The sequence below is a fragment of the Amycolatopsis sp. NPDC051371 genome, assembly GCF_040682155.1.
Classification (GTDB): Bacteria; Actinomycetota; Actinomycetes; order Mycobacteriales; family Pseudonocardiaceae; genus Amycolatopsis.
On the sequence record NZ_JBFBAG010000025.1, the window covers coordinates 1 to 57055 of the forward strand.

Genomic DNA, 57055 nt, shown 5'->3' on the forward strand with positions numbered 1-57055 from the left:
TTTTTTTTTTTTTTTTTCTTTAAATACTTAAAGGATTTTTAGAAGCCCACTCACGACCGCCTCAGCCGGGGTGGTAGGAGCAGCGGGTGCCGGTGCGGACGCCGTCGCGCAGGACGTCGCCGATCACCGCGTCCGCCGCCGCGATCCGGGTCAGCGCGCGGCGGATCGCCTTGCCCACCGCGATCCGGGCCTTCTCCTCGGCGCCCGCGAACTCGCGGACCCGGCCGGCGAGGCCCGCGGCGGCCGACAGCTCGCCCAGCAGCCAGTCGCGCTCGGTGCGCACCTTCTCCGCCCGGCCCGCGTCGTGGTTGGCCTCGTGCTCGTCGAGCTCGGCCTCGAGGTTCGCGAGCCAGCGCCGGTAGTGCCCGGTCGCCGTCCGGTCGAGCACCGGTTGCGCCGACGTCACCTCGGCGACCACGCCGTGCGCCAGCTCGACGGCGGTCAGCTCGTGGCCGGGGTTGTCCAGCAGTGTCGCCAGGTAGCCCATGCCGACGCTGTGCTCGACCAGGGCGGACCGCCCGTCCAGGGCGAAGACCCAGTGGCTGCCCTCGCGACGGCACGTGACCCGCCGGTCCGTGACGCCGGCGGCGAAGACGGGCAGCACCATCCCGAGCTGCTCGGCTTCGCGCGTCGCCGCGGCCAGCTCCCGCCCGGCTTCGGTCGAGGCGGGTCCCAGCGCCTGCGCGAGCCGGGCGCGCGACAGGGCCGCGGCCGGCCAGTGGGCCAGCGCGAGGTTGTCGCGCACCGCCGCCCGGAAGTGCTCGCGAGCGCGCTCGGTCTCGCCCGCGGTCAGCATCGCCACGCCCAGCGCGTGCTGCGCCGAGCCGAAGCAGGCGACGGCGAGGCTGCCCATCATCGGCAGCCGCGCGAAGGGCGTGAGCAGCGCGTACGCGGCGAGGGCCGACTCGACGTCCGAGAGCAGGTACGCCGACTCGACGATCCCGTACATCGACACGAGCCAGCTGCTCGACCGCGGCAGCAGGGCCAGGTCCTGTCCGCGCAGCCGGGCCAGCGCACCGGCCGCCTCGCGCTCGTCCCCGGCCGAAGCGGCGGCGACGGCCAGCCCGGCGACGAACGCGTTGTCCACCACGCTGAGCGTCGGCGAGTGCACCGTCTCCCGCAGCACCGGCAGCAGCTCCGCGACGCGGCCCTGGTACCACCGGATGGCGCCGAGCTGCGCGGTGTACCAGCCGATCGCGTCGGCGTCCCCGGCCTGCTCGCCACGCAGCGCGCAGGCCGCCGCGCGCGCTTCGGCTTCGTCGAACCGGCCGGCGCGGATGCTGAGCATGACGTCGATCGCGTCGAGCACGAACCCGACCGCGAGGTGGTCGCGTTCGGCCAGCAGGCCGCGCAGGTCCGCGAGCCCGCGCTGGGCGTGCGGGTCGCCGTCGAGGAAGAGGTCGACCGTGCGCCAGAGCATGCCCATCAGCAGGTCGCTGCGGCGGCCGGTGCGGAAGCCTTCGGTGATCAGCTCCTGCGCCAGCGCGCGGCGCTGGCCGCCGTGGTCGGGCCCGAGCAGGCAGTGGTGGGCCAGGCTCGCGGCCTCGGCCCAGGCGACCGGGTCGCCCGCGCGCTTGGCCTCTTCGAGCACGGCGAGGATCTTGTTGCTCTCCCCCGCCCCGTAGTCGGCCTCGCCCGCGAGCCGGGCCTTGAGCCGCAGGGCCAGCGACGACCCCGGGTCGACGGCGGTCCGCGCACTGCGCAGCCGCGCCTGCAGCAACGCCGCAGCCGGCGCGCTCCGGTGTTCGTGCACCCACAGCCCGCCCAGGCCCAGCGCGGCGCGCGCCATCCCCGCCCCGTCACACTCGGCCTCCGCGGCCCGGTACGCCCGGTCGAACCACTCCCGGCCGGCGCGCAGGTCGCCGTCGGCCTCGAGTGCGCACTCCCCGTTGCGCAGCAGCTCGCCGAGTGCGGTGGCCGCCGGTCGCGTTTCGCTGTCCAGCATCGCCGCCCCCTCTCCCCCGGCAAATGGTGCCCGCGCGACCGGCCGGGGTCAACGTGCGAAAACCGGCGGGAAAGCCCTCGTCACGGCCGGGAATTTTCCGCCGTCACGGTCCGCGTGCGGTCCATTCGCGACCGTCGCTGACGGCCGCCGTCAGCGGTTCGCCAGGGACCGGTCAGCCGGCCCGGCGAAGCTCTGCGACATGAGAAACCTCAAGGTCCTGATCTCCGGCGCCAGCATCGCCGGCCCCGCCCTCGCCCTCTGGCTGGCCCGCTACGGCTGCACCGTCACCGTCGTCGAACGCGCCCCGTCGGTGCGCCCGGGCGGCCAGGCCGTCGACTTCAAGGGCGCCACCCACCGGACCGTGCTGGAGCGCATGGGCATCCTCGACGACGTTCTGGCCCGCCAGACCGGCGGCACCGACCAGACGATCATCGACGCCGACGGCCGGCCCCAGGCGGTGATTCCCGGCAAGTTCACCGGCGGCGAGATCGAGATCCGCCGCGGCGACCTGGCCGACATCCTCTACGAGCGCAGCGCCCCGGACTGCGAGTACCTCTTCGGCGACACCATCACTTCGCTGACCGAGACGGCCGACGGCGTCGACGTCACCTTCGCCCACGCCGCCCCGCGCCGGTTCGACCTGGTCGTCGGCGCCGACGGCATCCACTCGAACGTCCGGCGGCTGGCCTTCGGCCCGGAAGGCGACTACGTCAACTTCCTCGGCCACTACTACGCCCTGGCCGAGCTGGGCCAGCAGGTCGAAGACGGCGAGGCCGTGATGTACAACGAGCCGGGCCGGATGGCCGCGGTCGGCGGGCCGAAGGCGTCGGCGTTCTTCGTCTTCGCCTCACCCGAGCTGGACTACGACCGCACCGACACCGATACCCAGCGGAAGCTGGTGGCCGCGGCCTACCGCGACGCCGGCTGGCGGGTGCCCGAGCTGATCGAGAAGCTCCCGCAGGCCCGCGAGTTCTACCTCGACTCGCTCGCTCGCGTCACCATCGACCACTACTCGCGCGGCCGCGTCGTCCTGCTCGGCGACGCCGCCTACGGCAACACCCTCGGCGGCTTCGGTACCGGCCTGGCGGTCGTCGGCGCGTACGTGCTCGCCGGCGAACTCCTCGAAGCGAACGGCGACCACCGCGCCGCCTTCGCCCGCTACGAAGAGCAGTTCCGCGGCTACGCCAAGATCTCGCAGCGCGGCACCGCGGGCCCGTTCCTCGCGCCGCCGTCCCGGCTGCGGATCAAGCTGCGGGACTGGACGTTCAAGTCCCGCTTCCTCCTCCGCATGATGCTCAAGATGACCGACAACTTCGCCACCGACATCGAACTGAAGGACTACGCCTCGGGCTCGTAGGCCAGGTTCGGCCGCAGCCACTGTTCGACCTCGGCCCGCTCGACGCCCTTGCGCCGCGCGTAGTCCTCGATCTGGTCGCGGCCGAGCCTGCCGACGGTGAAGTACTTCGAGTCCGGGTGGGCGAAGATCAGCCCGGACACGCTCGCCGCCGGCGTCATCGCGTACGACTCGGTCAGCGCCATGCCCAGGTCGCCGGACCCGAGCAGCTCGAACAGCTCCCGCTTCTGGCTGTGGTCCGGGCTGGCCGGGTAGCCGAGCGCCGGGCGGATGCCGCGGAACCGCTCCGCGTGCAGGTCCTCCAGCTTCGGCTCGGCGTCGGGCTCGAACCAGTCACGGCGCGCCTTCAGGTGGATGTACTCGGCGAACGCCTCGGCGAGCCGGTCCGCCAGCGCCTTGACCATGATCGCGCGGTAGTCGTCCTGCTCGGCCTCGTACTTCGCGGCGAGCTCGCCCGCGCCGTGGATGGCGACCGCGAAGCCGCCGAGGTGGTCGCCCACCGGCGCGATGTAGTCGGCCAGGCAGCGGTTCGCGCGGTCCAGCGGCTTCGACGTCTGCTGCCGCAGCATCGGGAACCCGACGTGCGCGTAGTCGCCTTCGAGCAGGATGTCGTCACCCTCGCTGTGCGCCGGCCAGAACGCGTACGCGCCCTTCGCCTGGAAGCTGCCGTTCGCGATGATCTCGTCGAGCAGCGTGTTCGCGTCGTCGAACAGCTCGCGGGCGACCGGCTGCTCCAGGATGGCCGGGTACTTGCCCTTGAGCTCCCAGGCGAGGAACAGGAACTGCCAGTCCACCATCTCGCGCAGCTCGGTGATGCTCGGCTCGACGACGCGGCGGCCGGTGAACGCCGGGGTCGGCAGGCCGTCGAACGACACCTTCTCCGGGTTCGCCCTGGCCTGGTCGAGCGTCAGCATCGGGCGGCGCTGCTTGCTCGCGTGCTGCTCGCGCAGCACCTCCTGGTCGGCGCGGTTCTTCTCGGCGAGCGCGATCGACCGGTCCGGGTCCAGCAGGTCGGACACCACGCCGACCACCCGTGACGCGTCGAGGACGTGCACCGTCGCGTTGTCGTAGGCGGGCGCGATCTTGACCGCGGTGTGCTGGCGGGACGTCGTGGCGCCGCCGATCAGCAGCGGCAGCTTCAGCCCGCGCCGCTGCATCTCGGCCGCGACCGCGACCATCTCGTCCAGTGACGGCGTGATCAGCCCGGACAGCCCGACCGCGTCGGCGCCCTCGGTGACCGCGGTGTCGAGGATCTTCGCGGCCGGCACCATCACGCCGAGGTCGATCACCTCGTAGTTGTTGCAGCCGAGCACGACGCCGACGATGTTCTTGCCGATGTCGTGGACGTCGCCCTTCACCGTGGCGAGCACGATCTTGCCCTGGCCGCCCGACGACTCCAGCCGGCCCTCCAGGCGCGCCTTCTCCTTCTCCGCCTCCATGTACGGCTCGAGGTAGGCGACGGACCGCTTCATCACGCGCGCGCTCTTGACCACCTGCGGCAGGAACATCTTGCCGGAGCCGAACAGGTCGCCGACGATCTTCATGCCGTCCATCAGCGGGCCCTCGATCACGTCGAGGGGCCGGGCCAGCTGCTGCCGCGCCTCTTCGGTGTCCTCGACGATGTAGTCGACGATGCCGTGCACCAGCGCGTGGGACAGCCGCTCGCCGACCGTGCCTTCGCGCCACGAGAGGTCCACGACGCGCTTGGTGCCGCTGCCCTTGACGTTCTCCGCGAAGCTCACCAGCCGGTCGGTGGCGTCTTCGCGACGGTCGAACAGCACGTCCTCCACCAGCTCGAGGAGGTCGGCCGGGATGTCCTGGTAGACCGCGAGCTGGCCGGCGTTGACGATGCCCATGTCGAGGCCGACCTGCACGGCGTGGAAGAGGAACGCCGAGTGCATGGCCTCGCGCACGACGTCGTTGCCGCGGAAGGAGAACGAGAGGTTCGAGATGCCGCCGCTGGTCCGGGCGCCGGGACAGCGCTCCTTGATCCGCGGCAGCGCCTCGAGGAACGCCTTCGCGTAGCCGTTGTGCTCGGCGATGCCGGTGGCGACGGCGAGGACGTTCGGGTCGAAGATGATGTCCTCGCCCGCGAAGCCGGCCTGCTGCGTCAGCAGGTCGTACGCGCGGCCGCAGATCTCGACCTTGCGGTCGGCCGTGTCGGCCTGGCCCTGCTCGTCGAACGCCATCACGACGACGCCGGCGCCGTAGTTGCGGATGATGCGCGCCTGGGCGAGGAACGGCTCCTCACCCTCCTTGAGGCTGATCGAGTTGACGACGCCCTTGCCCTGCAGGCAGCGCAGGCCGGCTTCGAGCACGCTCCACTTGGAGCTGTCGACCATCACCGGAATCCGGGCCACCTCGGGCTCGGTGGCGATGAGGTTGAGGAACGTCGTCATCGCCTGCTCGGACTCGAGCAGGTCGGCGTCCATGTTGACGTCGAGCAGGTTGGCCCCGCCGCGGACCTGCTCCAGCGCGACGTCGACGGCGCCCTGGTGGTCGTCGGACTCGATGAGCCGCCGGAACCGCTTGGAGCCGGTGACGTTGGTGCGCTCGCCGATCATCACGAACCCGGTGTCGGCGCCGATGCCGAACGGCTCCAGCCCGCTGAAGCGCGTGTGCGTGCGCGGCGCGGGCACCTCGCGGGGCGTGACGCCCTTCGCCGCTTCGGCGATCTTCGCGATGTGCGCCGGGCTCGTGCCGCAGCAGCCGCCGACCAGGTTGACCAGGCCTTCGCGGGCGAACCCGCCGATCAGCCCGGCGGTCTCGTCGGGAGTCTGGTCGTAGCCGCCGAAGGCGTTGGGCAGCCCGGCGTTCGGGTGGCAGGCGACGTAGGTGCCGGCGATCCGCGACAGCTCTTCGACGTGCGGGCGCATTTCTTCGGCGCCCAGCGAGCAGTTGACCCCGACGACCAGCGGCTTCGCGTGCTCGATCGAGCTCCAGAACGCCTCGACGGTCTGGCCCGAGAGCGTCCGGCCGCTCAGGTCGACGATGGTGACCGAGATCCACAGCGGCAGGTGCGGCGCGACGTCGCGGGCGGCGGCGATGGCCGCCTTGCAGTTGAGCGTGTCGAAGATCGTCTCGATCATCAGCAGGTCGACGCCACCTTCGGCGAGCGCGGCGATCTGCTCCGCGTACGCGGCCTTGACCTGCTCGAACGTCACCGCGCGGTACGCCGGGTCGTCGACCTTGGGCGACAGGCTGAGCGTGACGTTCAGCGGGCCGATCGACCCGGCGACGAACTTCCCGCCCAGCTCGTCGGCCGCCTGACGGGCCAGCTGCGCGCCGCGGACGTTCATCTCGTGGACGTGGTCCTGCAGCCCGTAGTCGGCCTGGCCGATGCTGGTGGCGGTGAAGGTGTTCGTCGTGGTGATGTCCGCGCCGGCCGCGAGGTACTGGCGGTGCACGTCGAGGATGACGTCCGGGCGGGTGAGGTTCAGCAGGTCGGGGTCGCCGGTGACGTCGTGGGTGTGCTCGCCGAAGCGGTCGCCGCGGTAGTCGGCCGGGGTGAGCCCGGCGCCCTGCAGCATGGTGCCCCACGCGCCGTCGAGCACCGCCACCCGCTGCCCGAGCAGCTCGCGCAGGCGCGCGGTGGCTTCGGGCTCGCTGGGGGTTTCTCGCGGGGTGATCGGGTTCACCGGCAGCCTCCCTCATCCGGGAGGCGCCCTTGATCGGTGGATCCCGGTCGAGCGTGGCGGACCCGGCGGTCCGTTGCAGCGCCTCTCGACCTGTGGTCCACGGTACTGGAAACGGGCATACGCACGCCAACCCGCCCCGTCGGTGCGTCCACTGACTGGGACACCGTGAGTCCACAATGGATTTCCGGTTCCACCCTGCCTCCGCCTCGTGTCGTCCTCGGGCCCACCCTGACGCGTCCCGCGCCGGCGCTCTGCTCCCCGCCTGCGCACCTGGGTCGTCTCGATCGTCGTCCGAGCGGCCCACGATGTTACTCTCCGCGTCCACGTTGCCACTTTTCGCACTTGCGGCCGACCTTGAAAACTGAAACACGTTCTAATACGCTCCTCGCGTGGACTACGGAATAGTGCTGTTCACCAGCGACCGAGGCATCACTCCGGCTTCCGCGGCACGCGCCGCCGAAGCCGCGGGGTTCGCCACCTTCTACGTGCCCGAGCACACCCACATCCCGGTGAAGCGCGAGTCGCCGCACCCGCGCACGGGCGATGCGTCCCTGCCCGACGACCGCTACAGCCGCACCCTCGACCCGTGGGTGGCGCTGGCGACGGCGGCCGCGGTGACGTCGCGGATCCGGCTGTCCACGGCCGTGGCCCTGCCGGTCGAGAGCGACCCGATCACGCTCGCCAAGACGATCGCGAGCCTGGACCACCTCTCCGGCGGCCGCGTGACGCTCGGTACGGGCTTCGGCTGGAACGTCGACGAGCTGACCGACCACGGCATCCCGGGCAACCGCCGCCGCACGGCGCTGCGCGAGTACCTCGAAGCGATGAATGCACTGTGGACTTCCGAAGAAGCCTCCTACGACGGGGAGTTCGTCTCGTTCGGCCCGAGCTGGGCGTGGCCGAAGCCGGTCCAGGCGCACATCCCGGTGCTGCTCGGCGCGGGCCCGACGGAGAAGACGTTCCGCTGGATCGCCCGCCACGCGGACGGCTGGATCACGACCCCCGCGGACTCCGACCTGGACGGACACGTGGCTCTGCTGAAGGAGATCTGGCTCGCCGAGGGACGCCCGGGGTCACCGCGGATCTGCGCGCTCGGCGAGCGGCCCGACCCGGACCGGTTGGCGCACCTGGATTCCCTCGGCGTGACCGAGACGATCTTCGGGTTGCCCGACCGGGCGCCGGCCGAGGTCGAGGCTTGGATCGGCCGGCTGGCCGGCAAGCTCGGGCTCGTGGTGACGCCCGTGTGAATATCGCTTGCGGCGCGTCCCGCGGTGCCCCACGATGGGCGGCCGATGCCAGGACCTGCGGAAATCCGGAAACGGGGCCGCACGGCGCCTGGGTGGGAGAGCTGCGCGAATGGGTGGTTCATGTTCGATGTGATCATTGCCGGGTGCGGGCCGACCGGTGCGATGCTGGCCGCCGAACTGCGGTTGCACGAGGTGCGGGTACTGGTTCTGGAAAAGGAGCCCGAGCCCGTTTCATCGCTCATCCGCGTGGTGAGCCTGCACATTCGCAGTCTCGAGCTGATGGCGATGCGCGGGCTGCTGGATCGTTTGCTCGAACGCGGAAGACAGCGTCCGGTCGGCGGTATCTTCGCCGCCATTCCCACCCCCGCGCCCGAGGGTCTGGATTCCCCGTACTCCTATTTGCTGGGGATCCCGCAGCCGGTCGTCGACCGGGTGCTCGAAGACCACGCGACCGCGTTGGGCGCGCAGGTCCGGCGCGGTTGTGCGGTGGCCGGGTTCGAGCAGGACGACGAGGGGGTGACCGTCGAACTGGCCGACGGCGAGCGGCTGCGGTCGCGGTACCTCGTCGGCTGTGACGGCGGCCGCAGCACGGTGCGCAAACTGCTCGGCGTCGGCTTTCCCGGCGAGCCCTCGCGGAACGACACGCTGATGGGCGAAATGGCCGTGAGTGCGCCGCCGGCGGAAATCGCCGCCAAAGTGGCCGAAATCCACGAGACGAACAAAGTGTTCAGCCTCCGGCCCTTCGGGGAAGGGATCTACCGCGTCGTGGTCCCCGCCGCGGGAGTCAGCGAGGACCGCGCGGAACCACCCACCCTCGAGGATTTCCGGCAGGAGCTGCGCGCCATCGCCGGCACCGATTTCGGCGTGCACTCCCCGCGCTGGCTGTCCCGTTTCGGCGACGCCACCCGGCTGGCCGAACGGTACCGGGTCGGGCGGGTGCTGCTGGCCGGCGACGCGGCACACATCCACCCGCCCGCCGGCGGCCAGGGCCTGAACCTGGGTGTCCAGGACGCCGTCAACCTCGGCTGGAAGCTGGCCGCGCAGGTCCGCGGCTGGGCGCCGGAGACGTTGCTCGACACCTACCAGGCCGAACGTCAGCCGGTCGCCGGGGACGTGCTGGAGAGCACCCGCGCCCAGGGGGAACTGCACGCCGCCGGACCCGGCCCGCGGGCCGTGCGGAGGCTGCTCACCGAACTGATGGGCATCGACGCGGTGAACCGGTACCTGATCGAGAAGATCACCGCGATCGGCATCCGTTACGACTTCGGCGCGGGCTCCGATCTGCTCGGCCGCCGCCTGCCGGACCTCGACCTGAAGCAGGGCCGCCTTTACGACCGGCTGCGCCGCGGCCGCGGCCTGGTGCTCGACCGCACCGAACGCCTGACCGTCGAGGGCCGGCAGGACCGGGTCGACCTCATCGCGGATCCCACCGCGGCACTGGACGTCCCGGCCGCCCTGATCCGCCCCGACGGGTACATCGCCTGGATCGGCGAGGACCAGCAGGACCTGGACGACCACCTTGCCCGCTGGTTCGGCGAGCCTGCCGGCTGACCGGGACGCCCAGGGCTTCGGCGAAGTCGCGGCGGCTCCGCCCCGGTCAGAACCAGTGCAGGCAGTGCGGCGGCCGCTCGGCGCGGAAGAGCGCGTCGGCGAGTGCCGCCGCCTCCGGGTGATGGGCCCGGACGTGCCCGGCGCGCACCAGCGTGCTGGGCGCGGTGCCGCCGAGGTAGACCGAACCCAGGTCGCTCACGTCCAGCGAAAGATCGGGTTCCGGTCCGTCGCTATGCACTCTGCCTTGCGGTCCCGGACTGTCAGCAGGTAACTGCCTCGCTCGTCGAGAAACGGGTCTTCGACGTCGAGGACCAGTTCGCCGTCGGCCTCCCAGCCGCGTGCGGTCAGTGCGCGCGGGATGTCCAGCAACCGCACCCACAGCCAGTCGGTCTCGTCCTCGGCCTGGCCGGCGCGGAAGTCCGCGAACTGCCAGCGCAGCGGGTGCCCGGGCGGGCAGTGCTTGAACACCACCCGGGTGACCAGGTCGTGGTCGAGCGCGAACCGGGCCAGGGCCGTCGCGACGGCGTCGTCGGCCGTGATCGTCTCGTCGACCGTCAACGTGCCGGCATCCACCGCGTAGCTCGCGTAGCCGTCCGCGACGCCGTCGTCGTCCCGGTGGACGGCGACGTACCGCGGCGCCACGGAGACCGGCGGCTGCCCCGCGCCCCCGGCCCACCAGCGGTGCGGCCGGGACAACGCCCCGGGCCGGGCGCGGCGATACCGGTCGTAGACGTCTTCCAGGACGTCGCCGCAGTCGGCGCGTCGCAGCACCTCGATCGAGCCGGACGCGGCCGCTCCACCCGCGCGCGGGGGCGCGAAGGCGGCCTGGTGGCGCGACACCGTCAGCCGCTCCGTGTAGGTCGCCGGGCCGTAGCCGAACCGGCGGTAGATCCCGGCTTCCGAAGCCAGCAACACGGACAGGACCTCGCCGCGGGCCCGGACGTCGGCGAGCTGGTGCCGCATCATCGCGTTCAGGACACCCCGGCGCCGGTGCGAAGGCAGGACGCCGACCGCGGTCACCCCGGCCACCGGGACGAGGATCTCCCCGGGCAGGGTCAGCTCGAAGGAGTACGCGGCGGCGGTGCCGACGGGCCGCCCGTCCGGCGCCACGGCGAGCACGCCGCGCTCCATCTCCAGCGCCGAGAACAGCGCGTCCGGGGATTCCGGGAAGCGTGCGAACGCGGCGTACACGGTGTCGGCGAACGCGTCGCGGTCCTGCTCGGTCGTGGAACGGATCTCCATCGGGGCACAGTGCAGCCCCGGCCGCGGCCGGGGCAACCGAATTACGGCGGGGCACCGACGTCACCGTCGTGCCCCGCCGCCGAGACCCCCCGGGGTCAGCTCTTGGCCGCGACCCCCTGCCGCGCCCGGAGGTCGAGCTCGATCTGCTCCAGCGAGCGGCCCTTGGTCTCCGGCACGAGCCACTTCGTGAGCACGAACAGCACCACGTTGATCCCGGCGAACAGGAACATCGAACCGCCGATGCCGAGCGAACCCACCGCGGAGATGAGCGGGAACACCGCGCTCACGATGCCCGTCGCCGCCCAGAGGATGACGCTGCTGACGCCCATGCCCGTCGCGCGGTACTTCAGCGGGAACACCTCGGCCATCATCACCCAGACGACCGCGCCCCAGCCGAGTTCGTAGCCGACCAGGTACAGCACCATCATCACCAGCATCAGGATGCCGCGCAGCCCGGTGTCGTGGACGTTCAGCACCACGAGCCCGGCCGCCACCAGCGTGATCACCATGATCACGTTGCCGATCAGCAGCAGCGGCTTGCGGCCCCAGCGGTCGACGACGAACACGACCCATGCGGTGAACAGGAACTTCGTGACACCCAGCAGCACGCCGGACAGCAGCGCGGCCTGCGTGGCGAAGCCGAGGCCGATCAGCATCGTCGGGAAGTAGGCGTTGATCGCGTTGACCCCGCTGAACTGCTGGCCGACCGCGAGCAGGATGGCGACGATCATCATCGGCCGCACGAAGCCGGAGAACAGGTCGCGGAAGCGCGGCTTGCCCTCGGTGTCCATCTGGATGACCTCGCGGATGGTCGCGATCTCCTCATCCAGGTTCACGGTGTTGCCGTGCGCGCTCTCCAGGACCCGCCGGGCTTCCGCTTCCTGGCCGTTCTTGAGCAGCCAGCGCGGCGTCTCCGGCAGGAACGCGAGCCCGACGAGCAGGATCGCGGCGGGCACGATCGCGCCGGCGAACATCCAGCGCCACGCGGAGATCGGGCCGAGCCAGTAGCTGACCAGGAACGCGATCAGGATGCCGAGCACGATGAAGATCTGGTTCAGCGCGCCCATCGCGCCGCGCAACCGCGCGGGCGCCAGTTCGGACAAGTACGTCGGCACGGTCGACGACGAAAGGCCGATGCCGAGGCCGATGATCAGCCGCGAAATCACGAGCAGCGCGAACGTCGGCGAGAAGCTCGCCGCCAGCGTGCCCACGATGACGATCACCGCGGCGACCATGATGGTGCGCCGCCTGCCGAGTGCTTCGTTGATGCGGCTGGAGAACAGCGCGCCCACGATGGCACCGACCGACAGGCTGGCCGTGATCACGCCCTTGTCCCAGGCGGTCAGCGACCAGGCTTTCCCGATGAACGGGAGCACCCCGGAGATCACCCCGAGGTCGTAACCGAAGAGGATGCCGCCGAGCGCGCCGAAGAAGTACAGGGTGGTTCGGCTGATATGCCGCGCCGGGGCTGTCTGCGTCATTGCCGGGTCGCCTCTTTCGTAGGTCCAGTCCAGCCAGCGGCACCACACTCACACGCCGGAAAAAACCGGGCAAGACAGTCGTTGATAACGATTCAGAAACGTGATCGCCATTCACATACGTGATACCGGTTGGCGCACAACATTGCTCCGTCCGCCGCATCCTCCTTTCCGGTCGCGAATCGGTACACAATGGACACGCCTCGCCGCCGTACGAGGTTCACCAAATCCATTGTGGACACTGCCTCGCGAGCGAAATCGTCGAAGCGTTTGACCTGGTCCGAGCCTTGGTTTAACTTTCCTGGAAGCGCTCCCAGCCTCCTGTCGGCAGACCTGTGGAGGCAAACGTGCGAAGCACACGTTCCCGATCACCGAGACAACTGCTCGCGACCTTGCTGGCCGTCCTGACGCCGGCCGCCATCGCGGTCACCGTCGCCGCCGCGCCGGCGTCCCCCGCCGCCGTCGCGACCACCACGTGGCGCAACGCCGAGATCGGCGGCGGCGGGTTCGTCCCCGGCATCGTCTTCAACCAGGCCGAACCCGGCCTCGCCTACGCCCGCACCGACATCGGCGGCGCGTACCGCTGGAACGCCGCCACCGGCCGCTGGCTCCCGCTGCTCGACTCGGTCGGCTGGGCCGACTGGGGCCACAACGGCGTGGTCAGCCTGGCCACCGACCCCGTCGACCCGAACCGGGTCTACGCCGCGGCGGGCATGTACACCAACAGCTGGGACCCGAACACCGGCGCCGTCCTGCGCTCGGCCGACCGCGGCGCCACCTGGCAGGCCGCGGCGCTGCCGTTCAAGCTCGGCGGCAACATGCCCGGCCGCGGCATGGGCGAGCGGCTCGCGATCGACCCGAACCGCGACAGCGTCCTCTACCTGGGTGCCCCGAGCGGCAACGGACTCTGGCGCAGCACGGACTCCGGCGTCACCTGGGCGAAGGTGACCGCCTTCCCCAACCCGGGCAACTACACACCGGACCCGAGCGACCCGTCGGGCTACTCCAGCGACAACGAAGGCGTCACCTGGGTGACGTTCGACCCGTCGACCGGCACCCGCGGCAGCACCACGCAGACGATCTACGTCGGCGTCGCGGACAAGGCGAACACCGTCTACCGCAGCACCGACGGCGGCACGACGTGGGCGCGCCTGGCCGGCCAGCCCACCGGGTTCCTGGCGCACAAGGGTGTCCTCGACCCGGTCGGCGGCTACCTCTACCTCGCGACCAGCGACACCGGAGGCCCCTACGACGGCGCGAAGGGCGACGTCTGGAAGTACGCCACGAAGACCGGCGTGTGGACGCGGATCAGCCCCATCGCCTCCGACAGCGCCGACGACTACTTCGGCTACAGCGGCCTGACGATCGACCGGCAGCACCCGGGCACGCTGATGGTCGCGACGCAGGTGTCGTGGTGGCCGGACGTCATCTTCTTCCGCAGCACCGACGGCGGCGCCACCTGGACCCGGATCTGGGACTTCACGAGCTACCCCGACCGGTCGCTGCGCTACAGCCAGGACATCTCCGCGGTGCCGTGGCTGACCTTCGGCGTCCAGGCCGCTCCCCCGGTGCCCTCGCCCAAGCTGGGCTGGATGACCGAGTCGGTCGAGATCGACCCGTTCGACTCGAACCACCTGCTCTACGGCACCGGCGCGACCATCTACGGCACCTCCGACCTGACAAAGTGGGACAGCGGCGGCAAGATCACGATCAAGCCGGTCGTCGGCGGCCTCGAAGAGACCGCCGTGCTGGACCTGATCAGCCCGCCGTCGGGGGCGCCGCTGCTCTCCGGCCTCGGCGACATCGGCGGGTTCCGGCACGACAGCCTCGACGCCGTCCCGTCGGCGATGTTCACGTCCCCGGTGTTCACGACGACGACCAGCCTCGACTACGCCGAGCTGAACCCGGCGACGATCGTCCGCACCGGCACGCTCGACCGGACCGCCCGGCCGAACGACAACCGGATCGCCTTCTCCACCGACGGCGGCAAGAACTGGTTCCAGGGGGCCGAACCGGGCGGCGGCGCGAGCGGCGGGACGGTGGCCGCGGCCGCCGACGGCAGCCGGTTCGTGTGGAGCCCGGACGGCACCCCGGTCAGCTACTCCGTGGGCTTCGGCTCATCGTGGACGGCGTCGGCCGGCATCCCGGCGGGCGCGGTGGTCGAGGCCGACCGCGTGGACCCGAAGCGGTTCTACGGGTTCGCGGCGGGCCGGTTCTACGTCAGCACCGACGGCGGCGCGACGTTCACCGCGACCGCGGCCACCGGGCTGCCCAGCGCGTCGGTGCACTTCAAGGCGATGACGGGCGTGACCGGCGACGTCTGGCTGGCCGGCGGCTCCGGCACGACGTACGGTCTCTGGCACTCGACCGACTCCGGAGCGTCCTTCACGAAACTGAGCGGAGTCACCGAAGCCGACAACATCGGATTCGGCAAGGCCGCTTCCGGCCGCACGTATTCGGCGTTATACACCATTGCGAAGATCGGCGGGGTGCGCGGGATCTTCCGGTCGGACGACGCGGGTGTGTCGTGGACGCGGATCAACGACGACCGGCACCAGTACGGCAACATCGGGGCGGCGCTGAGCGGCGATCCGCGGGTGTACGGCCGGGTGTACGTGGGCACGAACGGGCGGGGTGTGATCGTCGGCGAGTCCGGCGGTGACCAGCCGCCGCCCACGACGACGACGACCACTCCCCCGCCGACCACCACCACGACCACGCCGGTGCCGTCTTCGTCGTGCACCGCGGCCTACACGGTCACGAACCAGTGGCAGGGCGGCTTCCAGGCGGGGGTGAAGGTCGGGAATACGGGGACCGCGCCGGTGGACGGCTGGACGGTCACCTGGTCGTTCGCCGATGGCCAGCGCGTGACGCAGGCCTGGAACGCGCAGGTGACGCAGTCCGGCGCGGCGGTGTCGGCGGTCGACGCGGGGTGGAACAAGACGATCCCGGCGGGCGGCAGCGCCGAGTTCGGCTTCACCGGCACCTCCGGCGCCACCAACACAAAGCCCGCCATGATCAGCCTCAACGGCAAGGCCTGCACCACCACCTGAAAGCCGCTGAAGGCCGCTTTCAGGGCATCCAGTGCCCTGAAAGTGGCCTTCAGCGGGATCGGGGTCAGCCGGCGGCGAGGAAGTGGGCGCGGATGCCCGCGCCGAACGCCGTCGGCGTGCCGTCGTACGCCGAGATCAGCGCCGGGCCGGTGCTGCAGTTCCAGGTGTTCCACGTCCAGCCGAGGTAGGACGCCTGGTGCCGGTCGAACCAGTCCATCACGCCGCTGACGTACCCGCTCGCGCAGTCGTTCTCACCGATCTCCCCGGCCACCAACGGCACCGCCGCGGCGACCGGCGCGAGCTGGCTGTCCCAGCACGACGAGGAGCTGCACGTGTTGAAGTTGTACGAGTGCCAGGACGCGGCCAGGTTGCCGGCCGGGTCGCTGGGCTTGTACTGCAGCCAGCCGGTGAGGTCGTTGGAGTAGGCGAGGCCGCCCAGCATGATGACGTTGGTGGCGCCGGTCGCGCGCACCGCGTTCACCAGCGTCTGCATGCCCGCCACCGGGTAGCCGATGCCGGAACACGCGGAGCCGCCGTCACGCCAGCACGTCCACGCCTGGGCCGAGCCGGAGACCGCGCGGTCGAGGTAGGGCTCGTTGAACAGGTCGAGGATCGTGGCGTCGTCGCCCTTGAACGTGTTCGCGACCGAGGTCCACACGTCGACCGAGTGCTCGCTGTCGGTCATCGGCTTCTGGCAGGTGGCGTTGACGTCGCTGCACGCGGAGGAGTTTCCCGTGTAGACGCCGTGCGTCCAGTGCAGGTCGAGGATCGCGACCAGGCCGTTCTCGTGCAGCAGGTCCACATAGGACTTGAGCGCCGCGCGGTAGGTGGCGCCGGCGTACCTCGGGTCCACGTTGGACAGACCGAGCCAGCAGTCCTCGTTGAAGGGCACGCGCACGACGTTCGCGTGCCAGCTCTTGATGGCGGCCACCGAGGCCGCGTCCATCGGGCCGTCGAAGAGGCCGTTGCCCTGCACGCACGCGAACTCGCCGCCGGAGCGGTTCACCCCGCGCAGCGTCACCGGCGTGCCCGCGGCGTCGGCCAGCCGGTTGCCCGAGACGTGCAGCTCGGGCGCCCCACCGGGCGGCTGCGTGGGCGTCGTGGTGGTGGTCGGGGTCGTCGGCGTGGTCGTCGGCGGCTGGGTGCCCCCGCACGGTTCGCCGTTCACGCTGAACGACACCGGCGCCGCGTTGGCCCCGCTGTAGGCGAAGTTGGCGCCGGCGGTGACCGACGCGTTCGGGGCGATCGTGCCGTTCCAGGTCGCCGGGGTGAGCGTGACGGTCTTGCCGGACTGCGCCCACGTGCCGTTCCAGCCCTGCTGGAGCTGCTGGTTCCCGGTGTAGGCGTAGCTGATCCGCCAGCCGGACAGCGGCGCCGTCCCGAGGTTCTTCAGGCTGAGGTTGGCGGTGAAACCGCTTCCCCAGTCGTTCACCGAGTAGCCGACCTCGCAGGCCGTCGCCGCCGAAGCGGGCGATGGTGTGCCGAGCGTGAACGCCGTCGTCGCGCCGACGACGGCGAGCGCGCTGACGGCGCCGAGCAGTGCTGGTCCGGAACGCATCGATCACTCCCTTGAGACAGGACAGAAATCATGAGAGCGCTCCCAGCAGCGGTGGACAGTACCCGCCGCCGCCAGTCGCTGTAAACCCCGCCGTGATCTTCGGCAGGAATTCCCGGAATCCACTCCAACGGCCGCATCCGGCGCCACCGGCCGGTGGCGCAGCGCGACCACGAGATGCTTTGCCTCCCAACGGCTTCGGCCGTTCAGGAGCGTTCAGTCGATGAAGGTCCTCGCCGACGCACCCGAAAACGGACCACGGGGTCGGCTCGCGTCCGGGTCGCGCTTTACAACGACGACACACCGGGGTTACCTTTCCGGCGGCTGGAAGCGCTCCCATGCCAGGTCGCCTCGTCAGAACGCGGCCACCACCCAGGGGCGCCGTGGCGCGAGCCGCGGCGCCCCTGTCCGCGTCCCGGGAGGCCCCCGATGCACAGGTTCGCCGCCGCCCTCGCCGGATTCTGCCTCGCCGCCGGCACCGCCGTGGTCGTCGCGGCCGGACCGGCCACGGCCGCGCCGGCCTGCGCGGTCGGCTACCGCGTCAACCAGTGGCAGACCGGGTTCACCGCCGAGATCACCGTGACGAACGGCGCCACCGCGCTCGCTTCCTGGGCGCTCACCTGGCACTACGCCGGGAACCAGTCCGTGACGTCGGCCTGGAACGCCACCGTCCGCCAGTCCGGCACCGCCGTGACCGCGGAGAGCCTGCCCTACAACGCCGCGCTGCCCGCCGGCGGCACCGTTTCGTTCGGCCTGCAGGGCACCTACAGCGGAACCAACACCGAGCCCGCGGACTTCGCGCTCAACGGCGTCGCGTGCGGGGACACCGCTCCCCCGTCCACCACCCCGACGACACCGACCACCACGACGACCGCGCCGCCACCCGCCGGGTGCACGGACGCGACGTTCTGCGACGACTTCGAGCAGCAGACCGGCAGCGCACCGGGCGGCCGGTGGAGCGTCGGCGCGGCGAACTGCCAGGGCACCGGCACGGTCACCGTCGACACCGCGGTCGCGCACTCGGGCACCCGCTCGGTGAAGGTGGCCGGCGGAGGCGGCTACTGCAACCACGCCTTCTTCGGCACCAGCGTGCCCGGCTCCGGCGTGCTGTACGGCCGGTTCTGGGTCCGCCACACGACCGCGCTACCGGCCGGGCACGTCACGTTCATGGCCTTGCGCGACACCGCCGACGGCGGCCGCGACCTGCGCGCCGGCGGGCAGAACCGGGCCCTGCAGTGGAACCGCGAGTCCGACGACGCGACGCTGCCCGCGCAGAGCCCGGCCGGCGTCGCCCAGAGCGTCCCGCTGCCGACCGGCGCGTGGTCGTGCTTCGAGTTCGCGATCGACGGCGCGGCCGGGCAGTTGCGGACGTGGCTGGGCTCGGCCGAGGTGCCCGGGCTGGTCGTCGACGGCGTGCCCACTCCCGACGTCGACCAGCAGTGGCTCGGCCGGGCCTGGCACCCGGCCGTGACCGACCTGCGGCTCGGCTGGGAGAGCTACGGCACCGACGCCGACACGCTCTGGTTCGACGACGTGGCCCTGGGCAGCGCCAGGATCGGCTGCTAGGCCGCGACGATCCGGTCGATCTCGGCCAGCTCGTCGTCGGTGAAATCGAGGTTCGCCGTCGCCGCGACGGTGTTCTCGAGCTGGGCGACGCTGCTGGCCCCGATCAGCGCGGACGTGACGCGGCCGCGCCGCAGCACCCAGGCGATGGCCAGCTGCGCCAGCGTCTGCTCGCGCCGCTTCGCGACGTCATTGAGCGCGCGGATCGTCGCCAGGGTTTCCTCGGTGAGCCGGTCCTTCGTGAGGAACGGGCTCGCGCCGGCCGCCCGCGAATCGGCCGGGACGCCGTCGAGGTAGCGGTCGGTCAGCAGGCCCTGGCTCAGCGGCGAGTACGCGATCGAGCCGACGCCGTGCGCCTCGAGCGTGTCCTGGAGGCCGTCCTCGACCCAGCGGTTGAGGATCGAGTAGGACGGCTGGTGGATCAGCAGCGGTGTGCCCAGCTCGTCGAGCGCGGCGATCGCGGCTTCCGTCTGCTCCGGCGAGTAGTTGGAGATGCCCGCGTACAGCGCCTTCCCGGACCGGACGGCGGTGTCGAGGGCTCCCATGGTCTCCTCGATCGGCGTCTCCGGGTCCGGGCGGTGGGAGTAGAAGACGTCGAAGTGGTCCAGGCCGGTGCGCGCGAGGCTCTGGTCCAGGCTGGCCAGGAGGTTCTTGCGCGAGCCCCACTCGCCGTACGGGCCGTCCCACATCAGGTAGCCGGCCTTCGACGACACCAGGATCTCGTCGCGGTACGGGCGGAAGTCGGCGGCGTAGTGCCGGCCGAAGTTCGCCTCCGCCGCGCCGGGCGGCGGGCCGTAGTTGTTGGCCAGGTCGAAGTGCGTCACGCCGAGGTCGAACGCCCGGCGCAGCACCGCGCGCTGGACGTCGAGGGGCTTGTCGTCCCCGAAGTTGTGCCACAGGCCGAGCGACACGGCGGGCAGCTTCAGCCCGCTGCGCCCGGCCCGCCGGTACGGCATGCCCGCGTAGCGGTCTTCGGCGGCGGCGTAAGGCGACATGGTTCTCCTCGTCGGCATGGGGGTCTGACGCAGTCTAGCCGCGCGTGATCAGCGCGCCGGCGAACGACGCGGCGGGCGGCAACGCGGGCAGGAGCGTCGCCTGGTAGGCGTGGTAGATGTCCGGTTTACCCGCCCAGACCGCCGCCGCGGGGCGGTTCTCCGGGTCCAGTTCGTGGTGCCACGAGCCGAGTTCACGGTCGGCGAAGCACGCGTCGGCGTGCTCGCACCACTCCCGGAACCGGTCGAGGTAGGCCGCCTCGCCGGTCTCCTGGTGCAGCGTCCACGCGGCGGCGATCGCCTCCGCCACGACCCAGTGCAGGCGGGTGCGCACGACCGGCGTCCCGGCGAAGTCGGTGGTGTAGACGAACCCCGGGCGGCCGTCGACGGACCAGCCGTGGCGCACCGCGGTCGCGAACAGCGCCGCCGCGTCCGGCACCAGCCAGTCCGGCGCCTCGGCCCCGAGCGCCCGCTTGAGGTGCACGGCCAGCCGGGCCCACTCGAAGAGGTGGCCGATGGTCGCGCCGAACGGCCGGAACGGGTGGGCGGGCTCGTCCCGGTTGTGCTCGAGCTGCACGTGCCAGCCCGCGTCGTAGTGCTCCGGCAGCAACCAGCCGTGGGCGCGGGCCTCGCCGTGCACCAGGTGGTCCACAATGGACAGCGCGCGAGCCGCCCAGACGCGGTCGCCCGTGACGTCGGCGGCGGCCAGGAACGCCTCGACGGTGTGCATGTTGGCGTTGGCGCCGCGGTAGGCCTCCAGCTCCGTCCAGCCGCGGTCCCAGACGTCGGCGACGCGGCCCGGGCCCGGTTCCCAGAACCGGCGTTCGACGACGTCGAGGGCCTCGGCCAGCAGCGGTTCCGCACCTTCGGCACCGGCGGCGACCGCGCTCGACGCCGCCAGGACGACGAAGGCGTGTTCGTAGGCGCGCTTCTCTGACAACGTTGTCGTCGCGTACCACCCGCCGTGGTCCGGGTCGTGCAGGACGCCGGTCAGCGCTTCGACACCGTGCGCGACCTGGCCTCCGGTCGCCACACCTTGGAGCTGCGCCAGCGCGAAGACGTGCGTCATCCGGCAGGTGATCCAGGTTTCGACGGGCCGGTCGAGGACCGGGTGCCCGGCGTCGTCGAGCCAGGCGAAGCCGCCGGCGGGGTGGGCCGCATGCGCGGCGAAGCCGAGGAGCCGGGCGGGTTCGGCGCGCACCCAGGCGGGAACCGATGACGGACTGTCCACTCTCTGCCCTTCTCCACGGCCGGCCCGGTGATCGGCGCCTCCGCCAAGGTAGGCCACGGCGCCGCCGGCGGTCACCGCGGGATTCCGGAAGTGACCACCACCGCGTATCCTGATCGTGAGAGCGCTCCCAGTCTTCGACGCACGCTACCCGACGAAGGGACAGACGTGACCAGGAGACGAAGTACGATCCTCGCCGCCGTCACCGTGCTGCTGGCGAGCCTGACGGCGATCCTGCTGAACACCGGCACGGCCGAAGCGCACGGCGCCATGATGAAACCGGGCAGCCGGACGTTCTTGTGCTGGCAGGACGGGCTCAGTTCGACCGGCCAGATCATCCCGCAGAACCCGGCCTGCGCGGCCGCGGTGACCACCAGCGGCGCCAACTCGCTGTACAACTGGTTCGCCGTGCTGCGTTCCGACGGCGCCGGGCGCACGCGCGGCTTCATCCCGGACGGGAAGCTGTGTTCCGGCGGGAACCCGGGCTACGCCGGCTTCGACCAGGTCGGCGACTGGCCGCTGACCCACCTCAGCGCCGGGGCATCGTTCGACTTCTCGTACAACGCGTGGGCCGCGCACCCGGGCTGGTTCTACACGTACGTGACGAAGGACGGCTGGGACCCGTCGAAGCCGCTGACCTGGGACTCGCTGGAGGACCAGCCGTTCCTGACGGTCGACCACCCGGCGGTGACCGGCCAGGTCGGCACGGTGGACGGGCAGTACAAGTGGACCGGCGCGCTGCCGAACAACAAGTCCGGGCGGCACATCATCTATTCGGTGTGGAAGCGCTCCGACAGCGCCGAGACGTTCTACGGCTGTTCGGACGTCATGTTCGACGGCGGGCACGGCGAGGTGACCGGCGTGCACGACCCGGGCACCCCGCCGACCACGCCGACGACGCCCACGAGTCCCCCGCCGACGGGCGGCTCGTGCATGGCGATGTACGAGGTGACGAACTCCTGGAGCGGCGGCTACCAGGCCACGGTGACGGTGATGAACCACGGCACCACGGCGTTCGGCGGGTGGCAAGTGGGCTGGACGCTGCCGTCGGGCCAGACGATCGGCAGCGTCTGGAACGGCACGCTGAGCCAGTCCGGCTCCACGGTGACGGTCCGCAACGCGAACTGGAACGGCGCCGTCGCACCCGACGGCACGACGACGTTCGGCCTGGTGGTGAACGCGTCGGGGACGAACCCGGCCCAGCCGTCGCCGACCTGCCAGGGCACCTGAGGTCTCAGCGCCGGTCCCGTCAGCGGGCGGGACCGGTGCTGCCGCGGGTGATCAGCCGCGGCCGGGAGGCCCAGACGTCGCCGACCTCCTCGCCGGCGATGAGGTCCCGCAGCATCGACACGGCGAGCCCGCCGAGCTCCGGCAGCGGGCGCCGGACCGCGGACAGCGCCGGCCGCACGAGGCGGCAGAGTTCGGAGTCGTCCCAGGAGACGACGGAGAGATCCCCGGGCACGGCCAGCCCGAGCTCCCGCGCGGCGACGAGCGCGGCGACGGCGAGGGAATCGGTGTCGCAGAGCAGGGCGGTGGGCCGGGGGTGGGCGGTCAGGATGTGCCGGACCGCATCGGCCGAGGGTTCGATGTGGACGGCGGATTGGGGGGTGAGCCGGGCCCGGTTTCCTGGGCTGGTGACGGGATAGGCGCCCAGAAGTTCCCCGCGGTCCTCGGATCCGGTGGACCGGACTCCGAAACCGGCAGCCGGATGGGGACCGGAGAAATTTCGGCGGTCGGCGAAGCCGGGAGCCCGCACCTCGGCCGGTCCCGCACCCTCGCGATCCCCGGAGCGGATTCCTGAACCGGCGGCCGGATCCGCGCCGAAAAGCCCGCCGATCACCGGACCGCGGCGATCATCGGCGCCCGCAGTCGGGAACGAGGGAGGTCCGGCGCCCTCACCCCAGCTGCCGCGACCGCCGGTGCCCGCAGCCGGCATTCCGAGCGATCTGGCACTCTCACGCCGGCCATCGCGGCGATCCGCGGCACCCGCGGCAGGAACCCCCGCCCCAGCGCTGCGACCCCCCACACCCCCGGCCCGCAAACCCGCCAACCCCAGCCGCCGCATCTCGGTCGCGAAGGCTTCCTCCCGCTCCGCCGCCTCCGCGAACGCCGCCGCTCCCGGGATCCGGACCACGTGCCGGTGGCCCAGCGCGGCCAGGTACTCCAGGGCCTCCGCCGCGCCCGCCGTGTCGTCCACCCGGACCGAGGGCACGCCCGGCAAGCCGCCCGGGCCGCCGAGCACCACCGCCGGCAGGCCGATCCGGACCAGCTCCGCCGCGTGGTCCGGGCCCGTCAGCAGCGCGCCGTCCACCTTTCGCTCCGCGCGCCAGCGGCGGTAGACCTCCAACGCCGCGCCGCGGCCCGTCGCGACCTGGACCAGGAGCTCCTGCGAGAACCCGTCGAGCAGAGCCGGGACGACCAGCTCCGACGGCCCGTCCAGCACCAGCCCGATCGCCCCGGCCCGGCCGCCGGACAGGGCGCGCGCCGTGCTGCTCGGCGACCACCCGAGCTCGCGGGCGATCCGCGTGATCCGGTGCCGGGTCGCCTCCGAGACGCCCGGGCGGCCGTTGAGCGCGTAGGACACCGCGCCCTTGGACACGCCGGCCTCCCGCGCGATGTCGGTGATCGTCGGACGCTTCATCGCACTCCTTCCCAGCACGAAAGTTCCGAACGCGAAAGCGTGTCCGCCCGGACACCCGCCGTCGCGCACCTTGACACCTGGCGGTCCCGGAAACAACACTCCGTCCGGGAGCGCTCCCAATCACGAGGGAGTGAGTCGCGAACGGGGAGCGCATGAGGCTGATTCGAAGACGGCTGGCCTTCGCCGTCGCCGTCGTCCTGCTCGTCCTGACCGGTGGTTGCGGCCCCGCCACGCCCGAGCGCATCACGCTCACCCTCGCGACGTTCGGCGAGTTCGGCTACGACGACCTGATCCCCGGGTACAAGTTCACCCACCCCGGGATCGACGTCCGCCAGGTGAAGACCGACCAGGGCGGCCCCTACCACCAGGACCTGCTGGGCAAGCTGCAGAGCGGCCAGGGCCTCGCGGACGTCCAGGCCGTCGAGGAGGGTCACCTCTCCGACATCCTCGCGCAGTCCTCGAAGTTCGCCGACCTGGCCGAGATCGGGCCGCCCGACGTGAAACCCGGCCGGTGGCTGGAGTGGAAGTACGAGGCGGGCCGCAGCAAGGACGGCAAGCTCCTCGGCTACGGCACGGACATCGGCCCGCTCGCGATGTGCTACCGCAAGGACCTCCTCGAGGCGGCCGGGCTGCCGACCGACCCCGGTTCGGTCAAGACGATGTTCGCGACCTGGGACAGCTACTTCAAGGCCGGCGAAAAGTACGTCAAGCGCTCGAAGGGCAAGGCCTGGTTCGACTCCGCCGCGCAGAACTTCAACGCGATGGTCAACCAGCTGCCGGTCGGCTACCTCGACCGCGACGACCACTCGACACTCGAGACGAACACCGCGCTCCGGGGTGCCTGGGACCAGGTCACCACCGCGGTGAAGCAGGGGCAGTCGGCCGGCCTCACCGCCTTCGCCGAAGACGGCAACAACGGCCTGCGCCTCGGCGCCTTCGCGACGAAGGTCTGTCCTTCGTGGATGCTCGGCGTCATCGAGCAGCAGGCCGGGCTCGGCAACGCGGGCAAGTGGGCGATCACCGACGCGTTCCCCGACGGTGGCGGCAACTGGGGCGGCTCCTACCTCACCGTGCCCGCGGCGAGCGAGCACCCGAAGGAGGCCGCCGCGCTCGCCGCCTGGCTGACCGCGCCGGAGCAGCAGCTGCACGCGTTCCGGGTGAGCGGCAACTTCCCCAGCCAGGTCGACGCCTTCACCTCGCCCGACCTGCTCAGCGAGATGAACGGCTACTTCGGCGGCACGCTCAGCGGGCAGGTCTTCGTCGCGCAGGCCCAGAAGGTCGGGAAGCCGCAGTACAAGGGCCCGGGCGACGGCAAGATCCAGGAGACGGTGGTCGCGCCCGCGCTCAAGTCCGTCGAACGCGGCGCCGACCCGGCCGCCGTCTGGCAGCAGGTGCTCATCGGGGTGCACCAGGTGGTGCCCTGACATCTTCTCGGGGGAGGACACCCGGCGTCTCCTGTCTGTGGTCCGGACACAGCGGACCGGCCGAAACCCGGTCGCGCGCCGCTCCCCCGTGCGGCACCCTGGCCCGGGTGACGACTCCCGACCTCACCCCGCTCGCCGGCCACCCCGTCCGCCACCCCGGCCCGGACGACCACCTGCCCGTCCTCGCGGTCCTCGACTCCTGGTGGGGCGGGCTCGGCGGCGACGAAGGCTCCCGCCAGCGGGCCCTGCTCCTGCCGAAGCTGATGTTCCAGCACTTCACCGGCAGCAGCTTCCTGGTGACCGGCGACGACGACCGGATCGTCGCGTTCCTGATCGGCTTCCTCTCGCCGTCCCGGCCGGCGGAGAGCTACATCCACTTCGTCGGCGTCGACCCCGCCGCCCGCGGCAAAGGCCTCGGCGCCGCCCTGTACGAGCGCTTCTTCGCCTTCAGCCGCGCCAACGGCCGGACCACGATCCGCGCCATCACGTCGCCGGTCAACAAGGCTTCCCACGCCTTCCACACGCGGATGGGCTTCGTCACCGAAGCGGGGCCGAAGGAGGTCGACGGACTGCCGGTCCAGCCCGACTACGACGGGCCGGGCCTGGACCGGCTGTCCTTCCGGAAGGACCTCTAGCCGGACACGCTGAACGAGCGGACGCCCAGCCCGGTCTGGCCCTGCCACGGCTCGAACCCGAACTGGACGCTCGTCAGGTACCAGGCGTCGTTGATCTTGCCGCGGTTCACGCCGTCCCGGGTGAAGTCGGCCAGGCTGACGTCGAGGCTGTCAGTTCCGGAGTTCCGGACGTAGGAGATCACGTTCCAGCCGATGTTCCCGAACCAGACCGTCCACGTCGCGCCGGCGAGCTGCGCGGTGCCGATCACGCTGCCGACCGGCTGCGGGGCACCCCGGTGGTTGCCCCAGATCATCACCTCGGCGCCGGTGTTCTGCCCGGACGGGTTCGGATTCGGGTCGTACCAGACGTCGTAGGCGGCGTCCCACTGTCCCGCTTGGACGGTCGTGTAGTCCACATGGGACCGCAGCGAGCCGACCGAGCGGGCCTGGCGGGGCAACCCGCTGCCGCTGCTGCAGTTGCCGTAGTGGCAGCCGGCGTAGACGGACGGATAGCTGCCCGGGGCGCCGTTGGTCGGCCGGTTGTGCGACGCCGTCGTGATGGTGAACCCGGTGGAGGACACCGAGAGGCACTGGGTCGTGTCGTCGCCCCAGTTGTTGTTCTGCACGATGTACTTGCCGCTCTGGATGCGCAGTGAGCCGTACTTGTCGCACAGCTGCGTGTCCGCGGCCGCCGGGGGCGCGGTGAGCACGACACCGCCGGAAAGCAGCACGCTCGCGGCCCCGAACGACGCCAGTGTGGCCCGTAGCCGGTTCTTCATGAGAACTCCTCTGCGATGAAGGGACGGGTGGAGACCCGGGCCGGACGGCGGCTGCGCGGCACCGCCCGGCCCGGGAGCCGTTGCCTACTGCACCGGCGGGTAGGCGTTCTGGACCAGCTCTTCGAACTGGGCCTGGAACCACTTGCCGGACAGCGGCGAGTTCGGCAGGGCGCCGGTCAGGTTGCCGCCGTTGGCCTGGTCGCTGCCGTGGTAGGTCGGGTCGCACATCCGGTCGAAGCCCTTGCCTTCGTCGTTCGGGATCTGCGAGCTCGCGCCGTCGGACTCACCCGGCGGCTTGATCCAGACGTAGGCGTCGAAGTGCGCCGCGGGCGACGCCGTCGGGCGCAGGCCCAAGCCGGCTCCGCTCTGGTTGCACCAGTTGCCGCGGTGCAGCCGCCGGTCGATCCGGCCGGAGTTGACGTAGCTGTCCACAGTGGATCCCGACGCGCCGGTGGGCCGGGCCGAGCCGCCCCAGCCGTTGCGGGAGGTGTCGATCAGCATGCCGATGCCGCTCGGCAGGCCCGCGGAGACGAACGCGTTGTACATCGCCGTGGCGAACGGCACCTCGGCGAAGTACGGGTTCCACTGGTAGAACGTCGCCGACTTGAGCTGCTGGCCACCGACGTTCAGGTTCGGGTCCGGCAGGTTCGGCTCGGTCAGCGGGGTGTAGTTCGCCGTGTCGCTGATGAAGCCGTCGATGCTGTTCACCCCGGCCGTCGTGCCCTGCAGCGTCTGCTTGACCAGGTTGACGAACGGGCCGAAGTTGCTGTCCCAGCCCAGCCACGCCGAGTGCGCGATGTCCAGGTAGTTGTAAACGTTGGAGATCGCGTGGAGCTTGTTCAGCGCGTACTGGATGCCCTGGGTGTAGGCCCCGGTGGACTGCGCTTCGGCGCACTTGGCCGTCGCGGTGTTGGTGATCAGGTTGGGCAGCGAGTCGGGTTCGACGACCGCCACGACCCGCAGCGGCGCGTACTTCGCGTCTGACAGGATCGAAGCGATCGGGTCGATGTACTCGCTCTTGTACCGGGCCAGGCCGTTCGAGCCGGCCTGCAGCTCACCGTTGGACGCCAGCGCCGCGCAGTCGCGGTTGGGCAGGTCGTAGACGACGATCTGGATCGTCACCGGCGTGCCGCCGCTCTGCTGGGCCAGCGCCGCGTCGAGGTGCCCGCGCAGGCCGCGGGCGCTCGAGGTGCCCTCGATCGCCGCGATCCGGTCGAGCCACACGGCCGTGGACGTGTTCGCCACCTTGGCCATCTGCGCGCCGAGCGTGCCGCCCTTCGCCGCGGCCGCCGCGCTCACCTCGCCCGACCAGTCCGGGTTCACGTACCCCTTCGAGCCGGAGTACGGGTTGTCCACGTGGGTTCCCGGCTGCGGCGTGGTCGTGGTGGTCGGGGTGGTGGGTGTCGTCGGCGTGGTCGGGGTCGTCGGTGTGGTGGTCGTGGTGGTGCCGCCGTCGCAGGTGACACCGTTGAGCGAGAACGCCGCGGGGATGGCGTTCGTGCCGGAGTACGAGCCGTTGAAGCCGAAGCTCGCCGTCGCGTTCGACGCGAGCGCGCCGCCCCACGACGGGTTCTTCGCGCTCACGTGCTTGGCGCTTTGGCTGAACGTGGCGCTCCAGCCCTGCTGGACCTGCTGGTTGCCGGCGAAGTCCCACTGGACGTCCCAGCTCGAGACGGCGTCTCCGAGGTTGGTCACCGCGACGTTCGCGGTGAACCCGGTGTCCCACTGGTTGACGGTGTAGGTCACCTTGCAGCCGGAGGCGGCGACCGCCGGGCTGCCGCCGGCCACCACCAGGCCGGCCACGACGGCCGCGGCCGTCACCGAGGACGCCACGGCGAGCCGCGACTTCCTCTTCGCGGACCAGAAATCACTCTTCATCGAGTGTGCTCCTTCGTGTTGTCGGGTCAGGCGCTGCAAGGGGTGGAACCGACGGCGAAGCCGCTGGGACTGCCGGCGGACGAGCCGGTCGCCTGGAAGCCGATCGACGTCGAAGCGCCCCCGGCCAGGTCGGGCGCCCAGGTCGGCGCCTTGGCGGTCGCCTGCTGCCCGGACTGGGTGACGGTGGCGCCCCAGCCGCCGGTGATCTGCGTCCCCGAAGGCGCGGTCCAGCCGAGGGCCCAGGTCTTCAGCGGTGAAGAGCCGGTGTTCTTGAGCGTCACGGAGGCGACGAAGCCGCCCTGCCACGCGTTGTCGACGTGGTAGGTGACCGCGCAGCTCACCGCGGGCGGCGGATCGGTCGTCCCGCCACCCCCGCCGACCGGCGGGATCAGGTACGGCTGGAGGATCGCCTGCTTGGCCTGGTTGACCGTGGTCCAGTCGTCGTTGAGGATGCCGCCGGTGTCACCCGAGTTGGGGTTCCACGACCAGTACGTGAAGCTCATCCCGCTCGTGCCGGTGCCCGAGTACTTCATCAGCTCCTGCAGCCAGGTCTTGTCACGCGGGTCGGCGAGGGTGGTGCCGAACTCGCCGAGCAGCACCGGCGCGATGTGCTCCTTGTGCAGGTAGCCGAAGAAGTGGTCCCACAGCGCCGGCAGGTTCGCCGGGAACGACGGGTCGGAGAACCACGGCTGCGCGAACACCGACGTCGCGTACTCGTGCGCCGAGTAGACCAGCTTGTCCGGTTTGGACAGTCGCACCGGGAACTGGCGGGCGCCGGAGAGGTTGCCGCCCCACCAGCCGCACTGCGGGTCGCCGGTGCCGCTGACGCAGTCGACGCCCTCGACGATGACCAGCCAGTCGGGATTCGCCGCGAGCACGGCATTCCCGCCGCGCTCGGCCGCGAGCCGCCAGTCGGTCGCGGTGTCGCCGCAGCCCCAGCACGCGCCGCCGCCACCCTGGATCGAGTGCGGCTCGTTGTGCAGGTCGGCACCGATCACCGTGGTGTTGCCCTTGTAGTGCTGGGCGAGCATCGTCCAGTCGGACAGCCAGCGGCTCTCCGGGTACGCGCTGGTGTACCAAAGCGGGGACTGCGCGCCGGAGTCCGGCCGGTGCTGGTCCAGGATGACCCGCATGCCCTTCGTGCCGGCGTATCCGATGATCTTGTCGAGCACCTGGAGGCCGGAAAGCCCTTGCAGGTCCGGGTTCTGGACGGCGTCGATGCTGGTCGGCTTGACGCCGGAGTCGAAGAGTTGGTTGGAGTAGGGCAGCCGCAGCGTGTTGTAGCCGAGGCCCGCCATCTGGTCGAGCATGTCTTTGTAGTTCCGGCTCCACAGGCCGTGCGGCGAGTAGTTGCCGGTCTCGGCGCCGAACCAGTTGACGCCGGTCATCCGGACCGGCGCGCCGGTGGCGTCGACGAGCTGGGAGCCGGACGCGTGCCAGTAGCCGGTGCCGGTTCCCTGTGCCGCAGAGGCCGCGGTGGCCGGGGACGCCGTGAGTACGGCGCCCCCGACCAGTGCGGCGACCGCGAGGGCGAGCAGTCGCTTCATCGAGTGCCTTTCAGCCGAACAGGGCGACGTGCGCGGCGAACGCCGTGGCGATCTCCGACTGCGCCCAGAACCGGTGGTAGGTGAACGTCGGCGCGGCGCCACCGTCCAGGTAGGACTGGACCTTCGGCCACTGCGGGTCGCTCTTGTAGAAGGAGCGGATCGAGGTGAACGTCGAGCTGGAGTTGATCGCGTCGCCGTTCGGCATCGTGCCCGTCCAGCCCGAGGGCACGTACAGCCCCTGGTCCGTGGTGGCGTTGTAGGCGTCGTCGAACCGGTTGTAGTCCGTCCGGGTCTCCGGCACCGCGATGCCCTGGGTGTCGGTGTTCGCCGAGAGGGCCGTGAGCAGCTGCTCCCCGACCGACTTGGCCTGGGCGTTGCTCGAGCCGGACGCGTAGTAGAGCAGCGTCTTGGCCAGGGACCCGGCGACACCGACGTCGTTGCTGTAGTTCTTCACCGTGACGTGCAGGCTCGTGTTCGAGCCCGGGTTGGTGGCGCTCCAGGTGTCCGGCGCGCCGCTCCAGGTCAGGTCGGCCGGGATCTGGAAGCTCCCGCCGGCGCCGACCGTGGTGTTCGCGATCGCCCACGGGACCCACTTGTCGAGGATCTTCTTCGCCCGGGCGTCGCCGGTCGCCTGGTAGTACTCGGCGATCCGCTCCATGCCCCAGGTCTGGAAGCCGAACCACTGGTTGCTCGGCGGGTCGTGCCAGACCGGCTGCTGGTCGTAGAACATCCCGTAGAACGTCGGCGTGCCGGACGGCGGGGTGCCGTACTGGCCGTCCCAGCTGTTGGTCGCGCCGCCGGCGAGACCGCCTTCGGACGACTGGAGCCACTGCAGGAACTCCAGCTGCCGGCCGAGGCTGGTCGCCCAGTCGCTCGCGCCGGTGGCCGAGGTGACCTTCAGCCCCGGGTCGGCCGACAGCGCGTACGCGGCCAGCGGGTTCTGGTAGCCCTGGTGGGCCGCGCCGTCGCCGATGCGCCACGCCCAGGCGCTGGACGAGTCCATCGAACCGCCCCAGGCGTAGTACCACGAGACCAGGTAGTGTTCGCTGTCCTTCCCGGTGCCGGCCGCGCAGCTCGACGCGCCGACGCAGTTGCCGATCTTCTTGAAGTACTTGTCGAACAGCGAGTACCGCAGGTAGTCGCCCATCTTCGACGCCTTCTTGACCACGGCCGCGACGTCCGCGCTCTTGCCCTGCGTGGCCGCCCACTTCTCGGCCTGGAAGGCCACCTGCACGGCGCGGGCGTCCGCGTCGGGTGCGTCGGTGTACTTCCACTGCTTCGCGTACGACGAGTCGCCGGTGAACAGGTCGAGGTAGCCGTTCTTGCCGCCGAACTTCAGGATGTCGCAGCTGGGCTGGGTGACCGTCTCCCAGACCGACTCCTGCGAACCGCGCTGGAACGTGTTGATGAACGCGGGCGCGGTGTTCGTGCCGTCCTCGCAGTGGCCGAACTTGTAGATGTTGTCCACGTCGAGCAGCCAGTGCATGCCGTAGACGTCCGCCGAGCCGTAGGCCGCCTTCAGCTCCGCCGCGATCGGGTCGGCACCGACGGACACGCCGGTCTGCAGCTGCGACGGGTAGGACTTCGGGCTCGGGTACTCGGCCGCGTAGGTGGCGGGCTTGCTCGCGTTGTAGCCGGAGTTGCCCGGCTGGTCGGCCGCCGACGGGATCGCGTACGTCTCGATCGACGTCCAGGCCTGGTTGAACGGCGCCCAGTCACCGGTGACCCGCCCGTAGGACGCTTCCAGCCACAGGTAGTAGCTGAACGCCTCCGACGTCGTCTCGTGGCCGTGGTCCGGAGCCTCGACGATCAGCGTCTCGATCGAGTGGTAGGGCACCAGGATGTTCCCGAACTTGCGGAAGTAGCCGTTGTTCGGGTCCTTGATCTTGTTGTACTGGGTCAGGAACGCGAGCTGGTAGTCCGATGTGGACGACGAGATCTCGTTGACCGTCACCGTGGCCGCGGTGTAGCCGCTGCCGCTCGCGGTGAAGGTGGCGCTGCCCAGCGCTCCCCCGTTGTCGGCGCTCTTCACGGTGACGTTCTGGGCCACGTTCCAGTTCGCCGTCGTGAAGGTGAGGCTCGTGGGGCTCGCGGTGAGATCAGTGCTTCCCGCCGTGCGGGCGACCGCCACGGTGACCGAGGCGGTGGGCGCGCCGGCGAGGGTGACGGCGAACGTCGTCGTCCCGCCCTGCTTGACCTGCGCCGTCGCCGGGGACGCGACGATCGTGGGCCCGGACAGGACCTTCACGCTGACCGGGCTCGACGTCGTGGCCGCGTTCTTGTTGTCGTAGGCCTTGGCGGTGATCGAATACGTCCCGGCGGGGACGGACGCCCAGTTGCCCTCGAACGGCGCGGCGGTGTCGGTGGCCAGGAGGGTGTCGCCGGCGTAGAACTCGACCTTGCTCACCGTGCCGTCGCTGTCGGCGGCGGTCGCGGCGAGCGGGATGGTGGCGGGGGCGTAGTAGGTGCCGGTCGACGTCGGCGACGTCAGGCTGACGGTCGGGGCCTTGTTGGCGCCGGTGCACGCGGTGCCGTTGACGGAGAAGTCGGTGGGCGGGCGGTTGGCGGAGCCCTTCGAGCCGTTGAAGCCGAAGCTCGTGCTCGCCCCGGTGTCGAGGTGGCCGTTGTAGGAGAGGTTCGTCGCGGTGACCGCGGCGCCGGTCTGGGCGAAGGTGGCGCTCCAGCCCTGCTGGACCTTCTGGCCGTCGAGGAACGTCCAGCCGACCTTCCAGCTGTCGAGGGCCGCGCCGTCGTTGCGCAGCGAGACGTTGGCGGTGAACCCGGAGTCCCAGTCGTTGGTGGTGTAGGTGACGGAGCAGGCGACGTCGGCGGCCAGCGCCGAGGAGGGGACGACCAGCGTGGCGGTGAACGCGACCGCGGCCGAGACCAGGGCCATTGCGCGGCCGCGTAACCAGCGCGTTCGGCGCACGCGGCGCCATCGGGGGGAGGAACGCATGGCTTCGGAACTCCTTTGTCCGTAGGGAGCCAGCGATCTGGGAGCGCTTCCAGGCGCAGACGGTAGCCAGCCGGAAACGTGGATGTAAAGAATCGAGTCAGAAGGACACCGCGGGCGAAGACGTCACATCGACGCTCCGGGGGCGTGCCGGCTCGCTGAACGCTCCTGAACAGCCGCGGCCGTTGGTCGTCACATCACTCGAACGGCCTAGCGGTTCGGTCACCCAGGGTGCCCAAAAACGCCGTTCGGCGCCATCGGCGTACATCTGGGTCAAGAACGCCCGCGGTGAAAAAGTCGGGCACGCGGGCCGGCGTCAGCTCGAGGCGCGGACCGCCAGGGAGACCGGGAGGATCTGCTGCCGCGGCTTGAGGCTCTGGTCGTCGAGCAGCTGCATCAGCGTCTCGACCATCGCGTGCACCTGCTCGCGCGGGTCCTGGTGGACCGACGTCAGGGGCGGGTCCATCGCCGGGGCCAGCGTCGCGTTGTCGTCGAAGCTGACCACCGCGACGTCCTCGGGGATGCGGCGGCCGGCCCCGTCCAGCGTGCGCAGCGCGCCCACCGCCATCATGTCGCTCGCGACGAACACCGCGTCGAGGTCCGGGTGGCGGGTCAGCAGCGCGGACATCGCGTTCGCGCCGCCGGACAGCGTGAAGTCGGCCTCTTCGGCCAGGTCGGCGGGGTCGAGCCCGGCGTCGAGGAGGGTCTTGCGCCAGCCGGCGAGCCGGTCTATCGGGGCGCCTTGGTCCTGCGGCCCGGCGATGGTGCCGATCCGCCGCCGCCCGGCCGCGACCAGGTGCTCGACCGCGAGCCGGGCGCCGCCTTCGTTGTCGAAGTCGACGACGTGCACGCCGCGGCGGATGCCGGCCGCCTGGCCGCCGAACACCACCGGGATGCGCAGCAGCCGCAGCGCCTTGGGCAGCGGGTCGGCCCGGTGCGGCGCGAACACCAGCGCGCCGTCGACGTGCCCGCCTTCGAGGAACCGCACGGTCCGGCTGAGGTCCTCGCGGATGTCGCTGAAGATCAGGACCATCTGCCGGCCGACGTCGGCGAGCTCGCGGTAGCCGGCCCGCATGACGGCGGCGCGGTACGGGTCGTCGAGCAGCCGGGACTCCGGCTCCGACAGCACCACCGCGACCGCTCCGGTGCGGCGGGTGACGAGCGAGCGGGCCGCCTGGTTCGGGGAATAGCCCAGGTCACGGGCCGCGGCGAGGACCTTCTCGCGCGCCGCCGCGCTGACGTACGCGTCGTCGTTCAGCGCGCGCGACGCCGTCGACCGCGACACGCCGGCGAACGCCGCGACGTCCTCCAGCGTCGGCCGCTCTTCATCCCCTGCTCGAGGCCCCACGCCTACCGCCCTCGCTCCCACAACCACCCGGACGTCGACAGCTTAACCGGCACCCGCGCGCGAAGTCCGGGAGCGCTCCTCGCAGGAAACACTCCGGTCACGACCCCTTGACACCGGTGGAGGCCCCCAGCAGACTCTGCGACACCTGGGAGCGCTCCCAGTCGGGCTCCCAGCAGTGAGAGCGCTCATTCCCGTCAACAAGGTGGTTGGACACGTGAGAACGATCCGGAACGGCCTGGTCCTCGCACTGGGCATCACGATGACGGCGCTCGGCGCCACGGCCTGCGGTAGCGGCGGCGGTGAGCAGACGCCGGCCGCGGCGGGCCCGAACGAGCACGTGGACCTGACGCTGGCGACGTTCACCGAATTCGGCTACGAGGCGCTCATCCCGGAGTACGAGCGGCTGCACCCCAACATCAAGATCACCCACCGCAAGACCGGCCAGGGCGGGCCCTACCACCAGGACCTGATCACCAAGCTGGCCGCGGGCTCGGGCCTCGCCGACGTCTCGGCGGTCGAAGAGGGCCACCTGTCCGACGTCCTCGACAAGGGCTCGAAGTTCAACGACCTGACCAAGATCGGCCCCGCCGACGCCTCCCCCGACCGCTGGCTCGGCTGGAAGTACGACGCCGCCAAGACCAAGGACGGCAAGGTCATCGGCTACGGCACCGACATCGGTCCGCTCGCCATGTGCTACCGCAAGGACATGTTCCAGGCGGCCGGGCTGCCGACCGACCCCGAAGCCGTCAAGCCGCTGTTCGCCACCTGGGACAGCTACTTCGCCGCCGGCGCCGACTACGTCGCCAAGACGAAGGGCAAGGCCTGGTTCGACTCGGCCGCGCAGAACTTCAACGCCATGGTCAACCAGCTCCCCCAGGGCTACATCGGCAGCGACGACAAGCTCGCCGTCGAGGGCAACCAGGGCATCAAGGACGCCTGGACCAAGGTCACCGACGCCGTCGCGAAGGGCGAGTCGGCCAAGCTGACCGCGTTCAGCAACGAGTGGAACACCGGCTTCAAGCAGGGCGCGTTCGCCACGAAGGTGTGCCCCGCGTGGATGCTCGGCGTGATCAAGGAGCAGGCCGGCCCGGAGAACGCGAACAAGTGGGCGGTCACCGCGGCCTTCCCCGGCGGCGGCGGCAACTGGGGCGGCTCGTACCTGACCGTGCCGACGCAGTCGAAGCACCCGAAGGAGGCCGCCGAGCTCGCGGCCTGGCTGACCGCGCCGGAGCAGCAGATCAAGGCGTTCCAGGCCAAGGGCACCTTCCCGAGCCAGGTCAAGGCGCTGTCGGACCCGGCGCTGCTGAGCCAGACCGACGCCTACTTCGGCGGCGCGAAGGTCGGCGAGCTGTTCGCCGAGCAGGCCAAGAAGGTGCAGAAGCCGCAGTACAAGGGCCCGGGCGACGGCCAGATCCAGGAGAACGCCTCCAGCCCGGCACTGCAGGCGGTCGAACAGGGCAAGTCGGCGGCGGACGGCTGGCAGCAACTGGTCGACTCGGCGAAGAAGATCACTCGCTGAGCAGATGACCGTCATCGACAAAGTCGCGCCGGAAGGGAGCAAGGCCGGGGAGCGAACGTCTCCCCGGCCCACCTTCCGGCACAAGCTGAGCCGGTGGGACGTCAAGGTATCGCCGTACCTCTACGTCGCACCGTTCTTCATCGTCTTCGGGATCGTCGGGCTGTTCCCGCTGCTCTACACGGCGTACGTCTCGTTGTTCAAGTGGAAGGCCGGGGACGACGACCCCGAGTTCATCGGCATCGACAACTTCAAGGAGCTGTTCGCCGACAGCCAGTTCTGGAACGCGCTGACCAACACGGTCAGCATCTTCCTGCTCTCCAGCATCCCGCAGCTCATCATCGCGGTCCTGCTGGCGGCGTTGCTCGGTGCCCGGCTGCGCGGCGCGACCGGCTGGCGCGTCGGCATCCTGCTGCCGTACGCGGCCAGCCTCGTCGCGATCGGCATCATCTTCGCCAACCTGTTCGGCCCCAAGTACGGGCTGATCAACGGCGTCCTGCAGACCATCGGCCTCGACCCGGTCGACTGGCAGGCCAGCCGCTTCGGCAGCCACGTCGCGATCGCGATCATGGTGAACTGGCGCTGGACCGGTTACAACGCCCTGATCGTGCTGGCGGCGATGCAGGCCATCCCGAAGGAGCTGCACGAGGCGGCGCTGATCGACGGCGCGGGCACGTGGCGCCGGTTCACCGCCGTCACCCTGCCGCTGCTGAAACCGACGCTGATCTTCGTCACCATCACCTCGACGATCGGCGGCCTGCAGATCTTCACCGAGCCGAAGCTGTTCGACGCCCTGCCCGGGTCGAACAACGGCGGCTCCACCAACCAGTTCCAGACCGTGACGCTGTACCTCTACCAGTCGGCGTTCGAGAACTACAACCTCGGCTACGCCTCGGCGATCGCCTGGGTGCTGTTCGTGATCATCGTGCTCATCGCGCTGGTGAACTTCTTCCTCACCGGCCGGCTCGCGCGCACCCCGGGGGTGAAGAGGAAATGACGACCCTCCGCAGTGACATCCGCAGTGACATTCAAAAAAATGGACTGCGCAAGTCCGTCGCCACGCTCGGGAAACCGCGCAAGGCGACGTACTGGGTGCTGGCGATCTTCGTGCTGGGGTCGCTGTTCCCGTTCTACTGGTCGTTCCTGGTGGCCAGCCGCGACAACGGGATGCTCACCGAGCGCATCCCGCCGTTCGTGCCCGGCGGCAACTTCTTCGCCAACGCCGCCCGGGTGTTCGACACCGTCCCGTTCTGGAAGGCGCTGGCCAACAGCGTCATCGTGTCGGGCACGGTCACGCTCACCACGGTGCTGTTCTCGTCACTGGCCGGGTTCGCCTTCGCGAAACTGCGGTTCAAGGGCCGCAACGGGATGTTCGTGTTCATCGTCGTGACCCTCGCGGTGCCCACGCAGCTGGGCATCATCCCGCTGTTCATCGCGATGTCCGAGCTCGGCTGGGCGGGCGGCCTGCAGTCGGTGATCGTGCCCAACCTGGTCACCGCGTTCGGCGTCTTCTGGATGCGGCAGTACACAGTGGACGCCCTGCCGTACGAGCTCATCGAGGCCGCGCGCGTCGACGGCTGCAGCATGATCCGGATCTTCTGGAACGTCTGCCTGCCCGCGGTGCGCCCGGCCGCGGCGATCCTCGCGATGTTCACGTTCATGACGTCGTGGAACGACTTCCTGTGGCCGCTGGTGGTCCTGGACGCGGGCAACCCGACCGTCCAGGTCGCGCTGGAGAAGCTCCAGAGCGGCTACTACGTCGACTATTCGCTGGTGCTGGCCGGCACGACCCTGGCCACCATCCCGATCCTCATCGTCTTCGTCCTCCTCGGCCGCCAGATCGTGGCCGGGATCATGCAAGGTGCCGTGAAAGGGTGACCATGTCCGTACATCCCGACAGCGTTCGGGCGGAGACAGCGCTGATGTTCCCGCCCGGCTTCGTCTGGGGCGCCGCCACCGCGGCGTTCCAGGTGGAAGGGGCCACCACGGCCGACGGTCGCACCGACTCGGTCTGGGACGTCTTCGCACGCCGTCCGGGCGCGGTCGTGGGCGGCGACACCGGCGACCCGGCCGCCGACCACTACCGCCGGTACACCGAGGACGTCGACCTGATGCGCCGGCTCGGCCTCGGCGCCTACCGCTTCTCGCTGGCCTGGCCCCGGGTACGGCCGGACGGCGGCGCCCCCAACGCCACCGGCCTCGCGTTCTACGACCGGCTCGTCGACTGCCTCCTGGAAGCCGGGATCCAGCCGTGGGCAACGCTCTACCACTGGGACCTGCCCCAGTCGCTGGAGGAGAAGGGCGGCTGGACTTCGCGGGACACCGCGTACCGGTTCGCCGAGTACGCCGAGACGGTGCTGGAGCGCCTCGGCGACCGCGTCGCCAGCTGGTCGACGCTCAACGAGCCGTGGTGCGCGGCGATGCTCGGCTACGCGGGCGGCATCCACGCGCCCGGCCGCACCGAGCACCCGGCCGCCGTCGCCGCCACGCACCACCTGCTGCTGGGGCACGGGCTGGCGATGGACGTCATCCGCCGGCACGCGCCGGGCATCCCGGCCGGGATCACGCTCAACCTCTACCCCGTCGTACCGCACGACCCGGCGAACGTCTCCGACGTCTCCGCGGCCCGGCGGATCGACGGCCTGCAGAACCGGCTGTTCCTCGACCCGGTGCTGCGCGGCGGCTACCCGGACGACCTGGTCGCCGACCTCGCGCCGTTCGGGCTCGGGGACGTGGTCCGCGACGAGGACGCGGCGGTCATCGCCGCGCACGTCGACTGGCTGGGCGTGAACTACTACCGCGACTACCGGGTGGCGGGCCGTCCGGTGCCGGGCAGCGAGCCGGCGGGCCCGGAGTGGGTCGGCGCCGGCGACGTCCACTTCGTCCCGGACCCGGCGGCCGCCCGCACCGACTCCGGCTGGGAGGTCCAGCCGGCCGGGCTGACCGAGTCGCTGTTGCAGGTCCACCGCGGCTACCGCCCGGTGCCGCTGTACATCACGGAGAACGGCGCGGCCTACCCCGACGTCGTCTCCGACGGCGGCGAGATCGTCGACACCGACCGCGTGGCGTTCCTGGACTCCCACCTCAGGGCGTCGCACGATGCGCTGGCGGCGGGGGTCGACCTACGCGGGTACTTCTACTGGTCGCTGCTCGACAACTTCGAGTGGGCCGAGGGGTACGCGAAGCGGTTCGGGTTGATCCACGTCGACTACGCGACCCAGGTCCGGACGCTGAAGCGCAGCGCACAGTGGTACTCCCGGGTGATCGGGTTGAACGGCCTCGGCTGAGGCCGGCGGTCTCGTTTCGTGAAGGCCACCGGCGCGGGTGGCCTTCACGGGCTTCCGCGGGGGGTGCGGCCGGGCCCGAGGGATCCGGGCCCGGCCGCTGTCCCGCCCCTGCCCCTCCGGCCTCGGCGGCCACCCAGAAGTCTTGAATGAGTCATTCAGGACCTCCGGCGCCCTGAATGAGTCATTCAAGACGTCCGCCAAGGGGTGCATTCCGCGACCGCCGTTGACAGACTGGCCGGTATGGGACTGCGCAGCGAAGCTTGGTTCAACAACCCCGCCGACCCCGGGATGACCGCCCTCTACCTCGAGCGGTACATGAACTGGGGCCTGACCCGGGAGGAGCTGCAGTCCGGCCGGCCGATCATCGGCATCGCGCAGACCGGCTCCGACCTGTCGCCCTGCAACCGCCACCACCTGCAGCTCGCCGACCGCACCCGCGAAGGCATCCGCGAGGCCGGCGGGATAGCCATCGAGTTCCCCGTGCATCCCATCCAGGAGACCGGCAAGCGCCCGACCGCCGCCCTGGACCGGAACCTCGCCTACCTCGGCCTGGTCGAGACGCTCTACGGCTACCCCATCGACGGCGTCGTCCTCACCACCGGCTGCGACAAGACCACCCCCGCGTGCCTGATGGCCGCCGCGACCGTCGACATCCCGGCCATCGTGCTGTCCGGCGGCCCCATGCTCAACGGCTGGTACAACGGCGAGCGCACCGGGTCCGGGACCATCGTCTGGAAGGCCCGCGAGCTGCTCGCCGCCGGGGAGATCGACGACGCCGGGTTCATGGAGCTCGTCGCGTCGTCCGCGCCGTCGCCCGGGCACTGCAACACCATGGGCACCGCCTCCACCATGAACGCGCTCGCCGAAGCGCTCGGGATGAGCCTGCCCGGCTGCGCGGCCATCCCGGCGCCACACCGCGACCGCGCGCGGATGGCCTACCGCACCGGGCTGCGGATCGTCGAGATGGTGCGCGAGGACCTCAAGCCGTCGGACATCCTGACGCGCGAAGCGTTCGAAAACGCCATCGTGGTCAGCTCGGCGATCGGCGGCTCGACCAACGCGCCCATCCACATCGGCGCGATCGCCCGGCACGTCGGCGTCGACCTGCCCCTCGGCGACTGGCAGCGGCTCGGCCACCACGTCCCGCTGCTGGTCGACCTCCAGCCGGCCGGGAAGTACCTCGGCGAGGAGTTCCACCGCGCGGGCGGCGTCCCGGCCGTGGTGCACGAGCTGATGCGGCACGGGCTCGTCCACGAAGACGCGCCGACGGTCAACGGCCGCACGATCGGCGACAACTGCCGCGACGCCGAAGCCGGCGACCGCGACGTCATCCGCACCTTCGACACCGCCCTCACCGAAGACGCCGGGTTCCTCGTCTTCCAGGGCAACCTCTTCGACGCGGCCATCATGAAGTCCAGCGTGATCTCGCCGGAGTTCCGGCGCCGCTACCTGGCCGGCGGCGTCTACGAGGGCACCGCGGTCGTCTTCGACGGCCCGGAGGACTACCACGCCCGCATCGACGACCAGGACCTCGGCGTCGACGAGCACTCGCTGCTCGTCATGCGCGGCACGGGCCCGCTCGGCTACCCGGGCTCGGCCGAGGTGGTGAACATGCGGCCGCCGGCGGCGCTGATCAAGCGGGGCGTCCGCGAGCTGCCGTGCCTCGGCGACGGCCGCCAGTCCGGTACGTCCGGATCGCCGTCGATCCTCAACGCTTCCCCCGAAGCCGCGGCCGGCGGCGGGCTCGCCGTGCTGCGGACCGGCGACCGGGTGCGGATCGACCTGGCCGCCGGCACCGCGGACGTCCTGATCCCGGACGAGGAGCTCGCGTTGCGCCACAAGGAGCTGGCGGAGGCGGGCGGGTACCCGGTCCCGGACGCGCAGACGCCGTGGCAGGAGATCCAGCGGTCGATGGTGGACCAGCTGTGCGACGGCATGGTGCTGCGCCCGGCGGTGGCGTACCAGCGGATCGCGAAGACGAAGGGCATCCCCCGCGACAACCACTGACTTTCCCCGAAAGTGCCGCTTCGAAAGGACGCGGAACGGGTACCACTCCGGTAGCCGAGGCGAGGAGGCCCACCATGCTGCCGGATCGCGAACGCCACGCCCTGCGCGAAATCGAGCTGGAACTGCAGGCGAGCGACCCCACGTTCGCGGCCGCCTTCGCGGGCCGCACCCTGCGCGAAGCCAAGCGGTGGAACCTGTTGCTCGTGCTGTGCGACGTGACCGCGGCGGTCATGCTGGTCGTCGGTCTCTTCGCCCGCGACGCCGGGCTCGTGCTCTGGGGCACGGTCGCCGCCGGCGCGCTCGTCGCGTGGCACATCGCCCGCACCGAGACGACCCGCAAGCCCGCTCCGGACGGCACCACCCCCGCCGCCGGCTCGCACTGAGCGCGCTCCGTCCACAAAGGACTACTCGGCCGCCTTCGCCGCGCCGGCCACCGCTTCCGCCATCGCCGGCACCAGCGCCTCGTCGAACACGCTCGGCACGATGTGCCCTGCGTCCAGGTCGTCCCCCACCACGTCCGCCAAGGCGCGCGACGCCGCCAGCAGCATCTCGCCCGTGACCCGTGGCGCGCCCGAGTCGAGCAGGCCGCGGAACATGCCCGGGAACGCCAGGACGTTGTTGATCTGGTTGGGGAAGTCGCTGCGGCCGGTGGCGACGATCTCCGCGTGCTCGCGCGCCGCGTCCGGATCGACCTCGGGGTCCGGGTTGGCCAGGGCGAAGACGATCGCGCGGTCGGCCATCGCGGCGACGTCGGCCGGCTCGAGGAGGCCGCCCGCGCTGACGCCGACGAACACGTCCGCGTCGCGCAGCACGTCCGGCACACTTCCGGTGGCGCCGGCGGCGTTGGTGTTCTCCGCCAGCCAGTGCTTCTCCCCCATCAGGTCGCGGTCCGGGTGCAGCACGCCTTCGCTGTCGCAGACGACGATCCCCTCGGGGCGGTAGCCCGCGCGCAGCAGCAGCCGCGCGATCGCGCTGCCGGCCGCGCCGGCTCCGGCGATGACGACCGACGTGCCACCGGGCTCGCGGCCGGTCAGCTTCAGCGCGTTGTGCAGCGCGCCGAGCACGACGACCGCCGTGCCGTGCTGGTCGTCGTGGAAGACCGGGATGTCCAGTTCGTCGTGCAGGCGCCGTTCGATCGTGAAGCACCGCGGTGCGGCGATGTCCTCGAGGTTGATCGCACCGAACGACGTCGCGAGGTCCTTGACGGTGCGGACGAGGTCGTCGGGTTCGCGGCTGACCGGGCAGATCGGCCAGGCGTCGACGTCGGCGAACCGCTTGAGCAGCGCCGCCTTGCCCTCCATCACCGGCAGCGCGGCGGCCGGCCCCTGGTCGCCGAGCCCGAGCAGGGCGGACCCGTCGGACACGATGGCGACGGAGTTGGCCTTGACCGTCTCGCGGGCGAGCGCCGACGGGTCGTCCGCGATGCGCCGCGCCTGGTCCGCGACGCCCGGTGTGTAGTGTTCGGCCAGGTCGGCGGGGGTGTCCAGGGCGACGCGGGTCGCGACTTCGACTTTTCCTCGGCTCCGGCTCATGGCCGCGGGGTACCCGAGGCCCGAGGTGAGGAACCGTGGGTTTACCCGGCCATGGGATGGGGGAACTCCGGCACATGCCCGACACCCGCGGCGCGGAGCCGCCGGACAGCACCGATCTCGACCGCCTGCGTTCGGCGGCCGCGGACTGCCAGGGGTGCGACCTCTACCGGGACGCCACGCAGACCGTTTTCGGCGAAGGCACGAAGAAGGCGAAGATCCTGGTCGTCGGTGAGCAGCCGGGCGACAAGGAAGACCTCGCCGGTGAGCCGTTCGTCGGCCCTGCCGGAAAGCTCCTCGACCGGGCTTTCGAAGAGGCGGGCTTCGACCGGAAGTCGCTGTACGTCACCAACGCGGTCAAGCACTTCAAGTTCAAGCGCGACGAACGCGGGAAGCGGCGCATCCACCAGAAGCCGGGCCGCACCGAGGTGGTCGCCTGCCGGCCGTGGCTGCTGGCGGAGCTGCGCGCGGTGCGCCCGGAGCTGGTGCTGCTGCTGGGTGCGACGGCCGCGCAGTCTTTGCTGGGCCCCAAGTTCCGCCTCACGGCTCATCGCGGCGAGCCCGTCGAAGCACCCGAGGACGTGGCCGAGCTGGTGCCGTCGGCGGTCGCGACCGTGCACCCGTCGGCGGTCCTGCGCGCCCCGGACCGCGACGAGGCCTACGCGGCCTTCGTCGCCGATCTCAAGGCCGCCGGCAAGACGCTCAAGTGAGCTGCTTCAACGCCGCTTCCGCCGATCCCGCGTGCTTGTCCAGGTCCCGCCACGGGTCGTCCTTGCGGGCCAGGCGCTGCTTCTCCTTGGCCAGGCTCCAGCCGTCCGGCTCGGCCTTGCCCAGCTCCCGCCAGTCCAGCGGGGTCGCGGCGGCCGCGCCCGGGCGGGCGCGCAGCGAGTACGGCGCGACGAACGTCTGCGCGTAGCCGTTGCGGTTGGCGTCCAGGAAGATCCGGTCGCCGCGCTTGTCCTTGCGCTGGGCCGTCGTCAGGCGGTCCGGGTCGTCCGCGGCGACGGCGTCGGCCAGCGCGCGGGACAGCTCGAGCACGACCTCGGTGTCCGACTTCGCGTCCAGGGGCGCGAGCACGTGGAAGCCGCGGCCGCCGGTCGCCTGGACGAACGGCGTCAGCCCCACCCGCTCGTAGTGGTCGCGGATCCGCCGCGCGACCGCGCGCAGCTCGGCGACCGGCGTGCCGTCCGGCGGGTCGAGGTCCAGCACCAGCCGGTCCGGCCGCTCCGGCGCGTCCACCGTCGACAGCCAGAGGTGGAACTCCAGCGTGCCCTGCCGCGCGAGGTAGTCCAGCGTTTCGGCGTCGTCGCAGACGACGTAGTCGTCCGTACCGCCGCCGCGCCGGGGGACGCTCTCGACGCGGATCGAGTCCGGGAAGTGCTCCCCCGGGTGCTTCTGGAACCAGCCCTGCCCGTCGATGCCGTCCGGGAACCGCCGCAGGGTCAGCGGGCGGCCGCGCAGGTGCGGCAGCATGACGTCGGCGACCGCGCGGTAGTACTCGACGACATCGCCCTTGGTCAGCCCGTCGGCCGGGTAGAACACCTTGTCCGCATGGGAAATCTCGCCACTCACGTCCGCTCCCGCACCACGTCCGCCGCCTTCTTGTCCTCGCGCAGCCCGGCGAACCGCGGGTGCCGCAGCCGCCCGTCGCGCGTCCATTCGGAGAAGTCGATCTGCGCGACGAGGTCCGGCCGGACCCAGTGCGCACCCGGTTCTTTCACCGGCCCGGCGAACGGCGAGCGCCTCGTTTCGCGTTCTTGCAGCTGTGCGTGCAGCGAGGCCAAGAGCTTCTCGTCGAACCCGGTGCCGACCTTGCCGGCGTACTTCAGGCCGCCGTCCTCGTGGTAGCCGAGCAGGAGCGCGCCGAAGCCGTGCCGGGCGCCCTGTGGGTCGGTGAAGCCGCCGATCACCAGCTCCTGCCCCTGTGCGCACTTGAACTTCAACCAGTCGGGTGACCGCCCGTGGTGGTACGGCGCGTCCGCCCGCTTCGCGATGACACCCTCCCAGCCGCGCCGGCAGGCTTCCGCGTAGAACTTTTCGCCTTCGGTGTTCCGGTGCGCCGACAGCCGGAGCGGGTCTTCGAAGTCGAACGCGTCCCGCAGCAACGCCTTCCGCTGCCGCAGCGGCAGCCTGGTGGTGTCCTGGTCGTCGTAGTACAGCAGGTCGAAGAGGTAGTAGTGGACGCGCACGCCGGTGGCCCGGGCGCGGTCCGGGTCGCTGACGTGGATCCGGGGCTGCAGCGCGGCGAAGCTGGTGTTGGCACCGTCGAACGCCACGATCTCGCCGTCGGCCACGAACCGCGGCCCGCCCTGGGCCGCGAGGGCTTCGACGAGCTCGGGGTAGGCGTTGTCCATCACCTTGTGGTTGCGCGAGTAGAGCGTCGGCGTGCCCGAGTCACGCACGCAGATCGCCCGGACGCCGTCCAGCTTGCGCTCGTAGATCCAGTCCTCGTCGGAGAACCGGCGGCCGGTGAGCGTGGCCAGGGTCGGCTCGCGCCAGCCGGGGCCGCTCACGACGCCTTCAGCGCCTTCTCCAGCTGGGCGCGGGTCATCTTCGAACGGCCCTTCACGCCCTGCTCACGAGCCAGCTTGTCCAGGTCGGACTTGGACAGGTCCTCGAGGTCGGAGCCCTTCTTCTTCGCCGGCTTCTTGGCTTCCTTGCTGCCGCCCTTGCGGTTCTTCACGCTCCGCGACAACGCCTCGAACAGGTCGACGACGTCGGCCGACGGCTCCGGCTCCTCTTCGTGGGCGATCTCCTTGCCCTGCTTCTTGGCCTTGATCAGCTTCTCGACGCGCTCGGAGTACTCGTCGCGGTAGTCGTCGGGCTTCCACGGCGCGGTCATCTCGTCGACGAGCGAGAGCGCCATGTCGAGCTCCTTGGGCCGCGGCTTCGGCAGGCTGGGCAGCCCGCCCATGACGTCCTTCGGCTTCCGCAGGTCGGCGACGAAGTGCAGGGTGTTGAGCACCATGACGTCCTCGCCGGCGCGGACCGCGCAGAGGTACTCCTTGCCGCGCAGGACGAACTTCGCGACGCCGGCCTTCTCGCTGCGGTCCATCGCCTGCAGCAGCAGGCCGTACGCCTTGGCGAAGTCCTCCTTCGCCGGCTTGAGCCAGTACGTGCGGTCGTAGAACCACGGGTCGATCTCGTCCAGCTCGACGAACTGCTCGATGTCGATCCGCCGGGACCGCTCGGGGGCGATCTCGTCCAGCTCGTCGGGCTCGACGAGCACGTGGTCGCCGCTGCCGAGGTCGTAGCCCTTGACGATTTCGTCCTGGGTGACCTCGTCGCCGGTCCGCTCGTTGACCCGGCGGTTGCGGATCCGGTCCGACGTCCCGCGTTCGAACTGGTGGAAGTGGATCGTGTGGTCCGCCACCGCCGGGTACAGCTCCACCGGAACGGTGACCAGCCCCAAGCTCAGCGCGCCGCTCCACACCGGTCTGGCCATGTGTCGACCTCCTCACCGGCAGCGATACCCGCGCCGCCGGTGCCCGAAACGCGACGTCGTCGCGGTGCGTGACGCGCCGGAGCCCGCCGGGACCGGGTGGTCTCGGCGGGCTCCGGGTGCGTCGTGCGTCAGGCGACTTCGCTGCTGCGAGTGCCGGCCCGGTGCAGGCCCAGCATCTCGAGCAGCTGCGCGCAGTCTTCGGAGTCTTTCGCGTTCGCCGCGACGGCCAAGGCCGCCTTGCGCCGCGTCGAAGCTTGTGCCGGCGTGTCCCCGCCCTCCAGCAGGAGGTCCGCCACCGGTCGCAGGTCGTTCCGCTTGTCTCGCATGTTCGCTCCCCTCCGGCAATCCCCGGTCGGCCTTTCACCGGGGCGATTACCCGGTCTCACCCGACCAAACACAAGAGGCACCGATGGGGTTCCCGGAGACAGCCATTGCTAGGCCGAACGAGTGAATTCGACCGGTTCCGACCGGGAAACCGGCAAGGTGGTGAGACCCACGTCACACCAGGAGGCCGGATGGGTACCCAGATCCGCATCAGTCGTGAGGACGGGTCGCTGCCCTGCGAAGTCTGCGGCTTCCCGACGATGCACGTCGCCCAGGTCGTCGCGGACGACGGGACGGTGCTCGGCCGGACCCTGGTCTGCACGACGTGCCAGCGCAGCAGACACCGGCCCGACCCGGTGGCCGAGGCCCCTCCGGACGAGGTGCCGACCAGCTAGTGTCGCGCGTCCGAGGTTCGTCGCGAGCGCGGCGGCGAGTGCGAACGTCTTGAATGACTCATTCAGGTCTTCGGAGGTCTTGAATGACTCATTCAAGACCTTTGGTCCGGGCTACCGAGCCTGACCCGGCTCGGCGAGCGCCCTGGCTCCAGCGGCCCGAACGTCGACAAACCTGCCGCGCGCGACACCAGCGGCACCCAGAGGGTCGGCGCGCGTACCCAGAGGGTCGGCCGACCGTCCAGGTACGCAAGCCGGCTGCCTGGGTACGCGGCCCGGCCGTCACGCTGTGGTGGTCGCCACCGCCTCGACGAACTCGGTCGCCACCTCGTGCAGCTTCCGGTTCCCGTCCTGGGAGCGCTTCACCAGCCGCTGGAACGCCTCTTCCGCGGTGATCCGGTGCGCGGCCATGAGGATCCCCTTGGCCTGATCGATCACCGCGCGCGTCTCGAGCGCGCGGTTCAGCTGGTCGATCAGCTCGCGGGCCGCGAAGTACCGGCGCGCGCTGCGCAGGCCGAACACGACCGTCGCCGTGTACAGCTCGAGGATCTTCGTGCCCAGCTCGCTGAAGCCGTGCTCGCCGAAGCCGAACAGGTTCACCGCGCCGGACATGTCCTCGTCCACGGTCAGCGGCGCGGCCAGGAAGCTCGCCACGCCCAGCTGTTCGGCCTTCGACACGAACTGCGGCCACACGTCGCCCACCGCCCCGACACCCACGCGCACCGGCTGCCCGGTTTCGGCCGCGCGCAGGCACGGCCCGTCCCCGATCCGGTACTGCTCGCGATCGAAGTTCACCGCCCGCTGGTCGGTGCTGGCCACCGTCTCCGGCACGCCTTCGCGCACCAGGGTGATGCTCGCCATGTCGGCCCCCGGCACCACCTGCACCACGTGGTCGCAGACCGCTTGCAGCATCTGGCCCAGGTCCAGTTCCGAGTCGACCATCGCGGTGAGCGATTCCATCGCCACCGTGACTTCGTCCAACCGCGCGGTGAGCTGCTCATCGCCGCCCGTCATCCTGGTGACGCCCCTCTTCTCGTGCTCAGGGCGCTCTCAACCAGGGAGGACCCGGGCGCGCGCCACTAGTGGGCCGCTAGCGCTTTAACGGGTCCAGCGCGAGATTACTGCATCGCGCTCAGCGCGGGCACAACCGGTCACCGCCGCGGCGGGCCACACGCCCGTTCGGAGCAACGTCGGTTGCGGGCAGCTCGCGCAGGGTTAGGCTTCGGTCATCGGTTCAGCACAGCAGCCGGCTCGGAACACCCCGAGCGCGGCGCTGCGGCTCCGCGCGGCACCAGGACGGCGGCGAACCGCATGATGGTCCCCCGACCCCGAAATCCCCCTCTGCGGCTGCGCACGACGTGGCCCGCTCCGCACGCGGTGCTGATCACCGCCCGCGGCGCCCTCGACACCGCGACGGCCGGCGACCTGGCCGCCCTCGTTTCGGACCGCCTGTGGGCGGTCCCGGACCGGCTGGTCCTCGATCTGTCCGAAGTGGACTTCCTCGGCGTCGCGGGCGTGCGGGTGCTGCTGCACGCGGCGCTGCAGGCCGAACAGAACGGCACGGACCTGCAGGTGATGACCGGGACGAACCCGATGGTCCGCCGGGCCCTGCAGGTGACGGAGGCCGACCGGCGCCTCACGGTCGCCACCCGGCGCGAGGAGCCCGCAACGGCCTAGGCGTGCTGAAGGGCCGGCACGGCGGAGGTCAGCGCGACGAACCCGCCGTGCCCGCGTGCCCCTCTCGGGACGCCGGCGGGCTCGCGTCCCGGTCCAGCACCCGGGCCTGGGCCCGCTTCGAGCGGATGTACCGCTCCTCCTTCATCTGCTCGACCGCCTCGGGATGGTGCAGCTCGAACGCGGGCCGCTCCGACCGGATGCGCGGCAGGTCCAGGAAGTTGTGCCGCGGGGGCGGGCACGTCGTCGCCCATTCGAGGCTGTTGCCGAAGCCCCACGGGTCGTCGACCAGGACCTGCTCGCCGTAGCGGTAGCTCTTCACCACGTTCCAGATGAACGGCAGCGTCGACGCGCCCAGGATGAACGCGCCGATCGTCGAGATCGTGTTCAGCGTCGTGAAGCCGTCCGTGGACAGGTAGTCCGCGTACCGGCGCGGCATGCCCATGTCCCCCAGCCAGTGCTGGATCAGGAACGTCGTGTGGAAGCCGATGAACGTCGTCCAGAAGTGCCACTTGCCGAGCCGCTCGTCGAGCATGCGGCCGGTCATCTTCGGGAACCAGAAGTAGATCCCGGCGAACGTCGCGAACACGATCGTGCCGAACAGGACGTAGTGGAAGTGCGCGACGACGAAGTACGAGTCCGTGACGTGGAAGTCCAGCGGCGGCGACGCCAGGATGATCCCGGTGAGGCCGCCGAAGAGGAACGTGACCATGAAACCGACCGACCACAGCATCGGCGTTTCGAAGGTCAGGTGACCCTTCCACATCGTGCCGATCCAGTTGAAGAACTTGATGCCGGTGGGGACGGCGATGAAGAAGGTCATGATCGAGAAGAACGGCAACAGCACCGCGCCGGTGGCGAACATGTGGTGCGCCCACACCACCGCCGACAGCCCGGTGATCGCGACGGTCGCGAACACCATCAGCCGGTAGCCGTACAGCGGCTTCCGGCTGAACACCGGCACGATCTCGGTGATGATCCCGAAGTACGGCAGCGCCACGATGTAGACCTCGGGATGCCCGAAGAACCAGAACAGGTGCTGGAACATGATCGCTCCGCCGTTGGCGGGGTCGAACACGTGCGCCCCGAGCCTGCGGTCCGCCTCCAGGCCGAACAGCGCGGCCGTGAGGATGGGGAACGCCAGCATGATCAGGACGGCGGTGAACAGGATGTTCCAGGTGAAGATCGGCATCCGCCACATGGTCATGCCGGGCGCGCGCAGGCAGACGATCGTGGTGACCATGTTGACCGCGCCGAGGATGGTGCCGAGCCCGGACACGATCAGGCCCATGATCCACAGGTCGCCGCCGACGCCCGGCGAATGGATGGCGTTCGAAAGCGGCGTGTAAGCCGTCCAGCCGAAGTCGGGCGCGCCGCCCGGGGTGAGGAACGAGCTGATCACGATCAGCCCGCCGAACAGGTAGAGCCAGTAGGCGAAGCCGTTCAGCCGCGGGAACGCGACATCCGGCGCGCCGATCTGCAGCGGCAGGATGTAGTTCGCGAACCCGAACAGGTTCGGGGTGGCGTAGAGCAGCAGCATGATCGTGCCGTGCATCGTGAACAGCTGGTTGTACTGCTCCGGCGACAGGAACTGCAGCCCGGGCCGGGCCAGCTCGCCGCGCATCAGCAGCGCCATCGCACCGCCCGCCATGAAGAAGGCGAACGACGTCGTCAGGTACAGCAACCCGATCTGCTTCGGGTCGGTCGTGCGCAGCAGCGCGAGCAGCGTGCCGCCCTTCGGCCCGCGCCGCGCCACCGCCAGGGGCACCGCCCGCAGGCTCGGCGCCGGCTTCACCTCGGTCATCCGCAACTCCCACCGCCGGGCTGTCCCTACTGTGCGTGTTACTCCTGTCGGCGAAGATCCGCGTTACCCCGAACGGGTGGATCTACCCGCGCAGCGCCGGGAGCAGCTCCTTTTCGGCGAAGTCCAGGAAAGCTTCCTGCTGGTCGCCACCGATCTGGACCAGGGCGAGGTCGGTGAAACCGGCCTTCTCGAACTCGCGCACGCCCTCGACGATCGCGTCGACGTCCGGCCCGCAGGGAATCGAGCCGGCGACGTCGTCCTCACGGACGAACTGCGTGGCCCCGGCGAAGCCGGCCGGTCCGGGCAGCTCGGCGTTGACCTTCCAGCCCCCGGCGAACCAGCGGAACTGCTCGTGGGCGCGCTTCACGGCGGCGTCGCGGTCGGTGCCCCACGACACCGGCATCTGCCCGATCTTGCGGGTCGGCGGGCCGAGCTTCGTCGCGTCCCACTCGCTCGACAGCTCCGCCTTCGGCTCGACGGCGATCATCGCGTCGGCCACCGGGGCGAACCGTTTGATCGACTGCGAGCCGGACACCGCGACACCGATCGGCGTCCGCTTCTCCGGCAGGTCCCACAGCTTCGCCGAGTCGACGCGGAAGTGCTTGCCCTCGTAGTCGAAGTAGCCGCCGTCGAACAGGCCGCCGATGATCTGCAGGGCTTCGGCGAGCATGTCGTGCCGGACGTTCGCCGGCGGCCAGCCGCGGCCGACGACGTGCTCGTTGAGGCTCTCGCCCGCGCCGAGCCCGAGGGTGAACCGGCCGCCCGAGAGCGCCTGCACGGTCGCCGCCTTCTGCGCCACCACCGCCGGGTGGTAGCGCATCGTCGGGCAGGTCACGTAGGTCATCAGCTCGGCGCGGTCGGTGACCTGCGTGACGGCGCCGAGCACGCTCCAAGCGTAGGGAGCGTGCCCTTGTTCGGCCAGCCAGGGCGAGTAGTGGTCGCTCATGACCTCGAAGTCGAAGCCGGCCTGTTCCGCACCGGCGGCGAACCGGACCAGTTCGTTCGGCCCGGTCTGCTCGGTCATGAGCGTGTAGCCGATCCGCATCGGCGCCTCCTCTCCATCCCTCCCCGCTTACCCGCTCTCGTCCGGGGGTAACCGGCTTCCCACGGACGGGTGGATCCTGCTGCTCGCCGCCGGTAGGGGACGTTTACCCGATGATCGACCGGGTACTCACCCCACGAGCGAAAGGGAACGGTCATGCCTCAGTCGTGGAGCAAGAAGCGCGAGCGCCAGTACGAGCACGTCAAGGACTCGGCCGAGGACCGCGGAGCGAGCACCGGACGAGCCAAGGAGATCGCGGCCCGCACGGTGAACAAGAACCGCGCGCAATCGGGCGAGTCCCGGCAGGCCAGCAAGACGTCGGTCAAGGACAAGTCCCCGCAGCAGCGCGGCGGCGAACGGTCCGGCAACCGGAAGGGTCCCGGCGGCCCGACGAAGGACCAGCTGTACAACGAAGCGAAGAAGCGGAACATCAACGGCCGCTCGACGATGACCAAGAAGGAGCTCGAACGGGCCCTCGGCAAGTGACCAAACCGGAAATCCCTGACCACGAAGTGTCGTCATTCGCCCAGATGGGTAGTAGTTCTCGCATGGAAGAAACACGAAGCGGCAGCTCGCACGGCGGCAAGCCGACGCTGGAAGAGCTGCTCGAGGAACTGGTGGAGCTGCGCCTGCCCGCCATGGCGGAGCAGATCCCCCTGGTCCGGATGCTCACGCACGGCGTAGTGTCGCGCGCGGACTTCGGGCTGGACGCCATCGCCGACGCCAAGATGGCCGTCGACGAGGCGTGCGCCCAGCTCGTGCAGCTGGCCGAGCTGGGCACTCAGCTGCACTGCCGCTTCCGGCAGGGCCCCGACGGCCTGCACGTGACCATCTCGACGCGCTCGACCGACCCGCGGCCCCCGAGCGACCGCACCTTCGGCTGGCACGTGCTGACCACGCTGAGCCGGTCGGTGACCGCGCACTGCGACGTTCTCCCCGGTGGAGGCGCGGGCATCGTCACGATCGAGCTGGTGCTGAACCCGGGAACGAGCGCGTGAGCAGCGAGCGGAAAACCCTCCTGCACCGCCCGGACGAATACGCCCACTGCGAACCGCTGTTCGAGGAGCTGGGCACCCTCGGCCCCGACGACCCGCGCCGCGACGTGGTGCGGAGCAGGCTCGTCACCGAGCTGCTCCCGCTGGCCGAGCACATCGCGACCCGCTTCTCCGGGCGCGGCGAGCCCCGCGAGGACCTGGTCCAGGTGGCCCGGATCGGCCTGATCAACGCGGTCGACCGGTTCGACCCCACCCGCGGCCACGACTTCCTGTCCTTCGCGGTGCCGACGATCATGGGCGAGGTGCGGCGGCACTTCCGGGACACCGGCTGGTCGGTGCGGGTCCCGCGACGGCTCAAGGAGCTGCACCTGTCGCTGAGCCAGGGCTCGGCGGTGCTGTCCCAGCGCCTGGGCCGCGCGCCGACGCCGACCGAGCTGGCCGAGCACCTGAGCCTGGACGTCGACGAGGTCCGCGAAGGACTGCTGGCCGGCAACGCCTACCAGGCCCTGTCCGTCGACAAGCCGGTGCACGACGACGCCGAGGCGCTGTCGCTGGCGGACACCATGGGGGAACCCGACCACGAGATGGCCATGGTCGAGAACCACGAGGCCCTCCAGCCGCTGCTCCAGGAGCTGCCGAAGCGGGAGCGCGCGATCCTCGTCATGCGGTTCTTCGGCGGGCTGACCCAGACCCAGATCGCCGACCGCGTCGGCATCTCCCAGATGCACGTCTCCCGGCTGCTGTCGCAGACGCTGGAGCAGCTCCGCGGGAAGCTCACCGGCGAGGGCTGAGCCCTTCCTCCCGTCCTGTCGCCCAGGTCTTGAATGACTCATTCAGGACCTCCCCGGCCCTGAATGAGTCGTTCGAGACGTCCGGGGCAGCTCAGCGAAGCCAGCCCGGGCGTCCGCCCTTCCGGAGCCGCCGCCACTCCCCCGCGAACCTCTCGCGCAGCTTCTCCGCCGTCTCGGCGTCCCGCTCGTAGAGCATCCCGAACGTGAAAGTGTTCTGACCTTCGCCGTGCCCGGCGATGGTGAGGTGGTGCAGGACGTCCCGGCCGACCGCGGTGTCCTGGTGCTCGCCCAGCGTGCTCTGGACGGCCTTGACGTTCTTGCGCCACTGCCGCAGCTTCTTGCCGTAGACCGGCTTGACGGTGTCGGCGGCGTAGCGGGCGCGCTTCGCCTTCTTGCGGACCTCGTGCAGCGCCGTCTCGAGCTCGTGGCCGTCCAGACCGCGCGTCGCCGCTTCGGCGCGGCGCAGCTTCGCCGCGGCCTTGCGCACCGGCCCACGCAACCCGGACTTCGCCGGCTTGCGCGCACGGCGAGTCAGCGGCGGTTCCTCCACCACGGCGTCCAGCGCGCGCAGCAGCTTCAGGTACCGCTTGCCGGTCAGCGCCTCCATCGCGCGCGTCCGGCCTTCCTCGGCCTCGCGGGCGAAGTAGCGCGTGAGGTACTGGCGCAGCGGCCCGAACACCAGCTCAGAGGGGATTTCGTCGAGCTGCGCCTGGAGCCGTTCCTCGCTGACTTCGGCATCCCGGGCCGGGGACAGCTGCTGCCCGAGCCACTTCAGCTCGGCCGCGAGCGACGCGGTTTCGTTTTTGTCCACAATGGACCCGAACGTGCGCAGCGCGCTGCGCAGCTTCCGGGTGGCGACGCGCATCTGGTGCACGGAGTCCTCGACGTCCAGGCGAACCCCGACGTCCGCGCGGCGCAACCGGGCGTAGTGCTCGCGCAACGACGTCAGCACGACCTCGCCCGCCGTCGGCTTTTTGCGGCCGCGGGGCGGCGCGGGAACGCGGTCGCCGATCAGGCGCCGCAGCTTCGACGGCCACGGCGAGGCCGAGGCGCCGGCTTCGGCCAGCGCCCGGTCGAAGTCCTTGAGCCGGCCGGGGTCGGTCCCGGGGTCGAGCTCGAGCTCCAGTTCGCGCCACTCGTCGAGCCGCGCGCTCTCGCCGCCGGCTTCTCCCGTCACGTGGTCGTCGGTGAGGGTCGCGACGGTCCGGCCGTCGCCGTCGGCCAGCCGGTGGGCGAACCGGTCGGTGCGCAGGTGCGCGATCGGCACCAGCTTCTCCCCCAGCGTGTAGGCGCGCACGAGCCGGCGCAGCCGCCCTGGGACCTTGTTCGAGTCGCCGCCCAGCGGCAGCTGGATCTCCTGCCGCTCGTCGGCGGAAACCGGCAGCTTGAGGTGCCAGCCGGCGTCGTGCCCGCCGACGCGGCGCCGCAGCGTGATGCCGCTCCTGGCCAGCCGGAAGGTCTCGGTGTCGTAGTAGGAGGCGTCGAGGATCTGCTCGACCGGGTCGTCCTGGGTCTCGACGCCCGCGACGCCGACGAGCCGCGGCACCCCGCTGCCCGCCACGACCTCGTACTTGCGTTCGCGCTCGGTCACCGACGACGGCGCTGCCATGATCGTCCTCCTTGGGGGCCGGTTCTCCTGACGAATACCCGGCCCCCACCGCCCCGACACGGGGATTCGGTGGCCGAGCAGCGGGTATCCGGTTCGGGAACCCCCGAGCCCGGACCAGGAGCGTGCATGAACGGCAGCCAGCCCGCAACCGACCTGACCACCGTCCTCGCCGGCGACCACCGGGAGCTGGACCGGCTGTGCACCGAGATCGAGCTCGGCCAGGGCAGTCCCGAGAACCGCAAGGACCTCGCCGACCACCTGATCGCGCAGCTCGTCCGCCACGCCGTCGCGGAGGAGGCCTTCCTCGACGGCGAAGGCGACCTCGCGGAGGCGGACGGCCTGATGCGTGAGCTGGAGGGTGTGGGACCGCAGGAGACGCGCTTCGAGCGCCTGCTCGGCGGGCTGCTCCGCGCCGTGCGCCGGCACGTCCACGACGAAGGCCCGGCGGCCGTCCGGCAGGTGCGGCTCACCTGCTCGCCCGAGCGGCGGGCCGAGCTGGGCAAGGAGGTCGTGGCGGTCCGCGACGCCGCGCCGACCCTGCCCCACCCGGACCTGTCGGACCGGGTGCCGCAGGCCGACCAGCTCTGGCCCGGCCCGGGCTTCGTGGACCGGGCCCGGGAGGTCCTGCAGCGCGCGGCCGGCTCCCCCGGTTGAGCACCGGCCGCGGATCGGCGGGAAGCTGTTCTCCGGAGACGACGGACGATGGAGACGCATGAGCATCGGCGAAGACGAGTGGGCGCGGGAACGGGCCGGGTTCGGGCAGGACGGTGACCACCCGCCCGGCCAGCTGACGCGGCAGTTCGCCGACCTCACGCGCACGCTGCTCGACGTGACCCCGACCGTCGGGGGCGTGCTCCGGCTCGTCGTCGGCGCCGCGAGCGCGATCGTCCCGGACGCCGACCTGGTCAGCGTCACCCTGCGGGAACCCGACGGCACGTTCCACACGCCGGTCGAGACCGATCCGGTCGCGGTGCGGCTGGACCAGGTGCAGTACGACCACGGGGAAGGGCCGTGCGTCGAGTCGGCCCGCCCGGACGGCCCGGCCATCGGCCGGTCCCAGGACCTCGCGCACGACCCGCGCTGGCCGTCGTTCGGCCCGGCCGCGGCCGGCTACGGCTACCACTCGGTGCTGGCGACGTCCCTGTTCCCGGACGCCCGCCCGGCGCGGCGCACCGGCGCGCTGAACATCTACTCGAGCAGGCGAGGCGCGTTCGACGGCCCCGCGGTCGACCTCGCCCTCCTGCTGGCGACGCACGCTTCCCTGGCACTGGCGCACACGGAAGCCGTCGCGGCGGCCGAGCTGGAGGCGGCGCACCTGCGCCGCGCGGTCGACGGCCGCGACGTGATCGGCCAGGCCAAGGGCATCCTGATGCAGCGTCGTGGGATCAGCGCCGACGAAGCTTTCGACGTGCTGCGCCGCGCGTCCCAGGACCTGAACGTCAAGCTCGCCGACGTGGCCCGGGCGCTCGCCGCGCGGCCCACCGAGGTGGACCTGCCGATGGTGGAGCGCTGACCCCGGACACGGGCGAGGGCCGCACTTCCGCTCGGGAAGTGCCGCCCTCGCCACGAAATCCGCTTACGAAGCCGAGTACGGGGACCGGTTCTCGATCGACGGGCTGACGTCCGGGTACGTGCCCGGCTGACCCGGCACCGGCATCACCGTGGGGCCCGGCTGCTCGGGTTCGACCCGCTGCTGCCGGCCGCCGCGCTGGACGACCGCCTCGACCTCCTGCTCACCGCGGATGCGGGAGAGCGCGGCGAGCGTGATCCCGTGGGCCAGGGCCAGGATCAGCAGCAGGACGCCCACGCGGGCGACGACGCCGGTCAGGCCGGTGCCGATGTCGATGGTGGACACGAGCGCCAGGACGCCCAGGGTCGCGAGGTGGAACAGCACCGTGACCAGGCGGGTCATCGAAGCGCCCGCCGCGGGGTCGCCGTAGGAGTTCTCCAGGTAACGGCGGCCGCTGCGATAGATGATCTGCCCGTCGATCGCGACCAGCACCACCCCGATCACGAGAAACGACAGATACGCGTTGGTGCTCATGCCGGACGCTCCTTCCAGGGGGACCTCTCCGGGTGAGGTACCCGGCCGGTTGCGCAGGGAAACGCCGCGGTCACCCCGTGAAGGTCTCGGGGTCCGGCCCGGTCCGGTGGCCGTCGTCGAGCTTGCCGATGGCCGTCATGTCCTCGTCGTCGAGCTCGAAGCCGAACACGTCGATGTTCTGCTTGATCCGCTCCGGCGACGACGACTTCGGGAACACGATGTTCCCCAGCTGGAGGTGCCAGCGCAGCACCACCTGCGCGGCCGTCCGGCCGTGCTTCTCGGCCAGGTCGGTCAGGACCGGGTCCTGCAGGACCTCGGCCTGGGCCAGGGGGCTCCACGCCTCGGTGGCGATGCCGTGCTCCTGGTGGTAGGCGCGCAATTCGGTCTGCTGCAACGCCGGGTGCAGCTCGATCTGGTTGACCGCGGGCACCGTGCCGGTTTCTTCGGCGAGCCGGTCGAGGTGGGCGGGCTGGAAGTTCGAGACGCCGACGGCGCGGGCCTTGCCCGCCCGCAGGATGTCTTCGAAGCCCTGCCAGGTCCGGACGTAGGTGTCCTTGTGCGGCAAC

General features: G+C 70.9%; 47 protein-coding genes and 1 riboswitch (1 of these 48 cut by a window edge). Of the genes, 22 read left to right on the top strand and 25 right to left on the bottom strand.

Going from position 1 to position 57055, the window contains the following annotated elements:
• Positions 1-61 precede the first annotated feature (61 nt).
• On the bottom strand, positions 62-1945 hold the full coding sequence (locus AB0M59_RS28060) for a hypothetical protein (protein WP_364620630.1): 1884 nt from the start codon (positions 1943-1945) through the stop codon (positions 62-64).
• 199 nt (positions 1946-2144) lie between these two features.
• Here AB0M59_RS28060 and AB0M59_RS28065 point away from each other — a divergent pair, with 199 nt between their 5' ends.
• Positions 2145-3302, top strand: coding sequence for an FAD-dependent monooxygenase (locus AB0M59_RS28065; protein ID WP_364620632.1), 1158 nt, complete (start codon positions 2145-2147; stop codon positions 3300-3302).
• Here AB0M59_RS28065 and metH read toward each other — a convergent pair.
• Complete coding sequence (metH, locus tag AB0M59_RS28070) at positions 3284-6937, bottom strand: methionine synthase (protein WP_364620635.1); 3654 nt, start codon at positions 6935-6937, stop codon at positions 3284-3286. The genes AB0M59_RS28065 and metH overlap by 19 nt on opposite strands.
• 14 nt (positions 6938-6951) lie before the next feature.
• Positions 6952-7030: riboswitch (S-adenosyl-L-homocysteine riboswitch) on the bottom strand.
• A gap of 296 nt (positions 7031-7326) precedes the next feature.
• On the opposite strand from metH, the gene AB0M59_RS28075 reads away from it, so the two are divergent.
• Together AB0M59_RS28075 and AB0M59_RS28080 are read left to right on the top strand one after the other, a co-directional pair.
• Positions 7327-8184, top strand: a complete 858-nt coding sequence (locus tag AB0M59_RS28075) for a TIGR03619 family F420-dependent LLM class oxidoreductase (protein WP_364620638.1) — start codon at positions 7327-7329, stop codon at positions 8182-8184.
• Positions 8185-8304: 120 nt separating this feature from the next.
• Complete coding sequence (locus tag AB0M59_RS28080) at positions 8305-9735, top strand: FAD-dependent monooxygenase (protein WP_364620641.1); 1431 nt, start codon at positions 8305-8307, stop codon at positions 9733-9735.
• A gap of 46 nt (positions 9736-9781) precedes the next feature.
• Here AB0M59_RS28080 and AB0M59_RS28085 read toward each other — a convergent pair whose 3' ends face one another.
• The 3 genes from AB0M59_RS28085 to AB0M59_RS28095 all read right to left on the bottom strand — a co-directional run bounded on the left by AB0M59_RS28085 (position 9782) and on the right by AB0M59_RS28095 (position 12458).
• The gene (locus AB0M59_RS28085) at positions 9782-9934 is read right to left on the bottom strand and encodes a sterol carrier protein domain-containing protein (RefSeq protein ID WP_364620643.1); all 153 of its coding nucleotides are present in this window, start codon (positions 9932-9934) and stop codon (positions 9782-9784) included.
• On the bottom strand, positions 9931-10977 hold the full coding sequence (locus AB0M59_RS28090) for a GNAT family N-acetyltransferase (RefSeq protein WP_364620646.1): 1047 nt from the start codon (positions 10975-10977) through the stop codon (positions 9931-9933). The genes AB0M59_RS28085 and AB0M59_RS28090 overlap by 4 nt, the downstream gene beginning before the upstream one ends.
• Before the next feature lie 95 nt (positions 10978-11072).
• A complete protein-coding gene (locus AB0M59_RS28095) occupies positions 11073-12458 on the bottom strand; it encodes a sugar porter family MFS transporter (RefSeq protein WP_364620649.1) in 1386 nt (461 codons plus the stop codon).
• 344 nt (positions 12459-12802) lie between these two features.
• On the opposite strand from AB0M59_RS28095, the gene AB0M59_RS28100 reads away from it, so the two are divergent.
• Positions 12803-15508 (top strand): cellulose binding domain-containing protein, encoded by a 2706-nt coding sequence (locus AB0M59_RS28100; protein WP_364620652.1) that lies wholly within the window; start codon positions 12803-12805, stop codon positions 15506-15508.
• A 64-nt stretch (positions 15509-15572) separates the two neighbouring features.
• Here AB0M59_RS28100 and AB0M59_RS28105 read toward each other — a convergent pair whose 3' ends face one another.
• A complete protein-coding gene (locus tag AB0M59_RS28105) occupies positions 15573-17066 on the bottom strand; it encodes a cellulase family glycosylhydrolase (RefSeq protein WP_364620655.1) in 1494 nt (497 codons plus the stop codon).
• Between the two features lie 426 nt (positions 17067-17492).
• Here AB0M59_RS28105 and AB0M59_RS28110 point away from each other — a divergent pair, with 426 nt between their 5' ends.
• Complete coding sequence (locus AB0M59_RS28110; protein WP_364620658.1) at positions 17493-18629, top strand: cellulose-binding domain-containing protein; 1137 nt, start codon at positions 17493-17495, stop codon at positions 18627-18629.
• On the opposite strand, the gene AB0M59_RS28115 is transcribed toward AB0M59_RS28110, so the two are convergent.
• Together AB0M59_RS28115 and AB0M59_RS28120 are read right to left on the bottom strand one after the other, a co-directional pair.
• Positions 18626-19621 carry an aldo/keto reductase gene (locus tag AB0M59_RS28115; RefSeq protein ID WP_364620660.1) on the bottom strand — a complete coding sequence of 332 codons (996 nt, stop codon included), beginning with the start codon at positions 19619-19621 and terminating at the stop codon, positions 18626-18628. The genes AB0M59_RS28110 and AB0M59_RS28115 overlap by 4 nt on opposite strands.
• Positions 19622-19655: 34 nt before the next feature.
• Complete coding sequence (locus AB0M59_RS28120; RefSeq protein WP_364620663.1) at positions 19656-20849, bottom strand: AGE family epimerase/isomerase; 1194 nt, start codon at positions 20847-20849, stop codon at positions 19656-19658.
• Positions 20850-21014: 165 nt separating this feature from the next.
• Here AB0M59_RS28120 and AB0M59_RS28125 point away from each other — a divergent pair, with 165 nt between their 5' ends.
• The gene (locus AB0M59_RS28125; RefSeq protein WP_364620666.1) at positions 21015-22076 is read left to right on the top strand and encodes a lytic polysaccharide monooxygenase; all 1062 of its coding nucleotides are present in this window, start codon (positions 21015-21017) and stop codon (positions 22074-22076) included.
• 19 nt (positions 22077-22095) lie between these two features.
• On the opposite strand, the gene AB0M59_RS28130 is transcribed toward AB0M59_RS28125, so the two are convergent.
• Positions 22096-23487 (bottom strand): LacI family DNA-binding transcriptional regulator, encoded by a 1392-nt coding sequence (locus AB0M59_RS28130; protein WP_364620668.1) that lies wholly within the window; start codon positions 23485-23487, stop codon positions 22096-22098.
• A gap of 152 nt (positions 23488-23639) precedes the next feature.
• On the opposite strand from AB0M59_RS28130, the gene AB0M59_RS28135 reads away from it, so the two are divergent.
• Entirely contained in the window at positions 23640-24911 is a 1272-nt protein-coding gene (locus AB0M59_RS28135; protein WP_364620671.1) for an ABC transporter substrate-binding protein, read from the top strand.
• A gap of 107 nt (positions 24912-25018) precedes the next feature.
• Positions 25019-25546, top strand: coding sequence for a GNAT family N-acetyltransferase (locus AB0M59_RS28140; RefSeq protein WP_364620674.1), 528 nt, complete (start codon positions 25019-25021; stop codon positions 25544-25546).
• Here the strand turns inward: AB0M59_RS28140 and AB0M59_RS28145 are convergent.
• The 5 genes from AB0M59_RS28145 to AB0M59_RS28165 form a co-directional block, all read right to left on the bottom strand.
• The gene (locus AB0M59_RS28145) at positions 25543-26304 is read right to left on the bottom strand and encodes a glycoside hydrolase (RefSeq protein WP_364620677.1); all 762 of its coding nucleotides are present in this window, start codon (positions 26302-26304) and stop codon (positions 25543-25545) included. The two genes, AB0M59_RS28140 and AB0M59_RS28145, sit on opposite strands and share 4 nt — an antisense overlap.
• A gap of 84 nt (positions 26305-26388) precedes the next feature.
• On the bottom strand, positions 26389-28182 hold the full coding sequence (locus tag AB0M59_RS28150) for a glycoside hydrolase family 6 protein (RefSeq protein WP_364620680.1): 1794 nt from the start codon (positions 28180-28182) through the stop codon (positions 26389-26391).
• Positions 28183-28208: 26 nt separating this feature from the next.
• Positions 28209-29729: a cellulase family glycosylhydrolase gene (locus tag AB0M59_RS28155; RefSeq protein ID WP_364620683.1), complete on the bottom strand. Its 1521-nt coding sequence runs from the start codon at positions 29727-29729 to the stop codon at positions 28209-28211.
• A gap of 10 nt (positions 29730-29739) precedes the next feature.
• Positions 29740-32625, bottom strand: a complete 2886-nt coding sequence (locus tag AB0M59_RS28160; RefSeq protein WP_364620686.1) for a glycoside hydrolase family 48 protein — start codon at positions 32623-32625, stop codon at positions 29740-29742.
• Positions 32626-32998: 373 nt separating this feature from the next.
• Positions 32999-33994: a LacI family DNA-binding transcriptional regulator gene (locus tag AB0M59_RS28165; RefSeq protein WP_364621019.1), complete on the bottom strand. Its 996-nt coding sequence runs from the start codon at positions 33992-33994 to the stop codon at positions 32999-33001.
• Between the two features lie 250 nt (positions 33995-34244).
• On the opposite strand from AB0M59_RS28165, the gene AB0M59_RS28170 reads away from it, so the two are divergent.
• From AB0M59_RS28170 to AB0M59_RS28195, 6 genes are all read left to right on the top strand, one after another.
• Entirely contained in the window at positions 34245-35549 is a 1305-nt protein-coding gene (locus AB0M59_RS28170) for an ABC transporter substrate-binding protein (RefSeq protein WP_364620689.1), read from the top strand.
• 4 nt (positions 35550-35553) lie between these two features.
• The gene (locus AB0M59_RS28175) at positions 35554-36543 is read left to right on the top strand and encodes a sugar ABC transporter permease (protein WP_364620692.1); all 990 of its coding nucleotides are present in this window, start codon (positions 35554-35556) and stop codon (positions 36541-36543) included.
• Positions 36540-37424, top strand: coding sequence for a carbohydrate ABC transporter permease (locus AB0M59_RS28180; protein WP_364620695.1), 885 nt, complete (start codon positions 36540-36542; stop codon positions 37422-37424). The genes AB0M59_RS28175 and AB0M59_RS28180 overlap by 4 nt, the downstream gene beginning before the upstream one ends.
• Entirely contained in the window at positions 37421-38833 is a 1413-nt protein-coding gene (locus tag AB0M59_RS28185) for a GH1 family beta-glucosidase (RefSeq protein ID WP_364620698.1), read from the top strand. The genes AB0M59_RS28180 and AB0M59_RS28185 overlap by 4 nt, the downstream gene beginning before the upstream one ends.
• A gap of 240 nt (positions 38834-39073) precedes the next feature.
• Positions 39074-40840, top strand: a complete 1767-nt coding sequence (locus AB0M59_RS28190) for an IlvD/Edd family dehydratase (RefSeq protein WP_364620701.1) — start codon at positions 39074-39076, stop codon at positions 40838-40840.
• 74 nt (positions 40841-40914) lie between these two features.
• Entirely contained in the window at positions 40915-41223 is a 309-nt protein-coding gene (locus tag AB0M59_RS28195; RefSeq protein ID WP_364620703.1) for a DUF3040 domain-containing protein, read from the top strand.
• 21 nt (positions 41224-41244) lie between these two features.
• On the opposite strand, the gene AB0M59_RS28200 is transcribed toward AB0M59_RS28195, so the two are convergent.
• Positions 41245-42372: an NADP-dependent malic enzyme gene (locus AB0M59_RS28200; protein WP_364620706.1), complete on the bottom strand. Its 1128-nt coding sequence runs from the start codon at positions 42370-42372 to the stop codon at positions 41245-41247.
• A 74-nt stretch (positions 42373-42446) separates the two neighbouring features.
• Between AB0M59_RS28200 and AB0M59_RS28205 the strand changes: the two genes are divergently transcribed.
• On the top strand, positions 42447-43079 hold the full coding sequence (locus tag AB0M59_RS28205) for a UdgX family uracil-DNA binding protein (RefSeq protein WP_364620709.1): 633 nt from the start codon (positions 42447-42449) through the stop codon (positions 43077-43079).
• Here AB0M59_RS28205 and ligD (AB0M59_RS28210) read toward each other — a convergent pair.
• From ligD (AB0M59_RS28210) to AB0M59_RS28225, 4 genes are all read right to left on the bottom strand, one after another.
• Positions 43072-43941 (bottom strand): non-homologous end-joining DNA ligase, encoded by an 870-nt coding sequence (ligD, locus tag AB0M59_RS28210; protein WP_364620712.1) that lies wholly within the window; start codon positions 43939-43941, stop codon positions 43072-43074. The two genes, AB0M59_RS28205 and ligD (AB0M59_RS28210), sit on opposite strands and share 8 nt — an antisense overlap.
• Positions 43938-44882 carry a non-homologous end-joining DNA ligase gene (gene ligD / locus AB0M59_RS28215; RefSeq protein WP_364620715.1) on the bottom strand — a complete coding sequence of 315 codons (945 nt, stop codon included), beginning with the start codon at positions 44880-44882 and terminating at the stop codon, positions 43938-43940. Before ligD (AB0M59_RS28215) ends, ligD (AB0M59_RS28210) begins: the two co-directional genes overlap by 4 nt.
• Positions 44879-45814 (bottom strand): Ku protein, encoded by a 936-nt coding sequence (locus tag AB0M59_RS28220; RefSeq protein ID WP_364620718.1) that lies wholly within the window; start codon positions 45812-45814, stop codon positions 44879-44881. Before AB0M59_RS28220 ends, ligD (AB0M59_RS28215) begins: the two co-directional genes overlap by 4 nt.
• A gap of 128 nt (positions 45815-45942) precedes the next feature.
• Positions 45943-46140 carry a hypothetical protein gene (locus AB0M59_RS28225; protein ID WP_364620721.1) on the bottom strand — a complete coding sequence of 66 codons (198 nt, stop codon included), beginning with the start codon at positions 46138-46140 and terminating at the stop codon, positions 45943-45945.
• A gap of 189 nt (positions 46141-46329) precedes the next feature.
• Here AB0M59_RS28225 and AB0M59_RS28230 point away from each other — a divergent pair, with 189 nt between their 5' ends.
• Positions 46330-46533: a hypothetical protein gene (locus tag AB0M59_RS28230; RefSeq protein WP_364620724.1), complete on the top strand. Its 204-nt coding sequence runs from the start codon at positions 46330-46332 to the stop codon at positions 46531-46533.
• 279 nt (positions 46534-46812) lie between these two features.
• On the opposite strand, the gene AB0M59_RS28235 is transcribed toward AB0M59_RS28230, so the two are convergent.
• On the bottom strand, positions 46813-47544 hold the full coding sequence (locus tag AB0M59_RS28235; RefSeq protein ID WP_364620727.1) for a GAF and ANTAR domain-containing protein: 732 nt from the start codon (positions 47542-47544) through the stop codon (positions 46813-46815).
• 297 nt (positions 47545-47841) lie between these two features.
• Here AB0M59_RS28235 and AB0M59_RS28240 point away from each other — a divergent pair, with 297 nt between their 5' ends.
• Positions 47842-48207 (top strand): STAS domain-containing protein, encoded by a 366-nt coding sequence (locus tag AB0M59_RS28240; protein ID WP_364620730.1) that lies wholly within the window; start codon positions 47842-47844, stop codon positions 48205-48207.
• A gap of 28 nt (positions 48208-48235) precedes the next feature.
• Here the strand turns inward: AB0M59_RS28240 and ctaD are convergent, their stop codons facing one another.
• A complete protein-coding gene (ctaD, locus tag AB0M59_RS28245) occupies positions 48236-50008 on the bottom strand; it encodes a cytochrome c oxidase subunit I (RefSeq protein WP_364620733.1) in 1773 nt (590 codons plus the stop codon).
• Positions 50009-50090: 82 nt separating this feature from the next.
• Positions 50091-51053 (bottom strand): TIGR03557 family F420-dependent LLM class oxidoreductase, encoded by a 963-nt coding sequence (locus AB0M59_RS28250; RefSeq protein ID WP_364620736.1) that lies wholly within the window; start codon positions 51051-51053, stop codon positions 50091-50093.
• A 153-nt stretch (positions 51054-51206) separates the two neighbouring features.
• Between AB0M59_RS28250 and AB0M59_RS28255 the strand changes: the two genes are divergently transcribed.
• The 3 genes from AB0M59_RS28255 to AB0M59_RS28265 all read left to right on the top strand — a co-directional run bounded on the left by AB0M59_RS28255 (position 51207) and on the right by AB0M59_RS28265 (position 52836).
• Positions 51207-51536: a plasmid stabilization protein gene (locus AB0M59_RS28255; protein ID WP_364620739.1), complete on the top strand. Its 330-nt coding sequence runs from the start codon at positions 51207-51209 to the stop codon at positions 51534-51536.
• Positions 51537-51598: 62 nt separating this feature from the next.
• Positions 51599-52048 (top strand): ATP-binding protein, encoded by a 450-nt coding sequence (locus AB0M59_RS28260; protein WP_364620742.1) that lies wholly within the window; start codon positions 51599-51601, stop codon positions 52046-52048.
• Entirely contained in the window at positions 52045-52836 is a 792-nt protein-coding gene (locus AB0M59_RS28265; protein WP_364620745.1) for a SigB/SigF/SigG family RNA polymerase sigma factor, read from the top strand. Before AB0M59_RS28260 ends, AB0M59_RS28265 begins: the two co-directional genes overlap by 4 nt.
• 91 nt (positions 52837-52927) lie before the next feature.
• On the opposite strand, the gene AB0M59_RS28270 is transcribed toward AB0M59_RS28265, so the two are convergent.
• Positions 52928-54445 (bottom strand): CYTH and CHAD domain-containing protein, encoded by a 1518-nt coding sequence (locus AB0M59_RS28270; RefSeq protein ID WP_364620748.1) that lies wholly within the window; start codon positions 54443-54445, stop codon positions 52928-52930.
• A 126-nt stretch (positions 54446-54571) separates the two neighbouring features.
• Between AB0M59_RS28270 and AB0M59_RS28275 the strand changes: the two genes are divergently transcribed.
• The gene (locus AB0M59_RS28275) at positions 54572-55099 is read left to right on the top strand and encodes a hemerythrin domain-containing protein (RefSeq protein WP_364620751.1); all 528 of its coding nucleotides are present in this window, start codon (positions 54572-54574) and stop codon (positions 55097-55099) included.
• Positions 55100-55157: 58 nt separating this feature from the next.
• Entirely contained in the window at positions 55158-55958 is an 801-nt protein-coding gene (locus tag AB0M59_RS28280; RefSeq protein WP_364620754.1) for a GAF and ANTAR domain-containing protein, read from the top strand.
• 63 nt (positions 55959-56021) lie between these two features.
• On the opposite strand, the gene AB0M59_RS28285 is transcribed toward AB0M59_RS28280, so the two are convergent.
• On the bottom strand, positions 56022-56489 hold the full coding sequence (locus AB0M59_RS28285; RefSeq protein WP_364620756.1) for a hypothetical protein: 468 nt from the start codon (positions 56487-56489) through the stop codon (positions 56022-56024).
• A 70-nt stretch (positions 56490-56559) separates the two neighbouring features.
• Positions 56560-57055, bottom strand: partial view of an aldo/keto reductase gene (locus AB0M59_RS28290; protein ID WP_364620758.1) — the 3' portion only. It continues 338 nt past the right edge of the window; only the last 496 of its 834 coding nucleotides appear in the window; the start codon falls outside the window, past its right edge; the stop codon is at positions 56560-56562.

Excerpts from the sequence above, each read along its gene's own strand:
- AB0M59_RS28150 (WP_364620680.1), bottom strand. The coding sequence starts at position 28,182 with ATGAAGAGTGATTTCTGGTCCGCGAAGAGGAAGTCGCGGCTCGCCGTG.
- AB0M59_RS28145 (WP_364620677.1), bottom strand. The coding sequence starts at position 26,304 with ATGAAGAACCGGCTACGGGCCACACTGGCGTCGTTCGGGGCCGCGAGC.
- AB0M59_RS28095 (WP_364620649.1), bottom strand. The coding sequence starts at position 12,458 with ATGACGCAGACAGCCCCGGCGCGGCATATCAGCCGAACCACCCTGTAC.
- AB0M59_RS28190 (WP_364620701.1), top strand. The coding sequence starts at position 39,074 with ATGGGACTGCGCAGCGAAGCTTGGTTCAACAACCCCGCCGACCCCGGG.
- AB0M59_RS28225 (WP_364620721.1), bottom strand. The coding sequence starts at position 46,140 with ATGCGAGACAAGCGGAACGACCTGCGACCGGTGGCGGACCTCCTGCTG.
- AB0M59_RS28160 (WP_364620686.1), bottom strand. The coding sequence starts at position 32,625 with ATGGCCCTGGTCTCGGCCGCGGTCGCGTTCACCGCCACGCTGGTCGTC.
- AB0M59_RS28110 (WP_364620658.1), top strand. The coding sequence starts at position 17,493 with ATGCACAGGTTCGCCGCCGCCCTCGCCGGATTCTGCCTCGCCGCCGGC.
- AB0M59_RS28285 (WP_364620756.1), bottom strand. The coding sequence starts at position 56,489 with ATGAGCACCAACGCGTATCTGTCGTTTCTCGTGATCGGGGTGGTGCTG.
- AB0M59_RS28130 (WP_364620668.1), bottom strand. The coding sequence starts at position 23,487 with ATGAAGCGTCCGACGATCACCGACATCGCGCGGGAGGCCGGCGTGTCC.
- AB0M59_RS28105 (WP_364620655.1), bottom strand. The coding sequence starts at position 17,066 with ATGCGTTCCGGACCAGCACTGCTCGGCGCCGTCAGCGCGCTCGCCGTC.
- AB0M59_RS28255 (WP_364620739.1), top strand. The coding sequence starts at position 51,207 with ATGCCTCAGTCGTGGAGCAAGAAGCGCGAGCGCCAGTACGAGCACGTC.
- AB0M59_RS28275 (WP_364620751.1), top strand. The coding sequence starts at position 54,572 with ATGAACGGCAGCCAGCCCGCAACCGACCTGACCACCGTCCTCGCCGGC.
- AB0M59_RS28280 (WP_364620754.1), top strand. The coding sequence starts at position 55,158 with ATGAGCATCGGCGAAGACGAGTGGGCGCGGGAACGGGCCGGGTTCGGG.
- AB0M59_RS28220 (WP_364620718.1), bottom strand. The coding sequence starts at position 45,814 with ATGGCCAGACCGGTGTGGAGCGGCGCGCTGAGCTTGGGGCTGGTCACC.
- AB0M59_RS28155 (WP_364620683.1), bottom strand. The coding sequence starts at position 29,729 with ATGAAGCGACTGCTCGCCCTCGCGGTCGCCGCACTGGTCGGGGGCGCC.
- AB0M59_RS28060 (WP_364620630.1), bottom strand. The coding sequence starts at position 1,945 with ATGCTGGACAGCGAAACGCGACCGGCGGCCACCGCACTCGGCGAGCTG.
- AB0M59_RS28195 (WP_364620703.1), top strand. The coding sequence starts at position 40,915 with ATGCTGCCGGATCGCGAACGCCACGCCCTGCGCGAAATCGAGCTGGAA.
- AB0M59_RS28135 (WP_364620671.1), top strand. The coding sequence starts at position 23,640 with ATGAGGCTGATTCGAAGACGGCTGGCCTTCGCCGTCGCCGTCGTCCTG.
- AB0M59_RS28270 (WP_364620748.1), bottom strand. The coding sequence starts at position 54,445 with ATGGCAGCGCCGTCGTCGGTGACCGAGCGCGAACGCAAGTACGAGGTC.
- AB0M59_RS28115 (WP_364620660.1), bottom strand. The coding sequence starts at position 19,621 with ATGTCGCCTTACGCCGCCGCCGAAGACCGCTACGCGGGCATGCCGTAC.
- AB0M59_RS28090 (WP_364620646.1), bottom strand. The coding sequence starts at position 10,977 with ATGGAGATCCGTTCCACGACCGAGCAGGACCGCGACGCGTTCGCCGAC.
- AB0M59_RS28205 (WP_364620709.1), top strand. The coding sequence starts at position 42,447 with ATGCCCGACACCCGCGGCGCGGAGCCGCCGGACAGCACCGATCTCGAC.
- AB0M59_RS28200 (WP_364620706.1), bottom strand. The coding sequence starts at position 42,372 with ATGAGCCGGAGCCGAGGAAAAGTCGAAGTCGCGACCCGCGTCGCCCTG.
- AB0M59_RS28080 (WP_364620641.1), top strand. The coding sequence starts at position 8,305 with ATGTTCGATGTGATCATTGCCGGGTGCGGGCCGACCGGTGCGATGCTG.
- AB0M59_RS28250 (WP_364620736.1), bottom strand. The coding sequence starts at position 51,053 with ATGCGGATCGGCTACACGCTCATGACCGAGCAGACCGGGCCGAACGAA.
- AB0M59_RS28065 (WP_364620632.1), top strand. The coding sequence starts at position 2,145 with ATGAGAAACCTCAAGGTCCTGATCTCCGGCGCCAGCATCGCCGGCCCC.
- AB0M59_RS28240 (WP_364620730.1), top strand. The coding sequence starts at position 47,842 with ATGATGGTCCCCCGACCCCGAAATCCCCCTCTGCGGCTGCGCACGACG.
- AB0M59_RS28260 (WP_364620742.1), top strand. The coding sequence starts at position 51,599 with ATGGAAGAAACACGAAGCGGCAGCTCGCACGGCGGCAAGCCGACGCTG.
- AB0M59_RS28175 (WP_364620692.1), top strand. The coding sequence starts at position 35,554 with ATGACCGTCATCGACAAAGTCGCGCCGGAAGGGAGCAAGGCCGGGGAG.
- AB0M59_RS28180 (WP_364620695.1), top strand. The coding sequence starts at position 36,540 with ATGACGACCCTCCGCAGTGACATCCGCAGTGACATTCAAAAAAATGGA.
- AB0M59_RS28235 (WP_364620727.1), bottom strand. The coding sequence starts at position 47,544 with ATGACGGGCGGCGATGAGCAGCTCACCGCGCGGTTGGACGAAGTCACG.
- AB0M59_RS28230 (WP_364620724.1), top strand. The coding sequence starts at position 46,330 with ATGGGTACCCAGATCCGCATCAGTCGTGAGGACGGGTCGCTGCCCTGC.
- ctaD (WP_364620733.1), bottom strand. The coding sequence starts at position 50,008 with ATGACCGAGGTGAAGCCGGCGCCGAGCCTGCGGGCGGTGCCCCTGGCG.